Genomic DNA, 53,506 nt, shown 5'->3' on the forward strand with positions numbered 1-53,506 from the left:
CGCGAGGGCGGAGCGGCTAGCGCGCTTGGCGCGCCGGCAGTCGAAGTACGCCTGCGCCAGCTCCTCGAAAGAAAAATCAGCAGGGCCTTGCGCAGGTTTCAGATCTGCGGACGGCGCGAGCGCGGAACGCGTTGTTCTTGTGGTCGTTGTTCTGGTTGCCATTGGCAAAGTCCTGGTTCCAGGCGTTGTTGGCGGAGTACTGCGCCGAGTCGTTCTATCTACGTCGCCCCACCGAAGGCGCGGGCCGATCAGTGGGGTAACTGCGCGAGACCTGCCGGGCTTGGCCCGGCGGTTTCCCTGGTGCGCGTGGCGGTGGCCGGTGGCCAGCGGAACGACCAGATTCAAAAATCGCACGGGTATGGCCGCCTTGACGGTCATACAGCAGGCGACGCTGCGGCACTGTGACGCTTCCATCCCGTCGCCTGTCGCCCGACCTTGTCGGTGATCTCGACAGCGGCGGCGTATTGCTTGGTGCTGATGAACCGCTTATCCCGGCAGAGCCGGAGCAGCAGCTCCACCACCTGCAGGCGTTCGAGCAGGTCCTCGATGTGGGGTACCTTGTTGCGGGCGGTATTGGCCCTGAAGATCAGGACCAATATCTCCACGCACTCATCGCGGACCTTCTCACCGAACAGGCGCTTGTAATCCCGGGGTATATTCCGGGTTACCTCGGTGGCCACCGACAGCAGCTCATAGCTCAGGCGGTAGATGGGAAGTTCACTGTGCAAGGCCATGCTGAAAAAACTCGCGAAGCGCGCTGCGCGCGCTGTTAATGGTTAAAGGGTTGAAGTGCTAATGAATCTGCGGACGGCGCGAGCGCGGAACGCGAGGTCCTTGTGGTCGTCGTCCTGGTAGCCATAGGCAAAGTCCTGGCCCCAGGCGTAGTAGGCGGAGTACTGCGTGCTGGACCAGTAGTAGCCGCTCTTTTGGAACAGCTCCGGGACCGTGGCGTAGCACAGCGCGTACTCGCGGCGGGCGGCCAGGTACCAGTCTCTGAATCCATTGCGCCGGGTGCCGGCTGCCCAAACGGCGGCGGCAGGGTCATTCTCGGAAGCGCACAGGGCGTTGGTGTTGGCCAACCCATCCCATTCGCTGTCAGCGCCTGGTACCTGCTCACCAGCCTCGCCCCACTTGATCTCCTCGATCTCTGCGTCGGGGCCAGTGGCGACGATCAGGTGATAGTCAGGGTGGCCGTCGGAGCCGCGCATGAGGCCGGCATAGATCCCGCCTTGCTCTGGCCATTCACTACCGATGGGCGGTATTCCTGCCGGTGCGTCATTGGCATGGCCGGGCAGGGTGGCCAGCCAGTTGCTGATGATGGTGGCCGGGGGCAGCAACACTTCTGCGCCGGCGTGCGGAACGCGGATCAGGGCGTCATTCTGATTGGCGGTGTTCATATCGATCTCCCAAAAAATTGGCGCGAAGGGCGCTTCGCGCCCTGTTAAAGGGTTGAATGGATCAATTGATAAGGAATCTGCGGACGGCGCGAGCGCGGAACGCGCGGAACTTGTGGCCGTATGCCTGGCCGCCAACGGCAAAGTCCTGGAGCCAGGCGTGGTAGGCGGAGGACTGCGTACTGGCCCAGTAAACCGCAGCTCGCAACGCATCGGGCGAGCCCTCGCGGAGCGCCGCCACGTTGGTTTGGGCGGGCTCTTCCTTGGTGTATGGGTAGCCAGCGGGCACGCTGCTCGCGTTGTCGCCATCACGGAACGAAACAAAATTCGGGCGTGCCGTTGGTTTCAGGTTCCGGTACATCAGCTCCAGTTCGTCGCGAGCGCCCAGGTACCAATCGGCATAGCCGTTGATTTCCAGCGCCAGGATTCGCTGGGCCAGATCACTGCCGGACTCGGCCATGGCCTGAGTGTTGGCCATGCCGTCGAAACAGCTGGTGGCTCCTTCAATCAGTTGGCCTGATTCGCCCCATGGGCTGTCGTCGAGATCACCAGCGGCGGGTGACATCACCAGGCCATGCAGGCCGGTGGGCAGTTGGATGATGCCAGAGAAAAAACCGCCTTCGATGGCCATGCCGATCACCAGGTCGGTTGCTGTGAAGCTCTGTGCGGTGTTCATGGGTTGACTCCCCTTCTGCAAGACAGTTGCCCGGCCTGGGGCCGGGCGGTGGTGGTTACTTGAGGTTCAGGGTGCCGATGGTGACCGGCACAGAACCGTCGATGGCGCCTTTCAGGATCCCGGCGAACTCGTCGGCCATATCCTCCTGCTGCTGTTCGAGCTGGATGATGCGCAGGCGGAAGGCCGGGTTGTCGTTACCTGTGAGCAGGCCAACGCGGACCATAAAGGTGCGCTCCTCCAGCTCGTGGTAAGGGATGCAGGTGAACTCGAGGAAGGCGGGCAGGGGGCGTTGTTCGCTATCCGCGTCGATCTGTTCCAGTCCTGAGCGCGTGGAGCTGTAATTGCTCTCTACGCTGTCCCGTTGGCTGGTGGCCTTGATCGTGACATGGCGGATATTGGCGATGGCCTGAGTGATCGGCAGAGTGGTTTCCAGATCCCGGCGTGCGGCGAGATGAGGCAGCCAGTCTTCCATCCACTCCGCCAGGGCTTTCTGGCTGAGCGTGGACTCGTTGAGTGCCAGCAGAGCGCTGTAGGCGGCCGTCTTTTTCAGGCTGAGCACGGCGGAGTGGTCGCCGTGGTGGGCGACGTGCGGGTTGCCCAGGTCCATGACGGCCTGCGCCTGCATCCGCTCACTGTCTACATAACAGCCGGCGGCCACGTCCTCCCGGACGTTGTCGTGGCAGTAGTTTGCGAACGCGGTGATCGATTCCGTTTTGAAGGTGCCTCGGAACCGGCGACGGAGATCGAAGTAGGGTTCCAGGTCCACGATCTTGGCGGACTCGGGCACCGCCATGACACACCGGTCCAGGTCGATCAGCTGCTTATTGATGGTCTGGATCGCGGCGTCGTCAGCGATGTGGACGATAGTTTCCTTTTCCATGGTGGCCTCTAGGTTGCCAGTGGGGTTGCGGCTTCGGGTTGCCGGGGGTGGGCTCAGAAGTGGTTCTGGCCTTCCTTGAGCATGTCCATCTGAGTTTCTGGGGCGATGGACATACGCCCGCCGCGGCTGACGTGCATCAGCGTGGCGGTGGTGTCTTCCTCGGTGGAGTGCCCGCGCCGGGTGGGGCGTTTGTACGCCAGCTTGTGGTCGATGCTGACTTGGTTGGATTCGCCGACCCGTTGCACGGTGAACGTCAGGGCGACGGAGCCCTTCTTGCCTTTGTCGCCGTTATCGACGGTCCCGGCGGCCACTTCGCACAAGGCGTGAGCGACCTTCGACATGAACGCGCCAGCGTCGAGTTCGTTCAGGAACTCATTCGGGTCGAACTTGGTTTGTGGTGACATGGTGGTCTCCCCTTTCGGTTGGGTGGTGGTGAAATGGATTGCGGTGAGCGTGATGAGCAGTGCCAGCCCGGCGGCGGCCATCAGCCAGAGCAGCGGGCGGTCGTTGCCCGGCGGCTGCTCAGACGGCAGAGGTAGCTGCAGAACGCGGTCATAGCGGCGTGACGGACGCAGCACCGCTTTGCCTCCTCGATGTCGTCGGTGTAGAGCAGGGCGTTGTGCACTTGCTCCTGCCATGGTGCTTCCCTGCTGAACGGTGGTTTCGGTGGCCACGCGGCGAACCGGGGCGATCCCTGTACATACGCGACGGACACCCGGTAGCTGCCGTTGATCAGGTGCCATGGGTCTTGAGTTATCCATGCCATATCGCTCCCTACGCGGCTTTGTTATGGATCCGGCTGAACAGCTCGGTCATGCCGGATTCGGTGATTTCGATTCGGGTGCACCAGCGCCAGCCGACGGCAGGGTGCTGGTACTGGAACTGCTCTTCATGCAGCCAGCCCTGGCGCACCCAGAGCGGGTTGGCGCGCTTGTCTTCGGTGATCGCGCCGAGGTGGCGTAGCTGCGTGCGAAGCAGGGCTTTGGTCAGGCCCAACCGGCGGGCAGCAACGGACATTCGATACGTGCGCTGGCGCTTCATGGTCAGATCCTCAGAGGTTCGCGGTCGGCGTAGCGGCCAGGAGGGGCTGTCAGCCACCACTGGTCGCCGTCGGGATCGTCGGGGGCCGGTTTGAACTGGCGATACTGGATGACCGCCTTGATCGGCCAGCGTCCGGGTTCCGTGTCATAAAACCCCCACTCGAACTTCCAGGGGCCATGGCCGAACAGTGTCCAGGTCTCCTGCCGAATCTGGACGATGCGGTGCACGTCGGTGCGGGGGATCCGATTCCACCAGCTGACAACCCGGTCGCCACCCATGAGCCAGAGCCGCCGGATCTGAACGGCGCGTTCTTCGCGGTAGTAACCGGCCAGGACAATGGCCACGGCGGACTGCCATGGGTGATCGTGCAGGTGCCGCTCTGAGTCATTCCGGACGAACCGGTGCAGATACCAGTGGCGGCCGAAGCGGTGGCCCAGGTAATACCGTTCCAAATAGGGCCCGGACGGCAGCGGGATCAGGCGGCAGGGCAGGCGGCCAGAGAACCGGAACAGGGTGCGCACGATGAGACGGCTGATCAGATTCATTGCGTGTACTCCATGCTGCCGGTGTCACACCAATGAATCTTCTCCATCTGCAAGTTGTTCTCGCTCTCCAACCAGCGCTGGTGGTGGTGCTCTGCCAGGTCGAGCAGTTCACCGAGGGTGTAGTCCTCGATGGCGGTACCCTGCAAGGCGAGGGCGTCCGCGAATGATTTCTGCCAGCGCCCGTTGCATTCGCCGAGCGGTAGGACCTGCTCTATTCGGCAGAGTGTGTTGATCACGTGCTGGGCGCGGCCTGTGATGGTGGCCGGATCTGGATTAGGGAAAATCATTGTTGATCCTCCGCTTGAGCGCGGCGGCAACGGCGCAAATACCCGTCGGCCAGTTCATTGAGGCGCTGTCGTGCCCGGAGACCATCCTGGGTGTCCGGCAGGCGCTGGGTGTAACGCGTCAGCAGGCGTCCAGATTCTCGGTAGGCCTCACGGATGTCCCGCTGAGGGCGGGCTCGCTGGAAGGCACGCTGAGCGTTGTGGAGCAGGGCCGTGGTCGGGTTCATCACGCCGCTCCCGGGCCCATCCAGGGGCTCAGTTGGTCTTCCACTGGGCTGGCGGGCTTGCGGGTCGGCCAGGCGGCCTTGCGCGTGAGGTACGCGGCGCCGCGCTGCGGCAGCACGGCGATCATGCCGGTGTGGCGCTGAATCGCGCGGATCTGATCCGCCGATGCCTGGGTGGGGTGGATGTAGATTGTGGCCATGGTTGCCTCACTGCTATGTCCTTTCGGTACAGAATATGTACCAAAAGTACATTCAGTCAAGAACCAAAAGTACATATTTTGGGCAATGTTGTGACTATATGGTCACGAAAAGTGGAGAGGGCGGTTGGTTTAGAGCTTCCAGTTACATTCTTTGGCTATTTTCGAGATAGGCTCTTCGAGCCCCCTTGTATCGAAGACAGCCATGACGGGGTCAGCATTATATGGCGTGGTTTGCAGTAGCAGTTTATCGGCGGCTGCAATTTCTCTGAGTAGGGGGATTGCTTTCCTGGAAAATGTTGAAGTTTTATCTGTTGAAATGTCCCACGTTTCCTTTCTGGCCTTTGCTTCACCTACTCGAACTGTCACGCGTTTCCATTCCTGATAAATACTGCTGGAGTCATCGCCAAGATAGTCATGCCATTTCACATACAGTTCGGTCTTGTTGGATTTGCATCTGGCAACAAGGTCATAAGTGCCGCGATAGTTCCTGCCTTTAATCGGGTTTACTATCATTATTGGTAGATTGGTATCATCGATCGGATTTGTGGTGACCCTGAAGGCCCAGTGTTTCTTCTCTGCGATATGTGGTTGGTTTCCGGCTTGCGCTGTGGTGCGTTTATGATCCTGTATTCCATTCGCAATGATGCCGTAAATGAAAAAGGCGCCGAAAATTATGACGATGATTTTTGCCACCCCAACTTTGCCGCGCGCCACTTCTTTGGGGGCACCGCAGTGCGGGCAGGACTTTGCGGAAGGGCTTATTTCATTCCCGCATTCTTTGCATTTTATAAGTGCCATATAGAGCATCCCCCAGTGAGAAAAAACTAGGCAAGTTTCATCTTTGCTGTCGTCACAGTCCCAACAATTCGGCAGTTACCATTTATATGGATTGTTTTGTAATCCGGGTTGAGTGGTTTCAAGTATTTATTGGGCCCATCAAGCACCAATTTTTTGAACGTTGCTTCGTTCTCGTCAGTTAGTTTCGCGACGACAAGGCTGCCATTATGAGCTGGAACGCTCGGTTCGACCAGGATCAGGAATCCATCCGGTATGCTGAGGCCGGAAGGAGCGGTCATGGAATCACCTTTGACGACAAGCCAGAAAGCATATGGACAGGTGTTTGGTGGCACTGGTTCCCATTTTTCAGCGTATCCGGGCGCGTATAGGTCCACGGCCTCTGTCCAGCTTCCTGCTTGTACGCTGCTTATAACTGGCGCCATTCGTGACTCGGAGGGTTCTGGTGCAGGGATCACGTTTCCTACACCATATTCGGTGGCCGCCTCGCGGATCTCCATTGTCGATCCGGGATACATTGAGCCTTTACCGAACTGTAGCCATTCTGCGCGTACTTGAAGAGCTGCTGCCAGGACCTCCATTTTTTCCTGTCTTGGAATGGCTTCACCGTTCAGCCATTTGCTGGCAGCTTTCGGTGTCGCCTCTGCAATCCTTGCCAGTTGCGCGCCGAGGCCCCGCTCAGACCAGCCAGCAGCGGCGGTTGCCTTGCGGAGCCGTCTTGAGAAGTCTTGTCGTAGATCGTCTATATGAACCATCGGTTCATTATCTTTACTCTTGATTGTACTTTCAGTACCGATGTAGCATGTACCGAAAGTACATATTGGGACGTTAGACATGCCTTCACTCAAATCTGTGATCGACGACGCTGGTGGTGTTGCTAGCGTCTCCAGGTTGCTGGGTATCAGTCCAAGGGCCATTTACAAGTGGCTGGAGGCTGGATCTTTGCCCCGAACCGAGTATTCAGGCGAGACCGACTATGCCCAGAAGTTAGCGCGGTTGGACGCCGTCGAGCATTCGGCATCAGAGATTCTGGAGCTATGCCGTCCAAGTTCTAGAGACGCCGCTGCCTGACATGAACCCATCTTCCCCGAGCCCCGCTGAAAGGGCACGCAAGTACGTCGCAGCCACCTTGCGGGCGATTACGTCCATGGGCCAGCGACCCCTTGCGGATGCCCTGGAGATCTCCGAGGCGACGGTGTCCCGCCACATCAGCGAGGGCCACTTCGAGCGCGCCATGCGGATCGTGGCGGAAGCGGGGTTCAAGGTGGTGCCGGATGAAATGCGGTGCTTCAACCCGAAGGACGTGGAAGTGCTGTTGCACGGCCACCGCCGCTGGACTGAACACCTGCAGAGCGTCGATCAGCTTTGGCAGGACGAGTAGGGGAGAGTACTCATGAGTGAGCGAAATGGGTCAGGCAAGACAGCATCGGTGCGGATAAGCCTCGATCTTGCCCTGATTGATGAAATGGTTGATCTGCTACTTCGGCTTGAAGCGGTCCCCGAATGTCCGACTGAGGAGCTCTTTCGCCTGCTGGTTGGCATGCTCGACGAGGGCAGCCTTGGTTCGAGACTCACCGCAACCCGTGCAGGTGATGATGGAGTTGTCCTCCATTTCGTCGGGGTATTCGAACTCTATGCCGCCGCACTCCGGGCACTTGATCGTCATTTTCGTCATTGCGGAATCCTCGGTGCTGTTTGATCGCACATCCAGCATACCGGGAATCGCGCCACCTGCGCAGTGGTGGGGGTGACGGGCTGCCGTCGCCTATTGGTCAGAGTGGGAGATAAAAGATGAACTTTCTTGAGCCTCCAAAGTGGGTCTTTCCTGGTACTTTGATTATCACCCCGCTTTTGATGGCAGGGTCTGTTTTCAGCCCGGCGGAAGTTGTAGGGGATATCTGCGCTATTGTGCTCTTTGTTTATAGCGCTGCGGTTCTTGCCAGGGTTTTCTGGGCGTTTTCTGGGCTTCGAGACCGGCGGAAATGGCAGGGGCGGGGCCACATGCCCCCCAAAGCGGCGCCCCCTGAGCCGCCGGCGCAGTACATGTCTGGCAATGGCAGTCGGCCGCCGCATCGCAATCCAACACGGCCGCCAGACCAATCCAACACGGAACTCACCATCCGCGTTGATTCGTCTCGGGGGGTGCTGAAAAAACTGGAAGCGGTGCTTTCAGAGATCTATCAGGAAACTGGTGTTCAGGTGCACCACCTGGATGTCAGTTGGGCTGACATATCGACTGTCGGTCGCCCAGGCCAAGCAATGATCAGTGACGTGGCTGGCCAGATGAGTGTCGGCGGTGAGCTTCAACCCATGACATCGGGGGATTCATGATGCTATGGCTGACGATTCTCTGCGTGGTCCTATGGTTTCTGCTGGGTGAGTCCACCCGGGCGCTGTTGCTGGCTGGTGAGCGGCTATACAGGCCGGGTAAAGAGGCCGTATGCCATAAGATCCCACGGATAGTTTATTGGATCGTGGCCCCTTTTCTTATGTTGTGGATGTTGGGAGGGGCGGTGAATGGCCGGAGTTGAGCAGGTTTTATGGTGTTCCCCCGCCGCCTTGGTGTCTGTTTTTTGGTCGAAACAGGGCTGTTACAGGCGGGGGAGTGCCACCCATTTGCTGAGATCAGGCAACGATTTTGGCGAGCTTCCCGAGCACGCTGACTTTTGCTCTGTAATCAGAGAATTGCTTTTTTCCGTATCCCATCTCCAGGAGGACCTCGTTGTGGACCAGATTTCGCAGACATTCGATGTCCGCGAGCTCTCCTTTCTCCTGAAGCCTACTGATCTCGCTTTCGATTTCATCCGGGGTCAGCTTCTTGCGTTCTCGAAACAGATGCAGGTAATTGCCTCTAATGCTGCTTGCAATGGCGGCCTTCTCCGCCGGTTTCAGAACAATGTCCATAATGATAGCGACAGCAATGATCAAGCCGGCGGAGCTGGCGAGATCGGGGGACTTTTTAAAGAAGGCGGCGATGCCCGCGAAGGCACCAGCCAATTGGATGGCGTAAAGCGCGCCGTGCAGCCTCCGAAATATCCGGGCATAGCGTTCGTTGTAACGGCGGCCCCAGCGAACTCGAAACTCGATTTCATGTGCCTTTTCTTGATCCATTGTTGGGTTTCCTGTCAGGCGGTTCAGGCGGCGGAGCTTTGGGCGGTACTTGGGTGCGGCCGCCATCATGTGGGATCGGTATGTCGTGCGGGTGGTGCATGCTGTTCACTCCTCGGCGTGATGTTTTTTTGGTCGAAACGTGATCAGTTTAGCAGCATTTTGGGCATAGCCAACTGGGGCGGGGCATCATATGTATGAGTCCGTGTCTCTCTCCGACGCTGAAGACCTGCTCCGCTTTATCAGCCCGGATCTGGACCGTGATGAGTGGTTCTCGGTGGCGGGTGCGCTCAAGACCGAGTTCGGTGACGCCGGGCAAACGCCATTCGATAGTTGGAGCCAGGGCGGCCGAAGCTACGACAAGGGCGCCTGTGCCAGCACCTGGCGCAGTGCCAAGCCGGGCCATTACACCATCGGTACCCTGGTCAAGATGGCGAAGGAAGGCGGTTGGCAGCCACCTGGTCGTGAAGCGCTGTCACCGGCGGATCTGAAGCGTCTTCGAGCGGAACAGGAAGAGCGTCGGCGGCAGAGACAGGCAGAGATTGAGGCGGATGAGGCCAAGCGAAATCGTCTACAAGTGGCTGTCTCTGAAGCCTGCACCACCATTTGGAACGAACATACCCGGGGTTTGGGTAGCTCACCGTATCTCGGCAAGAAGGGCGTCGGCGCCCATGGTATCCGGTTTTTCTCCCGCTCGTTGTTGCTGGTGATCGATGACCAGACGGAAACCGTGCGCATCCTCACTGGCGCTGACGTGAAGCGCTTCTTCGCAGACCTGCCCAAGCCTCGGCCGGATCATCTCTCCTTTCTCAAATTTGGCCCGGGTGCCGTGGCGGTGCCCATGCGGGACGTGGAAGGCCGGATCTGGGCCATTCAAACGATCAACCATCAAGGCACCAAGCTGTTCCCGAAGTACGCCCGGAAAAAGGGTTCTTTCCATGTGCTGGGCGATCTGGATGGCGCCCAGCTGGTGGGATTCGCTGAAGGCTATGCGACCGCCGCGACCTGCTTCGAAGTGGGGACCGGGTGGCCGGTGGTTGTGTGTTTCGATAAGGGCAACATGGTCAGTGTTGCTGAATCCCTGCTCCCCGGTCGGGAGGGGGTGACACCGATTTGGTTGGCGGATAACGATCCGCCGGATGAAAAGACCGGTAAGCCGGCGGGCTTGACCGCCGCGCAGAAATGCCAGTCCCGCTTCGGTGGGGCGATCCTGATGCCAAGGTTTCCTGGGGAGGCGGCCTGATGTATGGCGATTGGAATGACCTGGCGGCGAAGCATGGCCGCGAGGAAGCACAACGACAGCTTGAGCAAGGGCTGAAGGCGGCCAATGATGAAGCCTCTCCCACGCCCACTCCAGAAAAGCGCGGTCACGCGCGCGGGGGCGTGGGGGGCGGTGGTACCCGCTGGACCAAAACAGCACTGGTAGAGCACTGCCTGCTGGTCTACGGCTCGGACATGGTGTGGGACGCCCGCAACCAGATTTACATGCGCTTGTCGCACTTGCGTCACGCCGTCGGGCGGGAACTGTTCAAAGCCTGGGAAGAGAGCCCGAGCCGCAAGATCGTTTACGGTCTCAAGTTCGAGCCCGGGCAGGATCTGGGGCCAGAGTGGGTGAACCTATGGAAAGGTTTTGCCATCGAACCGAACCCGAAAGGGGAGACCGGATGCCAGCGCATTTTGGAGCACTTCTGGCGGCTGTGTGGTCATCGGCAGGAAATGTATGACTGGCTCATGCGGTGGATCGCTTACCCGCTGCAAAGGCCCGGAGCGAAGATGGACAGTAGCGTGGTCATGTTCGGGCCTGAAGGGCCGGGCAAGAGCGCCGTCTGGGAAAACGTGGTGATGCCGATCTACGGTGACGCGGCCACCACCATCGGCCAGTCGCAGTTGGAAAGCCAGTTCACTGGGTGGCAGGCCGGCAAGTGTTTCGCGTTGGCGGAAGAAGTGGTCAGCCGCGCGGAAAAGAGCCACTACAAGGGCCAGCTCAAGCACCTGGTCACGGGTAAGACCGTGCGGATCAACGAGAAGCACGCCCCGGAGCGGGTGGAGTCCAACCATCTGAATATCGTGTTTCTCTCCAACGAAACCGTGCCGCTGCTGCTGGACCAGGGCGATCGCCGTTACATGGTGCTCTACGCGGACAACGTGCCGGACGGGGCCTATTTCCAGGCGCTGTTTTCGGAGATCAACGATGAAGGGCCCGGGTGTTTTTTCCATTACCTGCTGCATCTGGAGCTGGGTGATTTCGGGACCTGGACCAAGCCACCGTTGAATGAGGAAAAGGACACGCTGGTGGAGATGGGCATGAGCACCGCGCTGTTCTTCCACAAGCAGTGGATGGAAGGCGAGCTTGGACTTCCCTATGGCGCGGCGGCGTCTTCGGACCTGTGGGCGGTGTTCGTGCGCTGGTGCGAGCGTAACAACGAATACAAGCGCCGGCAGCGCGATCTGGCGGCGGATCTGAAGCGGGTCATGAAGGCGGAGCGTCGAGATGTGGCATTGCCCAAGCCGGCGAGTCAACGCAAGACCGTGCGCCTGTGGGTGCCCCCGGAAGTCTATAAGCGACGAGATATGCCGGACTACGTGGACCTGCTAGGTGAGCAGGCAAGGGCGTTTCGGGAGGAAGCGTTGGGTGAATGGATCAGTGACAGGGCGGAATCGTGATGGTCATCCGACACCTAGACACCTGCGCCGACGTTTGTCCGACATCTGCAAGCCACGGAATGAATGGGCTAGACGCCTAGACGGATAAAACCGGGCCTCGTGCGCAAGCGCGGGCGCACAGGTGCGTATGCGTACCCATATTTATGTGTCTAGGCGTCTAGGTGTCTAGAAAGTGTTTAAAGGGTAGGTAAATCAAAGAGTTGCGGCTAGACACCTAAACCGACACCTAAATTTCAGGTGTCTAGCGGTTTTGTTCCACGGGTAACAACGGTGATGTGGTAAGGGGAGAATCATGCATCCGATTCGAATGATGGGCCGGTTGAACGTTCGCGGGCAGAGCTATGCGATGCCGGGGAGTGGCCACGGTGACACGGTGCCCTTTGAGTCCCTGGTGGCCGGTGCGCTCGGTATGGGGCGGTTGCATCGCGGTGCTGAGCTGGTGGGCTTGGTGATCTATGCCCGGCACCATGATGTGGCTCGGGAACTGGTGACGCGCTTGGCAGCAGCGGGCTCGGCGCTGTTCGAGCGCAAGGGCTGGAAGACAGTGTATTGCTACGGCATCGCTGAGATGCTGGTGTTTGAGTTGCTGTGGCCCCGACGATGTGTTGATTGCAAGGGCGATGGTGAGTATTCCGTGCGCTATACGGCATTGGGTGAGCAGTCTGTTTCGCGCAAGAAAGCGCATCGTTGCCAGCGCTGTAACGGGACAGGGCGCGGCGATCTAAGCCAGCGCGAGCAGGCGCGGGTGTCTGGGATTGAGCAGAGTCGGTTTATCAGAACTTGGGCACCGCGAGCTCATGAAATGCGTCTGATGATGCTGGGTTGGGAGGAGGATTGTCTGCGGCATCTGGTTCGCCACTTCGATTTTTCTGCTGAGGCTGGGTAGATAGGTGTTGACGACCGCATCATTTTGAGGGTACTTTTTCCCAAGCTGGACAAAACCCGCCCGATGGAAATTGAGTGGGTTTTTTTGTGCCCGTTCGGCACGTCCGGTCATCTCCCCAGGCCCGCTTCGAGCGGGCTTTTTATTTTCACGGCTCGCTTCGGCGGGCCGTTTTTGTTTCTGAACGGGTGGGGCGCTATGCAGGACGATCCAGGGCTTTGGGCGCAAGTAATGCAAGCCGGTGGAGACCTGGCTCGCCACGCGTGGGCCATGGCCATGGGATCGCTGGGCGCCATGCTGGGTTTCATCTACCGACACTACCAACGCAACAGTGAGGGCGAAGACGTGCGTCCGATTAACTGGTTGGCAATGGCCCTGGAAGGCATTACCTGCGGGTTCATCGCGGTGACCGTGAGTTACGGTCTGGAAGCGATGGGGGCGCCGGTGAGCATGGGCAACTTCATCGGTGGTTCGCTGGGCTTCGTCGGCACCAAGGCGGCGAGCGAGTGGGCCATCATGTTCGCGAAGCGCCGGACGGGCGGCTGATGTTCACGTTCAGCGCCCGATCTGAACGCAACCTGCAAGGTGTTCATGCTGATTTGGTGGCTGTTGCGAGGAGGGCGTTGGAATTGACCACGGTGGACTTCGGTGTCACCGAGGGGCTGCGTTCCCAGGAACGGCAGCGGGCATTGGTAGCAGCGGGTAAGAGCCAGACGCTGAACAGCCGGCACTTCACCGGCCATGCGGTCGATGTCATGGCCTACACCAATGGTCACGGCACGTGGGAATGGCGGTATTACGAACAGATCAATACAGCTTTCCAGGCAGCCGCTCAGGAACTCGGTGTGGACGTTGAGTGGGGCGGTCATTGGCGTACCTTGCGTGATGGTGCCCACTTCCAGCTTTCTTGGCAGGCCTATCCGTGAGCTCCTGGCTGATTCGTGCGTTGGTAATCGTTGGTATTTTGGGTGCGGTGTTTGGACTGGGCTGGGAGCTCGGTCGATCCCAGAAAGGCGAGCAGTGCGAACAGGACAAGAGGGTTGGCGCCGAGGAGCAGGTCCGTGCGCAAGGCGAGGCGATCAAGAACTCCGATGAACGCGATGCTCGGTCCCGGGAAGTGGAGAGCGAGCATGCCCATCAGGAACAGCAACGCGAGGTAGAGACCCGTGTCATCACCCGTGACGTCATCCGGTATGTGGCTAAGCCTGAGTCTGAGTGCGTTGCTGATGCTGAATGGGTGCGCCTCTACAACGCCAGCAATGGTATGCCCCGCGCCAGCAAAGCCGCCGGAAAGCCTGCTGGTGGCGCCGAGTGAGCCTGAGCGCGTAGAGCCCGGCACGCTAGCTGAGATGCTGCCGGTGATCACTCAGAACAACGCGGTATGTACCGCGACACGGGATCAGCTCAATACGCTGATCCGTTGGCACCGTGCTGTTGGTGCGACTGATGGCCTGTGAGGGCTGTCAGCGGCGCCGGGCATGGCTGAAGAAATGGTCGAGGATTGCGTATGAGCGAGCGCGTGGAATCGTTGGTGGAGCAGCTGCTCCAACGTCTGGATCAGCAGATGGCCCGCAACGATCAACTGGTCAACCATCTGATGCAGATGAACCAGGCTCTGCTGAACGCCCTGGTGCAGGATGATGACGGGCTCGATGATCCGGTGCCTGCCGTGGATCTGGCGGGGCGGCCGCTGTAACCATGCCGGCCCGGCCTGGCCGCTGGTGCGGCAAGTGTCGCACGGTGCATGCCGGTGACTGCCCCGAACGAAACGTTTGGGAAAAGCCACTGCACGTCAAGTCTGGTCGTGGTGGCCGGCCATGGCGGCGGTTGCGCAAGCAAATCTTTGAACGCGATGGCTATCTCTGCCAGGAGTGTCTGCGCCAAGGCGTTCTGACCATCGTCACCGAGCATGGATCCCGTGCTGGTATCTGTGACCACATCGTGGCGCTGTCTGCCGGTGGCAAGGATCACCCATCCAACCTGCAAACCCTCTGCCGGGATTGCAGCGATGCGAAAACCCATAGGGAGGCCCTGGAGGCGAGGGGTGGATCGAAAGTTTGAGCGATTCCCCGAGGACACCCCGCCCCCAGTGCTTTTTTTTTGCGTGAGGAATTGAAAGGAGTTTCACCACGGGGTGGTGATGACGAGACGTTATGGTTGGACGTTACAAGGAATCGGCGATTGCGAAGCACCCAGCGTTTGAGCGCGGGCAAGCTGCATCCGTTGAAAACGTCCAACTGCACAAGGACCGCGCCGCCGAACTGCGGCCACGTTATCTGACCCGCGCCGAGAAACGGGTGTGGGATCGGGTGGCGCCGGAGCTCAGCCGTCTGAACCGACTCCGCCCTCACTACGTGGACTTCATCGCGGAGTACTGCGTGGTGAAGGTGCGCATGGATGAGACGCGCAAGGCGCTGGATGAGAAGGACTGGACCTATGTCACCAGCGGCCGACATGGGATTCAGCACAAGAGCCGCCCCGAGGTCGCTCAGCTGAACGACGATTGGCGCAAGTGGAATTCCCTGGTGGCTCAGTTGGGTCTCTCTCCGGCCACGGAGCTGCGGTTCAACGACCGTCAGGGCTCCCTGTTTGATGATGACGATTTTGACAACCTGTGACGCTCACACGAACAGACGACCACATCGCGGACGTGCACGCGTACTGCGATGCCGTGCTGTCCGGAGAGCGCCCGGCCTGTAAATGGGAGCGACTGGCGGTTGAGCGGTTCCTCCGGGATCTGGATCGCCAGGACACGCCAGGGTTCCCCTACCGGTTCGATGAGGCAAAGGCCTGCCGTCCGATCAACTTTGGCGAGTGCTTCCCGCATGTGAAGGGGCAATGGGCTCGCGCCAGCGGCAAAGCGAACCGGATCCGCTTCGAGCCCTGGCAGAAGTTCGGTCTGGCCAACATCTTCGGCTGGGTGCATGTCGATACCGGCCTGCGGAAGTACCGCCGGGTCTACGATTGTGAGCCCCGCAAGAACGGCAAGTCGATCAAGGCGGCGGTGATAGGTCTGTATCTCCTCACCGAAGACGGTGAGTTCGGAGCCGAGGTCTACTGTGGCGCCACCAGTGAGAAGCAGGCCTGGGAGGTGTTTCGCCCGGCGAAGAAGATGGCGGAAAAGCAGCCGTCCTTCCGTCGCAAGTACGGTGTGACCTCTCACGCGAAGCGCATGGAGTGCGACAACGTCGGCACCAAGCCGCTGCCGGATGGCAGTAAACGCTGGCCGGATGGGAGCCGGTTTGAGCCGGTGATCGGTAAGCCCGGTGACGGTGCGTCGCCGAGCTGCGCCATTCTGGACGAGGTGCACGAACACCCGGACGACACGCTCTACGACACCATGCTGACCGGCATGGGTGCGCGGGAACAGCCGTTGCTGCTGGCCATCACCACCGCCGGTACCAACACCGCCGGACCCTGCTACGCGCTGCAGAAGGAATTGGAGGCGGTGCTGCAGGGCAGCATCGAGAACGAGGAACTGTTCGGTGTCATCTACACGGTTGATGACCCGGAGAACGAATGGCGCACCGAAGAAGGGCTGATCAAGGCCAACCCGAACCTGGGTGTCTCGGTCAGCCGCGAGTTCCTTCTGGCCCGGGTCCGGGACGCGGAGCAAAGCCCGCGCAAGCGCAGCATCGTCCTGACCAAGCATTTCAACGTCTGGGTCACCGGCAAAAACGCCTGGCTCAACATGCTGGACTGGAACCGCCAGGCGGATCCGGCTCTGACCCTGTCCGAGTTCGAAGGCGAAGACGCGAAACTCGGCATCGACCTGTCGGAAACCGACGACTTGACAGCCTCGGTGCTGTGCTTCCGCCGGTATGTGGACGGTCAGGCGCATTACTACTTCCTGGGTCGGTATTACGCCACCGAGGAGAAGGTCAAGGAACACGACCACTACGACGAGTGGGTGCAGGGCGGCCACCTGGTGGAGTGCGACGGCGGAACCATCGATTACCAGGAGGTGGAGGATCACATCCTGGAATCCGCCGAACAGGTCCAGATCGAGCAGTGCTTCTACGATCCGTGCGGTGCCGCGCACCTGGCGCAGCGGCTACAGCAGCACCGTGGCATCGAGGCGGTGAAGGTCGGCCAGACCTACACCAACTTCTCCGCTCCCATGCGGGAGTTTGAACGTCTGCTGAAGGCCGGCCGCATCCACCACGACGGCAACCCCTGCCTGACCTGGATGTTCGGCAACGTCGTGGCGAAGGAAACTGAGGACGGGAAGATGCTGCGGCCCGTCAAGGAAAACCGAGACAACAAGATCGACGGCGCCGTGGCGGCGCTGATGGCCTTCATCGCGGCGCATGAGCCGGACGAGGATGAAGATCTGGACGACTTCCTGCAGGACCCGATTATCGCATGAGCACCACACCGAAGAAGCTCGGTCGCTTCCGCGCTGCCGTGCTCAAACTGATGGGCGTGAACCTGACGGATGAGGCGTTCTGGGAAGCCTGGGCCATGGGCAAGAACACCGCCGGCCAGTTGGTGAACGAAAAGACCGTGCTGGGGCTGTCCGCCGCCTGGGCGTGTTCTCGCCTGATCTCTGAATCTATTGGTTCCTTGCCGCTGCAGCTGTACGAACGCACCGCCAATGGCCGGCGGGTCGCTGCGGGGCACCCGCTCTACCGGATACTGCATTCGAGCCCGAACGCGGATTCCACGGCGACCACGTACTGGGAGTCGAAGTCCGCCGCGTTGCTGCTGCGCGGCAATGGGTTTTCTGAAATGCAGATGATCGGCAACCGGCTGGTCGGGCTGAAGTTCCTGGCGCCGAACCGGTTGGGAGCGTCCAAGAACGTCAATGGCGAGCTGCGGTTTCGGTACACGGAAGAGAATGGACTCCAGCGGGAGATCCCGGAGAGCAAGCTGTTCCACATTCCAGGGTTCTCCCTGGATGGGAAATGGGGCCTCTCGGTGATCGCCTACGGCGCCTCGGTGTTCGGTTCGGCCCTGGCCGCCTCCAACGCCGCGAACAGCACCTTCGAGAAAGGGCTGGCGCCGACGGTCGCCTTTACCTTGGATCGCGTTGTGAAGAAGGAGCAGCGTGAGGAATTCCGGGAAAACTTCGAGAAGATCACCGGCTCAGTCAATGCTGGCAAATCGGCACTACTGGAAGCAGGCATGGATGCCAAGACCATCGGCATTCCGCCGAAGGACGCTCAGTTGCTGGAATCCCGGGCCTTCTCTGTCGAGGAAGTCTGCCGCTGGTTCCTGGTGGACCCGAGCATGGTGGGCCACGGCGGTAAGGACAGCAACTGGGGCACCGGTCTGGAGCAGAAGATGCTCCGCTACCTGACGTTCACGTTGCGCCCCTATCTGACCCGGATCGAACAGGCCATCAACAAGCGGCTGCTGTCACCGGCGGATCAGAACCGCTACTACGCGGAGTTTGCCATTGAGGGGCTGCTGCGCGCGGATAGCGCCGGCCGCTCGGCCTTCTACTCCGTGATGGTCAACAACGGAATCATGACCCGCGATGAAGTGCGGGCGAAAGAGAACCTGGCCGCCAAGGGCGGCAACGCGGACGTGCTCACCGTGCAAAGCGCGATGACCCCGCTCGATACCATCGGCCAGCAAAGCGACGGCGACGCGGCACGTGCCGCCTTGGCCGCCTGGCTGAACCAAGCCGACAAAGAGGATGCCGCATGACGATCCAACTGACTCGCCCAGTGCTGCGCTCCGGCGCCAATCTCCAGTTCGACCTGCCGGCCAAAGCGCTGGATATGTGGAACCCCGGCATTCGCGCGGCGGCGTCCACCGATGACAACGAGATCGGCATTTTCGAAGTCATTGGCGAGGACTTCTGGACTGGTGGTGGCGTCACCGCCGCCCGCATCAATGCGGCGCTGCGCAATATCGGCGCCGGCAACGACGTGGTCGTCAACATCAACTCACCCGGTGGTGATCTGTTCGAAGGGGTGGCGATCTACAGCCTGCTGAAAGAGCACGCAGGCCACGTCACGGTCAAGGTGATGGGATTGGCCGCATCCGCCGCCTCGATCATCGCCATGGCCGCCGATGAGATCCAGATTGCCCGGGCCGGGTTCTTCATGATCCACAACGCCTGGACCATCGCGATCGGCAACCGCCATGACTTGCGTGACATCGCCGAATTCCTGGAGCCGCTGGACGCGGCCATGGCGGACGTCTATGTCGCTCGCACCGGCGTGGAGCTGGCTGATGTGCAACGTCAGATGGACGCCGAAACTTGGATCGGAGGCAGTGCGGCGGTGGAGCGTGGCTTCGCCGACAGCCTGTTGGCCTCCGATGAGATCCAGGACGGGGCGCCCGCCGCGCAGTATCTGGCGGCGGCCCGTGAGCTGGATGTGGCCCTCGCCAAGAGCGGCATGCCGCGCAGCCAGCGCCGCAAGCTGCTCGCTGATTTCAAGTCCAGCACGCAATCCGCTGCTGGCGCTGGTACGCCGCGCGCTACCAATGACGACACGCTGGACGCTGTCGAGTTTGACCTGGAACCACTCCCGACTCTCTCCTTCAATCCCTGAGGAATTGATCATGAAGTTCAAGCTGTCGCCAACATTCCTGTTGGCCATCATCGCTATGGCCTCGGCATTGCCGCTGGCCATGGGCATTTCCGTTCCCAGTGTGGCGGGCGCCGCGCTGGTTGTCGTCTGCGCGGCACTGCTGGTGGAGCGCAGCCCTTCGTCCTATCGTGGTGCGCACGGTCAACTGGGTAAGATCGGTGCTGAGGATCTGGAGGCGCAATACAGGGACGTTTCCGCCAACCTGAAAAAGGTCGGCGATGATCTGAAGGCCCATGCCGAGCAGGCGCAAAAGGACATCCAGACTCATCAGAAGATGAGCGAGGAGACCAAGGCCGAGGTCGATAAGCTGCTGCTGTCGCAAACCGAGCTCACCGGTCGCCTGTCCACTCTGGAGCAGCTGCTCGCATCCGGCAAAGGCGGTGATGGTGGCAAAGCGGCCGTGCAATCCTTGGGCGCCAAGGTCATCGAACACGAGGACTTCGCCTCCAACGCCAACAAACTGGCCATGGGCAAAGGCAGTTTCTCAGTACCGGTGCAGGCCGCCATCACCTCGGCGCCGGATTCCGCCGGTGATTTGATCGAGCCACAACGCGTGGCCGGCATCCTCACCCCGCCGGAGCGCCGGCTGACCATCCGCGATCTGCTGAGCTGGGGCCGCACTCAGTCCAACAGCGTGGAATACGTCCGTGAGACCGGCTTTACCAACAACGCGGATGTGGTGAGCGAGAACCCGTCCGCCGGCAAGCCGGAATCCGGCCTGAACTTTGAGCTGGACTCCGCGAAGGTGGCCACCATCGCGCACTGGGTGCACGCCTCCAAGCAGGTACTCAGCGACGCTTCCATGCTGGCCGCGCATATCGATGGGCGGTTGCGCTACGGGCTGAAACTCAAGGAAGAGTTGCAGCTCCTGAAGGGCTCTGGTGTTGGCCTGAACATCAATGGCCTGTACACCCAGGCCAGCGACTACGCCAACCCGGGTGTTGTGGTTCAGGATGAGACCATCATCGACCGCCTGCGCATCGCCATGCTGCAGGTGCAACTGGCGGAGTACACCGCCGACGGTCTGGTGCTTAACCCCATCGACTGGGCCACCATCGAGCTCACCAAGGACACCCAGAACCGCTACCTGCTGGCCAACCCCACTGGCCTGGCCGGCCCGGTGCTGTGGGGGCTGCCCGTGGTGGCGACTCAATCCATGGATCAGAACGACTTCCTGACCGGTGCGTTCCGGATGGGTGCCCAGGCTTGGGATCGTGAAGACGCCACCGTGACGGTGTCCACCGAAGACCGTGACAACTTCATCAAGAACATGGTCACCATCCTCGCGGAAGAGCGCCTTGCGCTGACCGTGTACCGTCCTGAGGCCTTCGTGAAAGGTCCGCTAACGGACGCTTCCTGACCGCCGGGGCCTTCGGGCCCCTTTTTTTAAGGACAACCGATGGTTCAAGTGCAGGCCTTACGCAGCTTTGACCATGGTGGGCCGCGTCGGACAGGTGATGAATTTCCGGTTTCACCGCAAACCGCCCGGGATCTGGTGCGGGTGAATCTGGTGCGGATCCTTCCGGCGGACCCTCCGCCGGCCGTTGGCAGGAAGTCGTCTGCATCGCCAGCGGCCCCAGTCTCACCGAAGCGGACTGCCGAGCGGTCAAAGCGTGGCGGCAAGCGGCGCCAGGGCGCGGCGTCATCGTCGTCAACACCAGTTTCCGATTAGCCCCCTGGGCGGATCTGCTCTACGCCATGGACCGCGCCTGGTGGAAAGTCCACCGGGCGGAAGTGGCCCGAGGGTTTCGCGGTGACCGCCATGCGGCGGTGGACCGCTGCTATGACATCCCGAAGGCGCCCTCGCGGCACTTCGGCAATTCCGGTGCCGGTGCCATCGCCCTGGCGGCATGGCACGGGGCGCAAAGGGTGATCCTGCTGGGCTACGACTGCCAAAAGACCGGTGGGCGTACCCATTGGCATGGAGATCACCCCAAGGGGTTGGGTAACGCCGGGAAGCTCCCCGACTGGCCTCGCCATTTTCAACAGGTGCGGGAGGCTTTCCCGGGGCTGACTATCATCAACGCCAGCCGGGCCACGGCTCTGACGTGCTTTCCTCGGCAGGCTTTGGAGGTCGTTCTGGACGCACCAGTGACTATCGTTCGCGGTATGCGCGGCCTGGGCGACAACATTTACCAGCGTGCCTTCGTGAAGGCGCTGCCTGGCCAGGTGTATCTGGATACCCCGTGGCCGGAGCTGTATCGCGATTTGCCGAACGTTCGGTTTCTGAAGCCGGAAACCCATCTGCGGACGCAATCGAAGAATCTGGTGCGGCATCGCCACTGGGCGCGAGCGCCGCGTGCAGGTAGAACGATCAACGTGCGGTACGGAACCCAGGGCATCCTGCCCGGCATGCGGCAGTGCTTTGGTGTCAGGGGTTCCGGTTTGGATCTGCCGGACCTCGGTCCATCTCCAGTCCCGGGCGATTACGTCGTCGTTCGCCCGGTCACGGTCCGTAAAGAGTGGGCGGCGGAGTCCCGCAATCCCAGGCCGGAATATGTGGCCGAAGCGGCGGCGGAGCTGCGGCAGCGCGGGGTGACGGTGGTGTCCGTCGCGGATCTGGCACCGGGCCAAGAGTGGGCCCTGGAGCCGTTGCCTGAGCATGACGATGCTTTCCACGCCGGTGAGTTGCCGGTAGAGCAATTGTTCGCTCTCGTTCAGGGAGCGCGCGCGGTTGTCGGGGGCGTGGGGTGGTTGGTGCCGGCGGCGTTGGCCGCCCTGAAGCCGGCCTGGATCGTGCTGGGTGGCAACGGCGGTTACAACGCGCCGGAACTGATTACGCCACCAGGAGAGCATTCGGTGACGTTCGCGGTGCCGGATCGGCTGTGCCGTTGCCGCCACCACAAACACCGTTGCAACAAAACCATTACCGGCCATCTGGATCGCTTCCGCGCGTGGGCGGACGACCAAGGCTTATAGCTGAGAGCATCCATGAATCCAACGCCGAACTTTGGAGAGGCTACCCTGATTTGGTGGCCGGAATACGGTATGGGCCATCACCCGGCGGCGCCGATGAACTATGACGGCAGCTACTGGAGCGAATACCGGGAACGTGACGCCAGTGCCATGGGGGCGCAGTTGACTGCTGCTCGTGTAGATCTGGTGCGGCGACATTGGGCCGGTGAGGTCGTGGACGTTGGTATTGGCGGTGGCCGATTCGTTGAGGAAGTGGAAGGGCAAGGTTTTGACGTCAACCCTGAAGCCATCGCTTGGCTTAAAGCAGGTGATCGGTACCGCAATCCTTATCACGGTGTGGACGCGGTGACCTGCTGGGACAGTCTGGAACACATCGTGGACCCTGCCGCCCTGGTGGCGTCCGCGCGGCACTGGGTGTTCGTGTCCATGCCCATATACGCGAACGCGCAGGACTGTCTCCAATCGCGGCATTACAAGCCCTCGGAGCACCTCTGGTACTGGGAGCATGATGGTCTGATTCGTTGGTTCCAGCGCCTGGGATTCGAGTGCCGCGAGCACAACACCATGGAGTCGATACTCGGTCGCGATGGGATCCACTCCTACGCGTTTCGGAGAACGGCATGAGCGTGATCGATCTGGCGGACGCCAAAGCGTTCCTGGATGTCATCCATGACGCGGACGACGTCAAGCTGCAGCAACTGCTCGATGCGGCGGAAGACGAAGCGTTGCAGTTCATGGATCGGGACAGCTTTGGAGAGGTCTACCCCTGTGAAGAGGCGTCCAGTGAGCCGGCTAGCGAGCCTTTGGTGCTGCCGGATAGCGTCCGCATGGGTATTTACATCCTGCTCCAGGCGAACTACCAGGCCAGCCCCACGGACGCGGAGCAACTGCGCAAGGTGGCGGAAACCAAACTCATGCCGTACCGGTGCCGGTTGGGAATCTGATGCTGGCCTATCGCCTGATCCATGTCATCACGCTGCAGCGGCCCGTGCGTACGCGGGATCCGGTCACTGGTGGATCCGTGTTGGGGTGGGAGACCGTTACGTTCAACGACCGTGACCGGGTGCCGGCTGAAGTGTTGACCGGTCCTGGCCGTGAGCTGGTGGCGGCGCAGGCGCAACAGATCGAGACCACGGCGCGAATCAATCTGCGTTGGTTCCCTGTGGGCCACCGTGAGCTGTGCACCTGGCGCGCCTTATGGGATGGCCGGGTGTTCAATATCGAGAGCGCGGAAACCGATGCGACAGCGCGGCGCGAATGGCGCCTCACCTGCAGCGACGGTCTGACCGCCGGAGAGTGACATGGCGGACAACGTTGAATTCAGCATTACCGGGATAGAAGAGCTCTCCCGGAAGCTGACCAATATCCCTCTGCAGGTGAGCAAGAAACCAGGGCGGCGGGCCTTGGGTAAAGCGGTGAATGTGATTGCAAAGGCGGCGCGTCAGAATGCGCGGCGCGTGGATGATCCGGATACCGGACGTAAAATCAGCCAAAACATCGGGCGCCGATTCCGAAGCCGGCATTTCCGTCGTACCGGCGAGTTGAAGATCAGCGTCGGCGTGCTGTCGCGGCGCGGGAAGATCCCGAAAGGGAACCCGGACGAAGGGGCCAAGGGCAATACCCCGCATTGGCATCTGGTCGAGTTGGGTACCGCCGAAGCGCGGGCGCAACCGTTCCTGCGGCCTGCGTTGGCGGACAACATGAACGAGGCCATTGATGTGTTCGCGCGGAACCTGGACATCGAGCTGACCAAATTGGCGGAGCAGAACCAATGATGTTCGTGCCGATCTTCCAGCTCTGCTCAACGGACTCCGGAGTTACGGCGTTGCTTGGCTCCGGTGTCGATTGTCGGCTTTATCCGTTCGGGGAAGTGCCGGAGCCGCCGGTGCTGCCCTATGCCGTCTGGCAGCGGGTGACCGGCCTGCCGGAGAATTACCTGGGTGATCGGCCTGATGCCGAGTCCCACTCCATTCAGATCGACGTGTACGCCAATACGGCGACCGCCTCACGCGAGGTGGCGGACGCTATTGAATACGCCATCGAAACCCAGGCCCAGGTGGCCAGCTATCGCCCGGAACAGCGGGACCTGGACACCAAGCTGTACCGAGCCAGTTTCGATGTGGACTGGATTTTGAACCGTTAAAGCCGCTGCGCCTTACCGTCGTGAGACGTGGGGGTGTGGTGCACTTGTCTGGATGGCCCGCTTCGGCGGGCCTTTTTATTGGCCGTCGTGAGACGTTCCAAACCGCCTCGTCGTGAGACGCGGCATTCCCGTGATGGAGAGAACCTATGTCTGTGAAAACACAGGGCACTGAGCTCTATGTGATCGATCCGGACACCGATGAGGTGCTGAACGTCGGTTGTATCACCTCGATCGACGGCATCGATACGCCGGTCGATCAAATCGAAACCACCTGCCTGAATGAGTTGGCTCGGACCTATGTAGCCGGTCTGGCCTCTCCGGGCACGGCCACCTTTGCGATCAACACCGATCTCAGCGATTCGGTGCACGTTCGCCTCCATGAACTCAAGCGGGCTGGCGTTACGCTGTCCTGGGCCATTGGCTGGTCTGATGGTACCGGTACCGATCCCGCCTCCTTCGTCGATAGCAACGGCGAATCTGAGTTCGATCTCCCGGCCACCCGCTCCTGGTTGATCTTCCAGGGCTACATGTCCGGTTTCTCCTTCGCCTTCGCTCAGAACGCGGTGGTCACCTCCAGTGTGGGCATCCAGATCTCTGGCGACGTCATTCCTGTACCGGCAGGGAGCTAAACCGTCATGAACTTGAACGAACTCAAACAAGCCGGCGGCTTCGCCTCTGATCAGCTGGTAAAGCGGCAGATCACCTGGAAGAAATCTCCGGAAGACACCGTCACCTTCGAAGTCCATATCGCCAAGCCTTCCTACGGCGAAATGGAACGGATCATGGGCGAAGAGGGGCGCAGCAAGGGCGCGGCGATGATCGCACTGTGTGTGCGATTGGGAGAGCACGGCGATGAGCCGATTTCCTATGACCAGGCTTACGACATGCTGCCATCGCTGGTGGACGCCTTGACCAAGGTGGTGATCGAAGTCAACGGGATCAAGAAGGACGCCGCAAAAAACTAACGGCCGCCGACGAAGTGTGGCACGAGTTGGTGCTGCACGGCGTTGGCGGCCGAACCATCGCGGAAGCCAAGGAACGGCTCACCTATGAGGAAGCGCGCAGTTGGTTCGCCTACATCCAAAAGCGGGGTTCGCTGCATTTCGGGCGTCGCCTTGAGCAGATCATCGCTATGATCATGCCTGCCTGGGTCAAGGTTGCCGATCCCTACGCGCTGATGCCGCACGAATCCCGGCCTCAAGCGGATTCGGCGGATTTCCATACTCTCTCTCAGATGCTCCAAGGGGTGGCCCGTGGCAACGAGAAGTCTCGGAACACTGACGCTTGACCTCATCGCCCGCATGGGCGGCTTCAAGAAAGGCATGGATCAGGCGGACAGGGAAACTAAGAAGTTTTCCGACAATACTCGCAAGCGCAATAAAGAGATGGAATCCGGGTTCGCGCGTCTGACGGAGTCCGTCGGGCGTACTCGGCTGGCCATTGCTGCCATTGCTGGGGTCAGCGCCACCGTTTTCGCGGCAGTAGCGAAGAATACTTTGGATGCGGCCAATGAGGTCGCCCGGTTTAGCCAGGTCTCCAACGCCGGTTTCGAGGAGTTCCAGCGTTATGCCGAAGGTGGCCGGTTGCTGGGCATCCAACAGGACAAGCTCGCCGACATTTTCAAGGACACCACCGACAAAATCGGGGATTACCTGGAAACCGGTGGTGGCGCCATGGCGGACTTCTTCGACAATATAGCCTCTCGGGCTGGAGTGTCGGCGGAGCAGTTTCGCAACCTGTCCGGGCCGCAAGCGCTGGAGTTGTACGTCAAGACACTGGAAGAAGCCAATGTCGGCCAGAACCAGATGACGTTCTACATGGAGGCCATCGCCAGTGACGCCACCATGTTGCTGCCCTTGCTCAGGAACAACGCGGAAGGATTCCGGTTGCTCGGTGAGCGGGCGGAGCAGGTAGGTGCCGTCATGGATGAAGGTATCCTGTCGGCTGCTCAGGAATTGCAGGTTGCTTTGTTCTTGATGAATCAGAACGTTCGGGGCGTTCAGACCGAGATTGCCCGTAACTTGGCACCTACCATTATAAAACTCAATGGTCTTTTCACTGACCTCGCAGACAGTACAAATCTCGCGACTATTACGGGGAAAGGCTTTTCCGTTGTCCTGAAGGTGGTATCCACGGCAGGAATCACCATGGTCAATGTCTTTCAGAATATCGTGTCCGGCATTGGGGGACTCATAGGTGCGTTGTCACAGTTGGTACAAGGTAACGCGCAAGAAGCATGGGAAACTCTTAAGGCAATACCGGGTGAAATTGCCAATAACTGGCAAACAAACTGGTCGCGCATAAAGGACATCTGGGATGAGTCAGATGAGTCAGCTAAGCGTAGCCGGGAACAACTGTCCTCATACGCACAGTTCCTGAAGGATGCTCTTAAATCAATTGGTACTGGAGGTGGCTTCGGTGGTTCCTTCGGAAACCTGGAAGGAATTAAAAAGCAGGAAGAGGCCATGAAGGCCTACCAGGGCCTTCTAAAGGAGCTATTGACCGATGAGGAACGCACTAACGAGGTCATCCGAAACCGCCTGAACATACTCGAACAAGCAACGATCTCATCAGAGAAATACGGCGAGATTCTGCATAAGATCCTGAAACAGAGTGTTGGTGAGGCACCTGAGTTCAGCGGGTTGGACAGCTCGGTGCTGGGCATTTCCAACGAACTGGTCAAGCTGCAAGAATATTCCGATGAACTGGATAAATGGCGCGAGACCGAGCGCGAGCGCGTCCTGCAATTCCAGTCCGAATCCGAAGAAGACCATCAAGCCTATCGGGATCGCCTGGCTGAGATTGATGAGGAGTACAACCAGAAAGCCTCAGAGCTGGCAAAAAATCGGCAGCTTGTGGAACGCCAGATCATGCAGGAACAGCTGGGCAACGCGGCCAATCTGTTCGGCTCGATGGCAGACATAGCCAAGGTCTTTGCTGACGAGCAATCTGGCGTTTATAAAACCATGTTCGCGATCAGCAAGGCGTTCTCGATTGCTGAGTCCATCATGGCTATCAATACGGCTATCGCCAAAGCATCGGTTGCTGGCCCATTCCCGGCGAACCTGGCGGCCATGGCCACGGTAGCTTCCGCCACGGCGGGGCTAGTTGGCACCATCCAGAGTGTCCAGTTCTCGGGCATGGCCCACGACGGTCTCGATTTCATCCCCCAGGAAGGCACCTGGCTGCTGGATCGCGGCGAGCGTGTTGTTGACGCCCGCACCAACTCTGACCTGAAACAGTACCTCGACAAGCAGCGCGAAGAGCGGTCGGCGGGTATGGCCCCTGTCGTCAACCTCTTTGAAGACAAGCGTCGGGCGGGGCAGGTGGAGCGCGGCCAGGACGGCTCAATCACCGCGTTTGTATCTGACATTCGCGGCGGTGGGCCGATGAGTAAGGCCCTGGCGGCCACCTACGGACTGAAACGGCGGGGGGCGTAATGGCGGATCCGGTATTTCCACCACAGCTTCCCTGTGCACTGCGTGAGGGCTATGGCCTCAATCACGTTCAGCCGTTCGCCAGGACAGAGATGGTTACGGGCCGTGCGCGGCAGCGCCGCACGTTCACCAGTGTGCCATCAACGGTCCCCGTGTCCTGGATATTGACGGGGCCGGAAGCGCAGCTGTTTGAAGCGTGGTTCCGATACACGATCCAAGACGGCACGGCCTGGTTCACCGCTCAGATCAAGTCGCCGCTGGACGGCTGCGAACAGGTCAGCGGGTACCGCTGCCGGTTCACGGAGATGTATTCCGGCCCTGAGCTCGTTGGGCGATGTCACTGGCGCTTCCGGGCCAATCTGGAAATCTGGGAGCGCCCGATGCTGGCGCCAGGCTGGGAGCAATTCCCCGATTACATCCTGCGCGCTGACATCATCGACCTTGCGGTCAATCGTGAGTGGCCGGAGGCCTGAATGCCGTCACCGATTCTATCCACAGTCTACGCCTCGGCGCCGGCGGGGCAGGTCATTATCTATACATTGGACATCCGTGTTGCTGGGATGGACCCGATTTTGATTTGTAATGGGTTCGAGGATGTCACCGCGACCCTGGAGACTTCCGAGGAGGTCACGTTTGAAGCTGGCAATCTCAGTGTTGCGTTGCCCAAGCGTGACGATAGCGGGCAGCAGACGCTCCGGTTCGGACTGTGGAATGTCAACGGTCGAGCTCAAGAGGTTGTCTCCGCCGCGCTGGAATCTGGCGAAGAGGTGCCGATCCTATATCGTGAATTTCTGGCCTCGGACCTTTCTGTGCCAGCGGCTGGCCCGGTCCAGTTTGTAATGCTGGGTGGCCAGTTCGAGGGTCTCGAACTGCAGACCGAAGGCGGCTACTACGACATTTTGAACCAGGCGTATCCCCGCGAGCGGTACACCCAGCTCAACGCGCCCGGGATCCGGTATCTGTGATCGCCGACTACTTGCAAACCCGGTACCGCCGCCATGGGCGCGGGCCGGTGGAATATGACTGCTATGGCCTCGCCAGGGCAGTCCGTCACGAGATGTTTGGCCGACCGCTGATGCCAAGCTATGTCGAGGTGGTGCCGGACGACAAACGCATGCTGACCCGTGCCGCCTCTGACGCCCTGGATCACCACCTGAAGCCCTGCGATCCGAAGCCGGGCGCCATTGCCCTGGCGTGGCGTGGGCGCGTCTGTGTGCACGTCGGTGTGCTGGTGGTGGTCGATGGCCGCCGCTGGATCCTGGAAACCGATGAGGGCACCGGTCCCCAGCTTGTGCCGGCCCGTTCGTTCGCTGCCCGTTACCCGCGAGTGGAGTTCTATGATTAGGATTTTCGGTTCATTCAGCGCTGAGACGCCGGATGAGCAGTATGACGTTGCCGGTGTGACGCTCGGGGCCTGGATGCGGGAGAACGTGCCCGAGTACGATCCGGCGAAGCCGCAGCCGATCAGCGCGGAGATCAATGGTCGTATCGTCATGCCTGTGAGATGGGCCAGGACAAAAATCCGGCAGGGCGATGTTGTGGACCTGCGGGTGATGCCGGCGGGCCTGGAACAAATATTCCTGGGCTGGCAGGGGCGCGAGGCGTTCCGCGCCATTACCAACCTGTTGGTGCCCGACATCCCTGGTGCGCCGGCGCCTGGGCAGTCGCTGGAACTGGCGTCTCTCAAGGCGAACACCGCCCGGCTGGGATCGGTCGTGCCGGATGTGGCAGGGAGCTGCCGCCGATACCCGGATTATCTACTGCCGCCTCGACGGTATTTCACGGGGCCGCGCACCCAGCAGCTCGAAACTCTGATGTGCATCGGCATCGGTGATTACAGCGTCCCCACCAGTGAGATTCGGATTGGCGACACCCGCCTGGATGCGCTCGGCCAGGAGGCCGAATATCAGGTCTACGACGCCGGCGCCTATCTCGGTATCGACAGCGCGGCGGAATGGTGGCAACCGGTCACGGAGGTTGGCGGCACGTCCAGCGGCAGCGCGGGGCTGGATCTGGACTCCACCACGGCCTACACCGCCACCCCGACCGTCACTACGCTCGATTTCAACGGCGACCAGATCAGCACTACCGGTGCGCAGGTGTGGCCGGCGGATTGGGATGACACGCTGATCCTGCGCATCGAGCGGTTCAAGACCTATTCGTTCATCAACGGCAGCCCGCGCGGGGCACTCCAGGGCGACTTCTCCGACCTGCTGCCGATCAGCCCCGGCGACCGGATTGAGATCACAGGGCAGGGTGCCTCCGGCATCTACGTTGTGCACGCCTACAACGCCAACACGCCGGGCAGCGCGTCCACCTGTACCGGCAGCGCGCCGCCGTCCACGTTCGATTTCACCAGCGCGGCAGTCACGTTCCAGGTTGGCATCGGGCTGAATATCAGCTCGGTGACGCTCGACAACGACTACGTGGACATGCCAGGGCTGATCTCCGCGATCAATACCCAACTGATTCCCGGCACCGTCGAGGCAGAGGACGCCAGTGGCGTGGTGCGGTTCGTCGAGATCGGTCCGCCGTATGCCGGTAACCCGATTCAGTTGGGTGGCAGCTATTCCAGCGTGCTGGGCAGCTCTCCCACGTTCCAAACCGGTGTAGCTACCTCCGCCAGCGGCTCGCTGGAACTGAACATGCCCGGTGGTGCGCCGGTTACCAGTTTGCCAGGCCCCTGGCCGGGACAACTGGCCCTCGGTCTGGTCGGCATGCGTTACGACGTGGATTCCGTTGATAGCACCCTGCTGATCGTCCAGAGGCTCACCGAAGCGGGTGACGTGGACGCGGGTTGGAATGGGTTCTCTGTCGGCCAGTCCACCGAATTCAATATCACGGTGGACGAATCGACGGCGGAGAGCGGGTGGACAGGGCCGTTCGCTGCGTGCCCAGACGGTGAAACGACGACTGTTCTGGAAGTGGATCTGTTCTTTCCGCGCGGCCTGGTGCGGTTGCGCAGCGACGGCGACCAGGACGCCACGGACCAGCGAGTTGAATTTCAGTGGCGAGAGCAGGGCTCAACCGGGCCCTGGAACACCGTCGAATTTGTGTATGTGAACAACACCACCGATCAGATCGGATACACCGAGCGGATCAACCTCAGCGCGGCCATTCGCCCGGAAATCCGTGCGCGGCGGACCGGCGGTGGCGGCAGCTCCAAATTTATGAAGACCGTCCAGTGGTACGGCCTGAAAGCGCGCCTGACGGCGCCAAGCACTTATCCCTGGAAAACCCTAACGGTGAAACTCAAGGGGGCCACGAAGCTCAGCAGTCAGTCGGAAAACCAGATCAACGTCCTGGCAAACCGTATTCTGCCGACGGTGACTCCAACCGGCTGGGGCGTTCCGGCAGAAACCCGCTCCATCGGCGCCTTCTTCGGTTACATCGCTCGCTCAGTGGGCTACACGCTGCAGCAGATCGACATCGACCGGCTGTACGAACTGGATCAGTTCTGGGCAGCACGCGGTGAGTATTTCGACTACGTATTCGACGAGACCACCGTCAGGGATGCCATGGGCGTCTGCCTGAAGGCGGGCCTCGCATCGCTGACGCAGGAAGACGGCACGCTGGTGCCGGTGCGGGATGGCCCCCGGACGACGTTTGAGAGCGGCCAGGGCTTCAGCCCCCAGAACATGACTGGCCCGCTACGCCGCCAGTTCACGTCGCGCAGCCCGTCCGATGCCGACGGCGTCGATGTGGAGTTCGTCAACCGTGACAACAACTGGACGACGGAAACCATCGAATGCCGGTTGCCGGGGGACTTGGGCGTCAAGGCTGAGAAACTCAAGCTCGACGGCGTGACCGGCTACACCCAGGCGTGGCGTATCGGCATGCGCCGGCGGATGGAGATCGAATACCGCCGCTGGAACTACGAGTTCGGCACCGAACTGGAGGGGCTTAACGCCAGCTATCTGAGCTATGTGCCGCTACTCGATGACCTGCCTAAATACGGGCAATCGTCGCTGCTGGTGGACTTCACGGAGGACAGTTCCGGCGAGTTCACACTGCAGGTGACCGAACCCATGGACTGGTCCAGCGGCAGCCACGTAGTGGCCTGGCGCCGCGCCGACGGCACCGTCGCCGGCCCCTGGCCAGCCGAACCCGGACCAACCGATTACCACATCCTGGTCACCCCAGATGAGCCGCCGGAGATCAACTCCGGCATGGAGCCACCCCACGTTTATTTCGGCGACGTGGACCGCTGGTGCTTCCCCGCACTGATCACCGCCATCGAGCCCCAGGGCCTGGAAACCAGCATCACCGCCGTGAACTACGACGAGCGCGTCTACAACTACGACGACGCTCTGCCTGACTGATCTGTCGAGAGAGCCTTATGACGACATACAACACAGGGAACCCCCTGGGGTCGCCCGATCCCCGTGATTTGTACGACAACGCCGAAAACCTCGACGAGGCGGTCAACTCCGATGCGGAGACGTGGCAGGATCGGCTCGGAGTTACTCGGCCGACACTGAAGCGGCTGGAGCGGGATTTCCCCAATGCCGGTCTCGATGCAGATCGAGCTGAAGATGCCCGTGCTGGGGCTGAGACAGCTGAGCAGAGAGCGATCACTGAGGCGAGCCGGTCTGAATCTGCGGCAGATGCGGCCGAGCAGTTTGCGCTCGCTGCGCAGGCTGGCGCCGAGATTTATGGCACGGTAAATGAGGGCATGTCGGGTACCACGGATGGAGACTTTTTATTCGTGGCCGGCGCCGATGACCAGTTCATAGCCTTGTATCGCCACGATCCCGGAGATGTTGCCACGTTTATTTCTGCAGGACCCAGTGTCGGATATGTTCGACGTGTTGACTCTGATCTGCAAGAGATCCGGATACCACAATCAAAATACACTGGCGCCGGCATTTTGGTGCCCTTGTTCTCCGACGCGTCGGGCCGCGTGCTGATCGGAGTTGATAAGGCGGCGGGGACTGTCTTCGTCGCCGGCCAGATTGACGCGCAATCCGCAAAAATGTTGTCGCGGGAGGTGATGGGCGAGGGAGGGATGTCAGGTTATATTGGAGCGGGGCCGGTGTATCCCGTCCTGACCGACGCGTCGGGCCGCGTGCTGATCGGAGTTGAGCGTGATTCCGGGAATCTGATCGGGGCGTTTCCCAGTATAACGTCTCGCGGAAGCGCTCCCGATCTGCCCCTGGACGAACCTGTCGAGTCTCGCAGCGTAAACCAGATGCTGTTTTACGGTCAGTCTCTTTCTGTCGGTGCGGCCGCAGGATCAGTGATAAGCGCAGCTCAGCCCTATAACAACATTACATTTCAAGGTGGTCCACGAGCCTGGGATGGCGCCGACTGGGACTTTGGTCCGTTTAAGCCGCTTGTAGAGGATGATGTCTCTCCGGCCCCAGATGGCTCGACGAATCGCAAAGAAACACCGTGCTCGGGCGCCGCAAACTGCGCATCATCGATGCTGGCGCTGGACGGAATAGGGCCAACCGATCACGTCATACTATCGTCTACCGCCGGCCACGGCGGCTACCGGATCGATCAGCTCGAAAAAGGCGCTGCGTGGTACCCGAATCTGATGGGGCACATTTCCGGGGCTCACAATCTGGAAGCTGACCACGCTCTGCATGCCCTGTGCTGGATGCAGGGCGAGCAGGATGTTGTCGCGGGCACTGATGGAGCCCTCTACGAGTCCAAGCTGTCGCAGCTGCGCACTGATATTGAGTCAGATGCTCGGGGCATTACTGCTCAGATGTCGCCTGTTTATATGATCACATATCAACTGAGCTACGGTGCGACTACACACCCAGGCATTGCGTTAGCGCAGCTGTCGTTGGCTAACTCTGACCCGCATGTTTTTCTGTCAACGCCGACATACCACATCCCGCATGCGCCAGATGATGTGCATCTCACGGCAGTCGGCTATAAGTGGATTGGCGCGTATTTTGGTCGCGCGTACTCGCGGATCGTCGCCGGTTATCAGCCGCAGTGGATTAATCCAGTTTCTGCCACGATTCGTGGGTCACGGGTTCGCGTGCGTTTTAGTGTTCCAGTTCTTCCGCTGGTGTTAGATGTCGACCAGTTGGCACTCACGACGGATTTTGGGTTCCGCGTTTTAGATGATGGCGCCGGCGCAGCGATTGATTCTGTCAGTGTTGATGGGACCGACGTTCTAATTGATTTGGCAGCGCCTCCCGTGGGCGCGGTTGTCGTTCGCTACGGGCTGGACTATCTCGGTGCGGGCCTGTCCATCACAAACGGGGGATCGGGCAACCTGCGCGACAGTTCGGCAGATACTATCTCGATTGCGGGGCAAGACTATCCCCTGTGGAACGTATGCCCTCATTTTCAACTGTCTGCTGTGATACTCGGAGAGTGACATGAGCAACCTTTTTTTCCAGCTCCCCTTTGCTGTACCCAATTCCGCGCTACCCGTAATTCCATCGGGGGACATTGAACCGCTGACTCCGTATGAAATCGGCGCGGATGACCATTGGATTTTTGGTGACAGTGCAGCGTCACTAACCGGGCAAGTCTCCGGCCGGCAATTAACAGCGTTTGGCGATGCTCCATCGTTCTCATCTAACTATCTGACAATCCCGGGAGGGTCTGGGCAGGGGTTGGAATCGGGCATAGAGGAGATCGCAACACAGGCAGATACGATCTGCGCTGTTTTGAGAGTGACGCCTAACTCAGTAACGCAGCCGCTGTTCGGGGGGCTGGCTGACGGAACTGCAAACCACGGCGGAGGGCCATTTTTAGACTCTGTGGAGTCGAAAATTTGGCTGACGTATCGAGGCACAACGATCTCATCGACCGATACGGGAGATGCCCCAGTTCCCGGACAGTGGTTTTTCCTCGCTGTATCTCGAGATTTTACGTCGGGCATCAAGTCCGCGAGATCCCTAATGGGGGGCAGCTACGTTTTTGAGACTGCGGGCACTGGCACTTACTCGCCGACTGTCGCGCCGCGCAGCATCGCGCTCGGCAACCCGTATCTCAGTGCTAACAATGCGCCGCTAGACTGTGCCGAGTTCATCGTCCTGCCGAGATCGATGGATGACGGTGAGTTGCAGGCGCTGTATGCGCGGCGTCAGGCCGTCATGGCGGCTCGGGGCATAGCGATTTAGAGCCGGCGCGTAGTCCAGACAGATAGTCGCTGGCGGCGTGGGGGAGCAGCCGGCACCGGCATGCACAGAGTACCAAACCGGCTGGCTGTGTCTGTAGGAGATCGCCGCCGCGTTGTAAGCCGGGAATTACGAGATCGGGGGCAGCCCATGCTCCCGCGCAGCAGCGGCGAGCAGGGCGGTCAGGGGCGGGTCTATGGGCTTGCCGGTCTGTCGACTGATGCCGGACTCCCACTGCTGATACGTCCTAAATGACGCGCCCAGCGCGTCGGCTGCTGCACGCTGGCTCAGGCCCATGCGTGCCCGCCACTGCGCGAGAGCGGTATCAGGCGCGGCCTGGGGCATGGCTGTGGCCTCCACCGTGCTCATCCTCGATCTGGACCTCTGCAATCAGATCCTCTGCCACCGCATCTGGCGCACCGCCGCGCTGCCGGTGGGCGTTGTACCAGCCGACGATCAGCCCGGCTACGCTGTCCTCTGGCGAGTCCCGAAACATCTCCACCGGCAGACCGCTGGCGTCACAGATCCGTTCAATCACGCCCCAGTCAAAGCTCACCCCGCCATCGGCGTCCCGCGCCAGGCGCAGGTCGGCGAACTCCATGTCATCGGGGATGGCCACCTTCGTTATCTGCTGCTGCATATCTCTCTCCACGGCTTCGACAATCCAGTCCGTCAGCTTCATGCCGGCGGCCCGGCTGGCGCGTACCCAGCGCCCCTTAAGGGTTTTGGGCACGCGCAGATGGATCAGGGCGTCCGTCATGACTTCTCTGCCGGCACCCAAGCCCAAGTGTCGTCCTCTTTAAGCCCCAGCGCCTCTGCCTCAAGAGGCGTTACGGCGCAGCGGTGGCCGTCGATCATGACGACAATGAAACGTGCAGAGCCAGGGGTCGTCTTTTCCGCAGCTGCCAGCCGCTCAGAAACGGGCACAATGGCGCTGTCGGCGAGATCCTCTCTTGCTTTGTCGAGTCCACAATCAGTCAGTACGCCCCCGACGGCGGGCACAGCTGCAATCACATTCCGATCAACAAACTTCAGCGGGGAGCCAGCAATTTCGGCGAGCTTCTGGGCGTGAATCTCGGCCGCGTTGGCGCGGCGTTCTTCGCGAGTTGCCATGTCATCATCTCCTGTTGTTTGGGTCTGCCTGTTCGGCAGCAAGGCCCCGCCGAAGCGGGGCGCAGGGATTACGCCATGCTCCGGAAAAAGCCGACCAGTTGTCCGGTGGTGAGGGCAGCACCGCTCGGGGAGATGACGTCGCCGTCATCATCGATGCTCAGGCGGCCGGCAGGCTGGTTTGCCCATTCGTGCAGTGCGTCGAGGGTGTCTTGATCGTCCTGGTGATCAACCAGGACCTCGCGCATTTTCGCGCCCAGGGCCGCCTCGATGCTGTCCATCCACTCCTGCTCAGAGATACCCCATTCTTCGCAGTCGGTGGTGTCTGCCTCAGATTCGGTATAGGCATCAAGCAGTTCCTGCATGCTGTTCTGGCTGTAGCAAGCGGCGGCGAAGGTGTTGTCTTTGATCATGATGTTCTCCTTTCGGAATCCCGGTTCCGCCGGGGCGGGTGGTGGGTTTGTTCCTGACCACGAATCTATAATCTCATGACGTCGTTACGACGTCAACAATAAATCTCCCTTTATCTGCGACCGCCCAGTCACGCCGTGGTGTACGGCTGCTACATCGGTATTCTATTGCTGTTCATGCGGACAGTATAAATTGACAAAATGGGCAGGATCAAAAGGAGCGTAAGCCATTGATTCTATTGGAGCGCAAAAAGTGTGTTTTTGATTCTGGAATGGACGTAAGTTATTGATTTTATTTGTTTGTTCATTTGGCTTTTAACCAATTGGTCGTAGGTTCGAATCCTACACGACCCACCAATTTCCAAGAGGGCTGCCGCCAGGCAGCCCTTTTTTTTATGACCGCCGTCAGCATGGGGTGGTTTTGCGACAGTGGAATGACGATTGCCGCCGTTTTCTCCTTGTTGACCTCTCCTTTTTTCTTTATTGAAAATAATTCTTATTAACTATATCTTGCGCCGATCGGAATCCGGCGCCAGGAGAGGCGTGGCCGACGACGGAGACAGCCATGACATACCCGATCAATGCCACCGCCCGGCGCTTTTCGCTGGCGGCCCTGAATGAGCTGGGTGCCCGGTATGGCGTGGACTATCGGCTCGTGGAGCGCTCCGCTGGCGGCGCCGGCGTGCTTGAAGGCGAGGTGGACCAGCAGGCACTGGACTTCGGCGGCACCCTGGTGTTGTCCCGAGTGCGTTCCCTGCAAGCGTATCAGGCCCGCTCCAAGACCGAGTTCTGTCTCTCCGTTGCGGTATTGATGCAGGGAGAGGCGATGATCGGGACCGAACAGGGTCGCCGCCACCGGCTGGCGGGAGATCTGGCGATCACCATGCTGGACCGGGGAGACACCTCGATCCTGGCGGAACATCCGCGGGCACCGACCTTGCAGGGGTTGAATTTGTCGCTGAGGGATCCGGATGGTCTTGGCGATGAGCGGTTGCAAGAGCGGCTGTGGGGGCTGCGCCGTGTCGGGCGCACTCGCCTGACGACCTGGCGTATGCCGTCTTACCTGCAGCAGAGCCTGCTGACCCTGATGAACGGAACCTGGCGGGGTGATCTGGCGGCATTGCACCGGGAAGGTGTGGCACTGCAATTGCTGGCGCATGCGCTGTCCGGTCTGGATACCGCCGACCACACCCCCACCTTGTCGGCAAGGGATCGGCGTCTGTTGCAGCGGGTGTTCGAACGTCTCCAGGAGCAGCCAGAGCGGGAGCACTCGCTGGCCTCACTGGCGGCGCTGGCGTGCATGAGCCCGAGTGCGTTGCGCGCCAAATTCCCTCAGGCCTACGGTCAGACCGTGTTTGCCTGCCTGAGGGAGCGCAGGCTGACGCTCGCCCGTCAGTATCTGGAGCAGGGGGTGTCGGTACAGCAGGCGGCCCATTTCGTCGGCTACCGACATGCCAGCAACTTCACCACGGCGTTTCGTGCCCACTTCGGTATGCCGCCACGGCAGTGGCTACGCCGCTGAGTTCCCGTCCCCCAGCGTGTCGCATAGTTTTTTCAGCATTGCGCATACCCGCGATCAGCCTCAATGAAGAACAATTCTCATTTCATGTTGGTTGCTTTGTAGGAAGGAGAACGGTTCATGGGGCGTCGATTCGACGGTATGAGGGGACGCTGGTGCTTCGGTCTGGCCATGGTCACGGCCGGCGGCGTGGTATCCGCACCGGTTTACGCACAATCTCAGGAAGAAGAACCACGGGCATTGGCGCCGGTCAAGGTCTCCGCCGGCGATCTTTCTCTGGAGAACAGCAGTGAACAGCGCGGCGGTTACACCCTGGGCGCCACCGTCAGCGCCACCGGACTGTTGCTGTCGCCGCGGGAGACGCCGCAATCCGTGAGCATCGTTACCCGGGAACAGATCGAGGACCAGGGGCTGGTCAGCACCCGCGAAGTGCTTGAGCAGGCGCCGGGTGTCTCAATGATCCGGAGCGACAGCAACCGCTACGCGTTTTCTTCCCGGGGGTTCTCCATTCGGCAATTCCAGTTCGACGGTCTGCTGACCCCGATTTCCAATTTCTGGAACTTTGGGGCCACTGACCTGGATGCGGCTATTTACGACCGCGTTGAGGTGATCCGCGGCGCCACCGGTCTGATGTCCGGCGCTGGTGAGCCGTCCGCGCTGGTGAATTTTGTGCGCAAGCGTCCGGGGAGGGAGTTCGCCGCTAGTGGCGCGGTGTCGACGGGGTCCTGGGACGCGCGCCGGGCGGAACTGGACCTGACCATGCCGCTTACCGAGGACGGTCGTGTGTCCTCCCGGGTGGTGGCGGTGCGTGACGACAGCGAAAGCTACATGCGGGTATTCGACGATGACCGCCGTACCCTGTATGGCGTGATCAGTGCGGAGCTGTCACCCAGCACGCTGCTGGTGGCGGGCGTGGAGTACCAGGATAACCATAGTAACGGCATGGGGGCGGGGTTTCCCATGTTTTATAGCGATGGCTCCCGCACCGATTTTCCCCGGTCCGTGGTCAATACCACCGACTGGTCCCAATTTGGCACCACCTCCACCACCGGTTTCATGGACCTGACCCACGCCCTTGGTAACGGCTGGCAACTGCGCGGCGCGTTCAGCTACAACGATGGCGATTACGACATGGAATATCTGTTTCGTGGCGGTTACCCCGACCCGGATACCGGCGAAGGCATGACCGGCTCGTTCCTCAATTACCGTGGTGATCGCCAGTATTATCAGATGCACCTGACCGCCACCGGGCCGGTGGAGTGGTTCGGGCGCATTCATGAGGTGTCGCTGGGCTGGATGCGGGTCAAGGACGATTATGTGATGCGAGCGGCTTATCCGGTGGCCAGTCCGGATGTGGGCAGCTTCTTTGACTGGCGTGACAGTCGGGTGCCACGACCAGTCTGGGGGGATTATTCCAACGTCGATGACAGTGTGATTCGTCAGAATGGGGGCTATGTGGTCACCAGGTTGTCATTGGCCGATCCTCTGCACGCCATTCTGGGGGCTCGTATCAGCCAGTGGGAAATCGATCAGGTTTATTTCGGCACACCCACGGATTATCGGGTCAGCGATGAAATCACGCCCTATGCCGGTTTGATCTACGACCTTAATGATGTCTACTCGGCATACGCCAGCTACACCCAGATCTTCCAGCCGCAAAACAATCGCGATCCGCAAGGTGACCTGCTCGACCCGATTCACGGCAACAGCCAGGAACTGGGGCTCAAGGCCGGCTGGGCCGGTGGGCGGTTGACCGGTGCGGTGTCGGTGTTCCGTACCGAGCAGGACAACCTGGCCGAGGAGATCCCGGGAGTCTCGCTGCCGGGGCAGCCGGACCAGCCGGCTTATCGAGCCACTTCCGGAGCCACCGTGGAGGGGGTCGATCTGGAACTGACCGGCGAACTGACGCCACACTGGCATGTTTCCACCAGTTATACCCATTTCACCGCCAAGGACGCCGACGGGCAGACACTCAACCGCACCCAGCCGCGCAGTCTGTTCAAGCTGTTCACCCGTTATCAGCCGCCGGTGGAGCGCCGTTTGACGTTGGGGGCTGGCGTGGACTGGCAAAGCGGCTTTTCCCGCTATACCTCGAGTCGTGTGCCGGTGGTGGGACGAACCAAGGTGGAGCAGGGCAGTTACGCTCTGGTCAATGTCATGGCTCGTTATCAGATCACGCCGGAGTTGAGCGCCACGGTGCGGTTGAACAACGCCTTCGACAAGACCTATTACACCAATGTGGGTTTCTACGATCAGGCCTGGTGGGGAGAACCGCGCAATGTGACGCTGTCGCTGCGCATGGCTTTGTAGTCCGGTCTCGGGGAACCATGGAACGCGGTTTCCGGCTCTGTTTTTATATGCATAAAATGCATTATTGTGAGCCTGGGAGGCAGCAAATCCGGGGCGCCTGGCGTTTTACACCATACTCTTGACGGCACCCGCCGTGACCCCTTCTTTGGCTGTGGTATGATTCGCCCCCCGGTGGCACCAACATCCTTGATCGTCACCGGGACAGCGACGAGGGTCCGATCCGGACCGATTGTCGGCTTTCCGATCCTCACACGGGGCGGCGATGCGATATGAGTGCTCAGGCGAAAGAACTGGTCCGCTCCCATCTGGCCCATGCCGATGGCGAGCAGGAGATGACCCGGGAACAGCGGGAATTCTACCGCGAGCGGATTAAAGAGAAGTTACAGGCCCGCGACGCGGTGATGGTGGCGCACTATTACACCGATCCGGAGATCCAGGCGCTGGCCGAGGAAAGCGGCGGCTGCGTGGCGGATTCCCTGGAGATGGCCCGCTTCGGCAAGGAGCATCCAGCCAGCACCCTGATCGTGGCCGGCGTGCGGTTCATGGGTGAGACAGCGAAGATTCTCAGCCCGGAAAAGCGGGTGTTCATGCCCACCCTGGAAGCTACCTGCTCTCTGGATATCGGTTGTCCGGAGGATGAGTTCGCCGCCTTCCGCGAACAGCATCCGGACCGTACCGTGGTGGTTTACGCCAATACCTCGGCGGCGGTGAAAGCCCGGGCGGACTGGGTGGTGACGTCGTCCATCGCGGTGGAATTGATCGAGTATCTGGACCAGCGCGGCGAGAAGATTCTATGGGCGCCGGATCAGCACCTGGGCGCCTATGTGCGTGACAAGACCGGTGCCGATGTGCTCTGTTGGGACGGCGCCTGTATCGTCCATGAGGAGTTCAAGGCGCGCGGTGTGGAAGACCTGAAAGCCGCCCATCCCGGCGCCGCCGTGCTGGTGCACCCGGAATCGCCGGCCTCGGTGGTGGCCATCGCCGATGTGGTGGGTTCCACCTCGCAGCTGATCAAGGCGGCCACCGAGATGCCCAACGACACCTTCATCGTCGCCACCGACAAGGGCATCTTCTACAAGATGCAGCAACTGGCGCCGGAGAAGACCTTCATCGAAGCGCCCACCGCCGGCAGTGGCGCCACTTGCCGCAGTTGCGCCCATTGCCCGTGGATGGCGATGAATGGCCTGGAAAATACTCTGGCGGTGCTGCAGGACGAAAACGGTTGCGGGCAGGAAATCTTTGTCGATCCGGACCTGGCCCGGCGTGCCATGGTGCCCCTGGACCGGATGCTGGATTTCGGCAAGAACCTGAAACGCTGATCGAATGGGTGGCGGTTCCGGGGTGGTATCCCGGACCGCCGTCAAAATTCCTCTTCGGAAAGCCGCTCCATTTCCTTGAGACGCGCATTCAAGGCACTGCGCAGGGCGAACTGTCCGCTGGCTTCCTTGAGGGCGAACTGCATTTGTTGTTTGGCCTCGCGGTCCCGGCCACGCAGGAAGGCGTATTCGGCCCGGCCCCGATGGGCGCGCGCCAGTTCCCCGCTGTTGCCCCAGGCGTCCGCCGCCATGGACCACAGTGTGGGATCGTCCGGACGCTGTCGTAACAACGGTTCCAGCACCGGTACCGCTTTTTCCGGTTGCCTGGAATACAGGTAGGCCCGTGCCAGCAGTACCGAGCTGGGGTAGCCCTCCGGGTTGATCTTCTGCACCCATTGGGCCATCTCGATGGCACGGCGATAGTCGCCTTCCGCCAGCGCCACTTCCGCCAGGCCCAGCGGGTACCACAGTTCGGTCCGGTCCTGCTGGCGCAGTTGTTCCAATTGGCGCCGGGCCAAATCATACTTTTTATCGTACAGGGCCGACATGGCGAGGCCGTAGCGGGCCGCTTCCTGCTGTTTGGCGTCACCATTCTTCAGTCGCTTCTGGAAATAAGCTTCGGCGCGTTGGTAATCGTCGAAGAAGGACGCCTGAATACGGGCGCGGACCAGCTCAAAGGCCAGGGAGGTTTCCTGCTTCGGGTGGGGTAGATTGCGGGCGCGGGCGCGGCTGTCCGCCACCCGGCTTTCGGTGACCGGGTGAGTGAGCAGGAACTCCGGTGGATCGCCGGCGAATTGCTGTTGTTCCACCAGCCGTTCGAAAAAACGGGGCATGGCGTTCGGGTCCAGACCCGCCGAGACCAGGGTTTGCATGCCGACCCGGTCCGCCTCGCGCTCGTGGTGGCGGGAGTAGGCCAGTTGGGACTGAATCACGCCTGCCTGAGTGGCGGCCATACCGGCCATGCCGGCTTGCGCGTCACCCGCCACGGCCAAGGCGATGCTGGCCAGCATCGCCGCCAGCATGGCGATGTTGGTGCGCTGGGAATCCACATAGCGGCGGGTAAAATGACGTTGACTGACGTGGGCGATTTCGTGCGCCACCACGCTGGCCACCTCATCCATGGAGCCGGCGTTGAGGAACAGGCCGGCGTTGAGGCCGATGACGCCGCCGGGTACCGCGAAAGCGTTGATGGCCTGGCTGTTGATCACCACGATGGAGAGATTGGGTTCATGCAGATCGCTGAATGAGGCCAATCGATAAACCAGGTTCTCCACATAGTCTTGTACCAGCGGATCGGTCATGATCGGTGTCTTGCCGCGCAGACCTCGCAGCCAACTGCGGCCCAGCCGGTACTCCTGGTCCGTGGACAGCAGCGCCGCCGCCGGGTCACCGAGATCGGGCAGATCCTGGGCGCGGCCGGGTGGCGCGGCGAGCACCACCACCAGACAGAGTATCAGAGCGTGCATGGCACGGATCACAAAGTCACTCCCGATATAAGGATGGCACCCCTTGATGGATGGCACCCGACACAATTCCGAGGATCCGATGATGGTTCATCAGACCCTGGACGCCAGAGGGCTTCAATGCCCCTTGCCGTTACTGAAAACCCGCCAGGCCCTGCGACATCTGACACCGGGGCGGATGTTGCGGGTGCTGGCCTCCGATGCCGGTTCGGCAAGGGACATCCCCGCCTATCTTCGACAGTCACCGCATGATCTGGTTCGCGATGGCGAAACGGCGGGCGAGTACGAGTTTTTGATACGCTGTGGGACCGCCGACGACGGCGCGTAGAAATTGTGTAAGTTACACGCAACCCTCTAATAATCCGATACCCGATTTGATTAAGGAAGGCACTCGATGTTCAAAGTGTTCAAGGGCTGGATGGAACGCTGGTTCGCCGATGAGGAGGCGGTCTATCTGCTGGTGGCCCTGGTCGGGGGGCTGGCGATTATCCTGCTGTTTGGCAATATCCTGGCGCCGGTGCTGGCGGCGCTGGTGCTGGCCTATCTGATGCAGGGATTGGTCAGTGCCCTGGAGCGGCGCGGTTTGCCCTCCTTGTTGTCGGTGACGTTGGTGTTCCTGCTGTTTCTTGGTGGTCTGGTGGCGACCCTGGTGGTGCTGTTGCCGATGGTCTGGCAGCAAACGGTCATGCTGGTGCGGGATCAACTGCCCCATGTGCTCAAGAACAGCGAGCAATGGCTGAGGGCATTGCCCGAGCAATACCCGGAAATGGTGTCCATCGAACAAGTGAACATTCTGGTCAACTCGGCCCAGCGGGAACTGGCCCAGTTCGGGCAGGCGGTGCTGTCCTTGTCATTGTCATCGATTCCCAATCTGCTGGAGATCCTGGTGTTTCTGGTGTTGGTGCCGCTGCTGGTGTTCTTTTTCCTCAAGGATCGGCGGGCGCTGGTGTCCTGGTTGCTCGGTCTGCTGCCTTCCCGCCGCAACGTGCTGGGCCGGGTATGGCGGGAGATGGACGGCCAGATCGCCAATTACGTGCGCGGCAAGGCCATCGAAATTCTGGTGGTGGGGGGGACCAGTTTCGTTGCCTTCCTGCTGCTGGATCTTAATTACGCGCTGCTGCTGGCGGTAATGGTGGGTTTGTCGGTCATCGTCCCCTATGTGGGCGCGACCCTGGTGACCTTGCCGGTGGCGGCGGTGGGCTATGCCCAGTTCGGCTGGAGCGGGGACTTTGCCCTGGTGATGGTGATATACGGGGTCATTCAGTTCCTGGACGGCAATATATTGGTGCCATTACTGTTTTCCGAAGCCGTGAATCTGCATCCGGTGGCAATCATCGTCGCGATTCTGTTCTTCGGCGGGATCTGGGGGCTGTGGGGCGTGTTCTTCGCCATTCCTCTGGCCACTTTGCTGAAAGCGGTGCTCAACGCCTGGCCGCGCGAGGAGAAGGAAAAGCCACAGGAATTACCGGCCGCGGAATGAAGGGGCGCAATCGCGGGTCCGTGGAGCACTGGTGTCCTATGGTTTGGGGGTGACCCGCTTACATGCAACACGCTGGCACGCTTACACGCTTTGAAGATACGCGGTTATCCCGGGCCTGACCCGGGATCTCCTTTCTACGAAGTCATGCGCCCTACAAAAAAGGAGATGCCGGATCAAGTCCGGCATGACGGGATTGCTCTGGATTCATGTGCCCAAGGCCGGCAAGCGGGCCTCGGGTTTGGCGTGCCGGGGGGTGCGTGTAAGCGCGCCAGCGAATTGCGGGACACCAGCGGTCCGAGGAGTGCTCCACGGACCGCGATGTCTTCATGAGCTAAAGCGCTTGGGCCGCTGCCAGCACCTCGTCCACATGGTTCTTCACCTTGACCTTGCGCCATTCCTTGCGCAGTACGCCCTCGGCATCGATCAGGAAGGTGCTGCGCTCGATGCCTTCGAATTCCTTGCCGTACATCTTCTTCAGTTTGATCACATCGAACAACCGGCAGACGGTTTCGTCCTCGTCGCTGATCAGCTCGAACGGAAACGCCTGCTTGGCCTTGAAGTTCTCATGGCGGCGCAGGGAATCCTTGGAGATGCCGAACACTTCACAGCCGGCCTTCTGGAAAGCGGCGTACTGATCGCGGAAGTTCTGGCCCTCGGTGGTGCAACCGGGGGTACTGTCTTTCGGGTAGAAATACAGCACCAGTGTTTTGCCTTTCCAGTCGCCAAGGGTGAAGGTGGTGTCGCTGGTGGCCGGAGCGGAAAAGTCGGGGACCGGCTTGTCCAGTTCTACGGTCATGGGGTGTCCTCTTCGATCGTAAACAGGTTCTTATCGTTTCGGGGTCATGGTGGCGTCCAGGTTGCGGCCTTCGCAGAAATCCAGGAAGGCCTCGCGCAGGCGCGCCACCGAATGTTCGGTGGGGATGCTCAGTGCCAGATGCAGGCGAAACATGGCGGTGCCGGTATGGGGCGCGGCATAGGTGCCGGTGGTCAGGTCGGCGATGTTGATGCCGCGTCCGGAGAAAAATTCGGCGATTTCGTGGACGATGCCCGGGTGGTCCATGGCCACCACCTCGACCTCGTAGGGCAACGCCTGCTGTTCCGCGCCGCTGGTGCGGGTCCGCTTCAGCGTCAGTGCCAGGTCCAGTTTGTTTTCCAGGGTGGTGCGGTCCTGTTCCAGGCGCGCCAGGGCGTCCTCTTCCGCCGCCACCAGCATCAGCACGGCGAACTCGCCGCCCAGCAGGGTCATGCGCGAGTCCAGAATATTGCCGCCGTACTCCAGCACGGTTTTGGACAGGGCATGGACGATGCCCGGCCGGTCGGAGCCAAGGGCGGAAATGACGATCAGTGACTCAGTGGCCATGATGGGATCCTCGCAAGCGTAAAAACTTGCTAACGTCGGTGGGGCGTCGGCAAGCGGGAAGGCAGTAGCTTAACGCTACTGGTCGGGGACCGAAACCTCGCTTCGATGCTCCGGGAATGTTCCGTGAATGCCCCGTGCCGATGCCTTTTCCGGCGAATTGATATTGTTCAGGCCAAGCGCGGAGGGGTACCATACGCGGTTTGGGGAACCACGGTTCCCGATCGTCTGTGCGCTAGGAACAGGCTCTGAATGACGAACCGGCCCTCAACGGGCCAGGGCAGGAGATGACGGCATGATTCGCGGCAGTATTGTGGCGCTGGTCACCCCGATGCGGGAAGACGGCTCAGTGGACTGGGAGCGGTTGCGCAACCTGGTCGACTGGCACGTCGAGCAGGGCACCCACGCCATCGTGGCGGTGGGCACCACTGGTGAATCCGCTACCCTCGGTTTCGAGGAGCACGACAGTGTGATTCGTGAGGTGGTGGCCGTGGCCAATAAACGGATTCCGGTGATTGCCGGTACCGGGGCCAACAATACCGAGGAAGCCATTCGCCTGACCCGTGACGCCAAACGTGACGGCGCCGATGCCTGCCTTCTGGTGACCCCGTACTACAACAAGCCCCCCCAGGAAGGCCTGTATCAGCACTTCCTGGCCGTGGCGCGGGCGGTGGATATTCCCCAGATCCTGTACAACGTCCCCGGGCGCACCTCCTGTGATCTGTTGCCGGAGACGGTGGAGCGCCTGTCCCGGGTGCCCAATATTGTCGGCATCAAGGAAGCCACCGGTAATCTGGAGCGGGCACGGGAGATCCGTGAACGCTGCGGTCCGGATTTCATGGTTTATTCCGGGGACGACGCCACGGCTTGCGAACTGATGCTGGCCGGCGGCGATGGCAATATTTCCGTCACCGCCAATGTGGCGCCGGCGAAGATGGCGCGGCTCTGTGACGCGGCGCTGAGCGGTGATGCCGATGGCGCTCGTGCACTGAACGCGGAACTCGAGCCCCTGAATCGTGATCTGTTTATCGAAGCGAACCCGATTCCGGTGAAATGGGCGCTTTACGAGATGGGGATGATCGACCGGGGAATCCGGTTGCCCCTGGTTCCATTGTCGGAGGCCGCTCAGCCGCGTTTGCGTGAAACGCTGCGTCGTAGCGGGCTCCTGGAGGCATGATGCAGCGTTGGCTTACTGTTGTAGCGCTGGCCACCACGGGTATGGTGGCCGGTTGTGGTTTGATTCCTAACCAAAGTCTGAAGTATCGCGAAGCCGAGGTGGTGGAGCCGATGACGGTTCCGGATGGCTGGGTGTTCATCGGCCAATCCCCGCTTTATGAAGTGCCGGACGCGGATCAGCGGCTGACCGCCGAAGATGGCGAGAGGAGTTTCCAGGCGCCGAAACCGCCGGATCTGGTCGGTGCGGTGCCGGATGCGGAAGACCAGGCGCCGGTGCCGGCGTCCCGGGCCGGTGCCAAGGCGGTGCTGGCGAAGGACGGCACCGGCTATCCGATCATCATGATGCCGGACCGTTACGCGGAAGCCTGGGAAAGCGTGGGGCAGGCGCTGACGCAGACCGACCTGCGCGTCACCGACCGTAACCGTGACCAGGGCGTGTTCTTTCTCACCGTGCCGGAACGTTACCAGTTGCAGCCGGCGGAGGCGCAGCTCAAGCTCAGCCATACCACCAATGGTATCCAGGTGGCTCTGATGAACGCCGAAGGCACCGCGCTGGCGGATAAAGCCGCAAGTCTGGCGGTGTTGGAGGGTCTGTACGGCGAGTTGCAGCGCATCGGCCCGGGCGCCCGGCGCTAGGGCGCCGACGGAAGGCCGTGGTGCGCCTGGCTTCCCTGGGCAGTGGCAGCAAAGGCAACGGCACCCTGGTGTGGGCCGGCGATTGCCTGGTGCTGGTGGATTGCGGTTTCAGTGCCAAGGAAGCCGAGCGCCGCCTGGCCGAGCGAGGTCTGGGCGGTGACGATCTCGGCGCCATTCTGGTCACTCACGAGCATGGCGACCACATTCGTGGCGTGGGCGCTTTGGCCCGTCGCCACCGGATCCCGGTATACAGCACTTTTGGCACCGCCCGGGCGGTGGCCGGCAAGGCAGCGGATCTCCATCGCTGTGACTGGCACGAAGTACGGCCCGGGCGATCCTTCCAGATCGGCGCCCTGGCGGTGATGCCGGTGACCGTGCCACATGATGCCCGTGAACCGTGCCAGTACCGGTTCTCCTGGCGACAGCGGGAGGTGGGCGTGCTCACCGATCTGGGCTCGGTAACCCCTCACGTGCTGCAGGCCTATGCGGAATGCGACGCGCTGGTGCTGGAATGCAACCATGAGCCGGAACTGCTCGCCAATGGCCCTTATCCGCCCTCGCTGAAACGCCGGGTCGGGGGGCAACTGGGACACTTGAGCAATCAGCAGGCGGCGGCACTGCTGGCCCAGTGCAACGTGGATCGCTTGCAGCATCTCGTGTTGTCGCACTTGAGCGAGCAAAATAACACTCCCGATCATGCTCTATGGGAAATTCACCAGGTGATGGAGCAGGGCCGGGAGAGAATTCAGGTGGCCAGCCAGACCGACGGGTTTGACTGGCTGGATGTTTCCTAGCGCAGGATCACGAGGTCAAAGCAGGTACCCCATGGAAAAACGTGACGAACTCTACGCCGGCAAGGCCAAGTCCGTATACACCACCGACGACGCCGACAAGCTGGTGATCGTGTTTCGCAACGACACCTCTGCTTTTGACGGCAAGAAGAAAGAGGCGCTGGATCGTAAAGGCGCGGTGAACAACCAGTTCAACGCCGCCATCATGGAAAAACTCCAGGCCGCCGGTATTCCCACACACTTCGAGAAGCTGCTGTCCAACAACGAATGCGTGGTGAAGAAACTGGACATGATCCCGCTGGAATGCGTGGTGCGTAACATCGCCGCCGGTTCCATCGTCCGCCGCCTGGGCGTGGAGGAGGGCAAGGAACTGAATCCCCCCACCTTCGAGCTGTTTCTCAAGGACGACGCCCTCGGTGATCCGATGATCAACGAATATCACGTTCGCAGCTTCGGCTGGGCCGAACCCGAGCACCTGGAAAAAATGAAGGAACTGACCTTCAAGGTGAACGATGTGCTCAAGCAGCTGTTCCTGGACGCCAACATGCTGCTGGTGGACTACAAGCTGGAGTTTGGTCTGTTCCACGGTGAGGTGGTGCTGGGCGACGAGTTTTCCCCGGACGGTTGCCGCCTGTGGGACAAGGACACTCGCGAGAAAATGGACAAGGACCGCTTCCGTCAGGGGTTGGGCAATGTGGTGGAGGCCTATGAAGAAGTCGGTCACCGCCTTGGTATCACCTTCCAGTACGACTAAGCCTTTGGCCCGCTTGCGGCGCAACGTGCCGGCACGCTAACACGCATTCGCTGGCAAGCCAGCTTCCCACAGCGGCTTCGTGGCCCCTCTGCGGGAAGCGAGCTCGCTCGCCAATACGGCACCCATTCATGTCTCCAACGCCCCGGCTGTTCTCTCTTTCTTGCCCCCTGCCGGGGCCCGCTTGCGGCGCTATATCAGTGCGCTCGGCGTTACGGTTTTGCACAAGGTAACGAAAGTTTCACAATGCGCTGAAGCTGCCGAGCGCAAGTCGTTGTTTTTTCTTGGTTCGATATTTAAGTTGTTGATTTTAAAAGAATTTAATTTTATGGATACTTTTTCGTCATTCTGTCGAAATGTCAGGGTAAATGGGGCCTGGCGACAGTTGATGACAGTCTGTGCACAGTGTTATCCACAGATTCTGTGAGTAACTCGCCGGTGGATAAACCCTGATCAATGTCAGCCGCCATGCAGTCCCAGCGCATTCATGAATAAACGCATCAGACCGGCGGCGGAACCGAGTGCCAGCACACTGGCGCTCCAGATCAGTGCCATCCATCCCAACCGTTTGCCCCAGGAGGGTGGCGGGGTGGCTTTGGCTGTTTGAGAGTGTTCCAGCTGTCGGGTTGTCATCAGTGGTACCCGTCCTCAGGCCGGACTTTGCCACGGAACACGTAGTAAGCCAGGGCTGTGTACATCAGGATGAAGGGGATAATGAACAGCGCACCCACCAGAGTGAAACCGAGGCTTTGTGGTGGCGCGGCCGCTTCCCACAGCGTCACGTCCGGTGGCAGGATGTGGGGCCAGCCACTGACCGCCAGGCCGCTGTAGCCGAGAAAGATCAATACCAGGGTGTAGAGGAACGGCGAAACCTGCGCGCCCTGTTTCAGCCCTTTGAGCATGAGCGTGGCGCATAACACCACCAGCAACGGGATTGGCGAGAACCAGAACACGTTTGGGAAGCTGAACCAGCGTTCGGCGATGTGCGGGTGCGCGATCGGTGTCCACACGCTGATGATGGCGATCAGGGCCAGCATCACCCAGGTCAGCGGATGAGTCAGACGGCGCATGCGGCTCTGTAGCCGGCCCTCTGTTTTCATGATCAGCCAGGTGCTGCCCAGCAGGGCATAGGCGAATACCAGACCCACCCCGGTGAACAACGGGAAGGGCGCGAACCAGTCGAAGGCGCCGCCGGTATGGACCCCGTTTTCCACCGGCAGCCCGTTGATGAAGGCACCCAGTACCACTCCCTGAAAGAAAGTGGCGGTCAGCGAGCCGCCGATGAACGCCTTGTCCCAGACCGGCCGCTCGCTCTCCCGGGCCTTGAAGCGGAACTCAAAGGCGATGCCCCGGAAAATCAGCCCCAGCAGCATGAAAATCAACGGCAGGTAGAGCGCGGTGAGGACCACCGAATAGACCATCGGAAAGGCGGCGAACAGACCCGCTCCGCCCAGTACCAGCCAGGTCTCGTTACCGTCCCAGACTGGTGCCACCGTGTTCATGGCGACGTCGCGGTCGTGTTTGTCCGGCAGGAACGGATAGAGGATGCCGATACCAAGATCGAAGCCGTCCATGATCACATACATCATCACCCCGAAGCCGATGATCAGCGCCCATAGCAAAGGAAGATCGATACCCATGGTTCAGCTCCTGGTGTGTGGTTGGGGATGCCCGGCATCGTCCTCGTCGTCCTCCACGGCGGACAGCGGGCGCATCGGCTGGCGATATTGACCGGGGCCGCCATGGGCTTCCCGTTCTCCTTCGCTGATCACCGGCCCCTTGCGCACCAATCGCAGCACGTAGGCGATACCGGCGCCGAACACGAACAGATAGACCACCACGAACAGCGACAAGGACAGCGCCAGTTGCCCTGGTGGATGGGGCGATACCGCGTCGGCGGTGCGGAGCAACCCGTACACTACCCAGGGCTGGCGGCCCACTTCGGTGGTATACCACCCGGCCAGAATGGCGATCAGACCGGCGGGGCCCATTACCAGCGCGAAGCGCAGCAGCCAGGGGTGGTCATGGAGGCGCCCGCGCCAGCGCTGCCACAGGGCGTAGCCCCCAAGCGCGATCATCAGCAACCCGAGGCCGACCATTACCCGGAACGACCAGAACACCAGCGGCACGTTGGGGCGGTCCTCCGCGGGAAAATCCTTCAAGCCGGCGATGGTGCCGTCCCAGCTGTGTGTCAGGATGAGGCTGGCCAGTCGCGGAATCTCCACGGCGAAGCGGGTGGTTTCCGCTTCCATGTCCGGCCAGCCGAATAGAATCATCGGTACCCCTTCCGCGGCGTTGTGTTCGTCTCCGCCCCAATGACCCTCCATGGCGGCCACCTTGGCCGGTTGATGTTCCAGCGTGTTCAATCCATGGGCATCGCCGATCAGCGCCTGGATCGGTGCCACCACGATCAGCATCCACATGGCCATGGAGAACATTTTTTTCACCGCCGGATTGTCGCGCCGACGCAGCAGGTGCCAGGCGGCGGACGCGCCGACGAACAGGGCCGTGGCGAGGAAGGCGGCCACGCTCATGTGCAGCAGACGGTAGGGGAAGGAGGGATTGAAGATGACCTCGAACCAGTTCACCGGCACCACCACGCCGTCGATGATCTCGTGCCCCTGGGGCGTTTGCATCCAGCTGTTGGAAGCCAGGATCCAGAACGTGGAAATCAGAGTGCCGATGGCCACCACCACGGTGGAAAAGAAATGCAGACCGGGGCCCACCCGGTTCCAGCCGAACAGCATGATGCCGAGGAAACCCGCCTCCAGGAAGAACGCGGTCAGCACTTCATAGGTCAGAAGCGGGCCGGTAATGCTGCCGGCGAACTCGGAAAAGAAGCTCCAATTGGTACCGAACTGGTAAGCCATGACCAGACCGGAGACCACGCCCATGCCGAAATTGACGGCGAATATCTTGCTCCAGAAATGGTAAAGATCACGGTAGACGGTGTTCTTTCGATACAGCCAAAGCCCTTCGAGTACCGCCAGGTAGCTGGCCAGGCCGATGGTGATGGCGGGAAAAATAATATGAAACGAGATGGTGAAGGCAAACTGCAGACGGGCAAGGTCCAGCGCCAGGGCGTCAGACATGAGCGTACTCCTTCCGGCGGCAATGGGGTTGCTACCCCGGCCCAACGGGCAAAGGATCGGGTGCGTCGCCGCCCCCGTTCAAAAGTCCTCTAAAGGCTAGCAAGAAGGGTGGGTGCCGGAACCTGGGCAGAGTGTCCTTGGGCATTGTGTCCTTGGACCGAATGTCCTGGGGGAGGTAGGGAATCGCGGCTCGTGAGCTACTGCTGTTCCGCAACGCGCCTTAGCTCGCTTGAGCAGCCTTGCAGAGCCGTATTCGCTGCCAGGCAGCTTCCCACGGAAGAAGCTACAGAGCCGCTGTGGGAAGCTGCCTTGGCAGCGAACCGGAGTGCCAGCGTGTTGCGTGTAAGCAGACTGTTCCACAATTGTGGGACAGCAGTAGCTCAGCAGCCGCGATTCTTTGCAAGTCGGCCTATCGCCGCAGCATCGGCAGAGGCCGCCAGGGCTCGGTGGCCATCTGGCGCAGGAACAGCGTCAGCAACCGGCGATGAAAGCCGGCGTTGGGGAAACGGCACAGCACCGCGCGCAGAGCCGGGCGCGGTACGGTAAAGCGCAGCAGTCCCCGGGACAGATCGATCCAGTCGGCGCGGCGGAATGCCTCCACCAGCGGCGTTTTGCCGGGTTCGCAGGCACTGAGTTTATGGTGATCCAGGATCATGTCCTGAACCTCCGCGCTCCAGGCTCCGCGACCGGTCTCGTGAAGATAGTGGCAGGCCAGGCGGGCGGAAGGCTGCAGATAATTGAAGGTGCCGGCCAACCAGATGCCGGCGTCGTGGAAGAAGGCGGCGACCTGCAGTTTCTCCAGGGTGTCGTCCGTCAAGGGTTGCTGCAGTGCCACCAGGTTGACCAGGCGATAGACATGGTTGCGGTAGGCGGTCTGGTCACGGCCAAAGCGCCCCGCATACTGGTCGAACAAGGCATCCACCAGCGGTAATTCAGTAATCAGAGCCTGATGCATCGACACGGTGTCCACGGACCCGTCCTCCTATAGTGTCCCTGTCTGCTCGGGAACCTGCCCTTGAGCTAACCAGACCTGGATGAGCTTGTCACCGGGTGGAATGCTGATAATTGCAAACCGTTACGTAAACCAGGCGCTGTGTTGCTTGAACTCCTGTTGTATAGTCCGACAATGCTTCCAAATTGTTAAACAATGCGACGATCGTGACTTTTAAAGCCAACCAAAGCCTTGCCGAGCAGATCGCAGGACACCTGGCCGGCCAGATTATCCGTGGGGAAATGCTGGCTGGGGACCGGATCCAGGAGCTGCGT

66 protein-coding genes and 1 tRNA gene (1 of these 67 cut by a window edge) are annotated in these 53,506 nt (G+C 60.6%); 42 read left to right on the forward strand and 25 right to left on the reverse strand.

What is annotated here, in order from left to right:
- Positions 1-374 precede the first annotated feature (374 nt).
- The 12 genes from A6D6_RS13455 to A6D6_RS13510 form a co-directional block, all read right to left on the reverse strand.
- Complete coding sequence (locus tag A6D6_RS13455; RefSeq protein WP_159661007.1) at positions 375-734, reverse strand: four helix bundle protein; 360 nt, start codon at positions 732-734, stop codon at positions 375-377.
- 42 nt (positions 735-776) lie between these two features.
- Entirely contained in the window at positions 777-1,397 is a 621-nt protein-coding gene (locus tag A6D6_RS13460) for an Lcl C-terminal domain-containing protein (protein WP_159661008.1), read from the reverse strand.
- 61 nt (positions 1,398-1,458) lie between these two features.
- The gene (locus A6D6_RS13465; protein WP_159661009.1) at positions 1,459-2,070 is read right to left on the reverse strand and encodes a DUF1566 domain-containing protein; all 612 of its coding nucleotides are present in this window, start codon (positions 2,068-2,070) and stop codon (positions 1,459-1,461) included.
- 55 nt (positions 2,071-2,125) lie between these two features.
- Positions 2,126-2,950 (reverse strand): DUF2303 family protein, encoded by an 825-nt coding sequence (locus A6D6_RS13470; protein WP_159661010.1) that lies wholly within the window; start codon positions 2,948-2,950, stop codon positions 2,126-2,128.
- 53 nt (positions 2,951-3,003) lie between these two features.
- A complete protein-coding gene (locus A6D6_RS13475) occupies positions 3,004-3,528 on the reverse strand; it encodes a YfdP family phage-associated protein (protein ID WP_201303786.1) in 525 nt (174 codons plus the stop codon).
- A gap of 196 nt (positions 3,529-3,724) precedes the next feature.
- Positions 3,725-3,991, reverse strand: coding sequence for a hypothetical protein (locus A6D6_RS13480; protein WP_159661011.1), 267 nt, complete (start codon positions 3,989-3,991; stop codon positions 3,725-3,727).
- A gap of 2 nt (positions 3,992-3,993) precedes the next feature.
- On the reverse strand, positions 3,994-4,536 hold the full coding sequence (locus A6D6_RS13485) for a hypothetical protein (RefSeq protein WP_159661012.1): 543 nt from the start codon (positions 4,534-4,536) through the stop codon (positions 3,994-3,996).
- Complete coding sequence (locus A6D6_RS13490) at positions 4,533-4,823, reverse strand: hypothetical protein (protein WP_159661013.1); 291 nt, start codon at positions 4,821-4,823, stop codon at positions 4,533-4,535. The genes A6D6_RS13485 and A6D6_RS13490 overlap by 4 nt, the downstream gene beginning before the upstream one ends.
- The gene (locus tag A6D6_RS13495) at positions 4,820-5,047 is read right to left on the reverse strand and encodes a hypothetical protein (protein WP_159661014.1); all 228 of its coding nucleotides are present in this window, start codon (positions 5,045-5,047) and stop codon (positions 4,820-4,822) included. Before A6D6_RS13495 ends, A6D6_RS13490 begins: the two co-directional genes overlap by 4 nt.
- Positions 5,047-5,244, reverse strand: coding sequence for a hypothetical protein (locus A6D6_RS13500; protein WP_159661015.1), 198 nt, complete (start codon positions 5,242-5,244; stop codon positions 5,047-5,049). The genes A6D6_RS13495 and A6D6_RS13500 overlap by 1 nt, the downstream gene beginning before the upstream one ends.
- Before the next feature lie 129 nt (positions 5,245-5,373).
- Positions 5,374-6,042, reverse strand: a complete 669-nt coding sequence (locus tag A6D6_RS13505) for a type VI secretion system-associated protein TagO (RefSeq protein WP_159661016.1) — start codon at positions 6,040-6,042, stop codon at positions 5,374-5,376.
- Between the two features lie 26 nt (positions 6,043-6,068).
- Positions 6,069-6,875: a LexA family protein gene (locus A6D6_RS13510; RefSeq protein WP_159661017.1), complete on the reverse strand. Its 807-nt coding sequence runs from the start codon at positions 6,873-6,875 to the stop codon at positions 6,069-6,071.
- A 311-nt stretch (positions 6,876-7,186) separates the two neighbouring features.
- On the opposite strand from A6D6_RS13510, the gene A6D6_RS13515 reads away from it, so the two are divergent.
- Entirely contained in the window at positions 7,187-7,420 is a 234-nt protein-coding gene (locus A6D6_RS13515; RefSeq protein WP_159661018.1) for a transcriptional regulator, read from the forward strand.
- Between the two features lie 96 nt (positions 7,421-7,516).
- Here the strand turns inward: A6D6_RS13515 and A6D6_RS22215 are convergent, their stop codons facing one another.
- Complete coding sequence (locus A6D6_RS22215; protein WP_439647238.1) at positions 7,517-7,753, reverse strand: ECs_2282 family putative zinc-binding protein; 237 nt, start codon at positions 7,751-7,753, stop codon at positions 7,517-7,519.
- Positions 7,754-7,830: 77 nt separating this feature from the next.
- On the opposite strand from A6D6_RS22215, the gene A6D6_RS13525 reads away from it, so the two are divergent.
- Entirely contained in the window at positions 7,831-8,370 is a 540-nt protein-coding gene (locus tag A6D6_RS13525; protein WP_159661020.1) for a hypothetical protein, read from the forward strand.
- Between the two features lie 294 nt (positions 8,371-8,664).
- On the opposite strand, the gene A6D6_RS13530 is transcribed toward A6D6_RS13525, so the two are convergent.
- The gene (locus tag A6D6_RS13530; protein ID WP_159661021.1) at positions 8,665-9,150 is read right to left on the reverse strand and encodes a hypothetical protein; all 486 of its coding nucleotides are present in this window, start codon (positions 9,148-9,150) and stop codon (positions 8,665-8,667) included.
- 190 nt (positions 9,151-9,340) lie between these two features.
- Between A6D6_RS13530 and A6D6_RS13535 the strand changes: the two genes are divergently transcribed.
- The 29 genes from A6D6_RS13535 (at position 9,341) to A6D6_RS13680 (ending at position 34,832) form a co-directional block, all read left to right on the forward strand.
- Positions 9,341-10,390 (forward strand): PriCT-2 domain-containing protein, encoded by a 1,050-nt coding sequence (locus A6D6_RS13535; RefSeq protein ID WP_159661022.1) that lies wholly within the window; start codon positions 9,341-9,343, stop codon positions 10,388-10,390.
- Positions 10,390-11,811 (forward strand): DUF5906 domain-containing protein, encoded by a 1,422-nt coding sequence (locus A6D6_RS13540; RefSeq protein WP_159661023.1) that lies wholly within the window; start codon positions 10,390-10,392, stop codon positions 11,809-11,811. Before A6D6_RS13535 ends, A6D6_RS13540 begins: the two co-directional genes overlap by 1 nt.
- Positions 11,812-12,103: 292 nt before the next feature.
- Positions 12,104-12,697 (forward strand): hypothetical protein, encoded by a 594-nt coding sequence (locus tag A6D6_RS13545; RefSeq protein ID WP_159661024.1) that lies wholly within the window; start codon positions 12,104-12,106, stop codon positions 12,695-12,697.
- A gap of 195 nt (positions 12,698-12,892) precedes the next feature.
- A complete protein-coding gene (locus A6D6_RS13550) occupies positions 12,893-13,240 on the forward strand; it encodes a phage holin family protein (protein ID WP_159661025.1) in 348 nt (115 codons plus the stop codon).
- Positions 13,240-13,620: a M15 family metallopeptidase gene (locus tag A6D6_RS13555; RefSeq protein ID WP_159661026.1), complete on the forward strand. Its 381-nt coding sequence runs from the start codon at positions 13,240-13,242 to the stop codon at positions 13,618-13,620. The genes A6D6_RS13550 and A6D6_RS13555 overlap by 1 nt, the downstream gene beginning before the upstream one ends.
- Positions 13,617-14,009, forward strand: a complete 393-nt coding sequence (locus A6D6_RS13560; protein WP_159661027.1) for a hypothetical protein — start codon at positions 13,617-13,619, stop codon at positions 14,007-14,009. Before A6D6_RS13555 ends, A6D6_RS13560 begins: the two co-directional genes overlap by 4 nt.
- A gap of 192 nt (positions 14,010-14,201) precedes the next feature.
- The gene (locus A6D6_RS13565) at positions 14,202-14,390 is read left to right on the forward strand and encodes a hypothetical protein (RefSeq protein WP_159661028.1); all 189 of its coding nucleotides are present in this window, start codon (positions 14,202-14,204) and stop codon (positions 14,388-14,390) included.
- A 2-nt stretch (positions 14,391-14,392) separates the two neighbouring features.
- Entirely contained in the window at positions 14,393-14,755 is a 363-nt protein-coding gene (locus A6D6_RS22170; protein ID WP_159661029.1) for an HNH endonuclease, read from the forward strand.
- Between the two features lie 92 nt (positions 14,756-14,847).
- Positions 14,848-15,312, forward strand: coding sequence for a P27 family phage terminase small subunit (locus tag A6D6_RS13575; protein ID WP_159661030.1), 465 nt, complete (start codon positions 14,848-14,850; stop codon positions 15,310-15,312).
- On the forward strand, positions 15,309-17,063 hold the full coding sequence (locus tag A6D6_RS13580; RefSeq protein WP_159661031.1) for a terminase large subunit: 1,755 nt from the start codon (positions 15,309-15,311) through the stop codon (positions 17,061-17,063). Before A6D6_RS13575 ends, A6D6_RS13580 begins: the two co-directional genes overlap by 4 nt.
- Entirely contained in the window at positions 17,060-18,349 is a 1,290-nt protein-coding gene (locus tag A6D6_RS13585; RefSeq protein ID WP_159661032.1) for a phage portal protein, read from the forward strand. Before A6D6_RS13580 ends, A6D6_RS13585 begins: the two co-directional genes overlap by 4 nt.
- The gene (locus A6D6_RS13590) at positions 18,346-19,203 is read left to right on the forward strand and encodes a head maturation protease, ClpP-related (RefSeq protein ID WP_159661033.1); all 858 of its coding nucleotides are present in this window, start codon (positions 18,346-18,348) and stop codon (positions 19,201-19,203) included. The genes A6D6_RS13585 and A6D6_RS13590 overlap by 4 nt, the downstream gene beginning before the upstream one ends.
- 10 nt (positions 19,204-19,213) lie before the next feature.
- Positions 19,214-20,602 carry a phage major capsid protein gene (locus A6D6_RS13595; protein ID WP_201303788.1) on the forward strand — a complete coding sequence of 463 codons (1,389 nt, stop codon included), beginning with the start codon at positions 19,214-19,216 and terminating at the stop codon, positions 20,600-20,602.
- Between the two features lie 338 nt (positions 20,603-20,940).
- Positions 20,941-22,161 carry a hypothetical protein gene (locus A6D6_RS13605; protein ID WP_201303789.1) on the forward strand — a complete coding sequence of 407 codons (1,221 nt, stop codon included), beginning with the start codon at positions 20,941-20,943 and terminating at the stop codon, positions 22,159-22,161.
- Between the two features lie 12 nt (positions 22,162-22,173).
- Entirely contained in the window at positions 22,174-22,782 is a 609-nt protein-coding gene (locus A6D6_RS13610) for a class I SAM-dependent methyltransferase (protein ID WP_201303790.1), read from the forward strand.
- Positions 22,779-23,102, forward strand: a complete 324-nt coding sequence (locus A6D6_RS13615) for a head-tail connector protein (protein WP_159661034.1) — start codon at positions 22,779-22,781, stop codon at positions 23,100-23,102. The genes A6D6_RS13610 and A6D6_RS13615 overlap by 4 nt, the downstream gene beginning before the upstream one ends.
- Entirely contained in the window at positions 23,102-23,458 is a 357-nt protein-coding gene (locus A6D6_RS13620; RefSeq protein WP_159661035.1) for a head-tail adaptor protein, read from the forward strand. Before A6D6_RS13615 ends, A6D6_RS13620 begins: the two co-directional genes overlap by 1 nt.
- Before the next feature lies 1 nt (position 23,459).
- Positions 23,460-23,933 carry an HK97-gp10 family putative phage morphogenesis protein gene (locus A6D6_RS13625; RefSeq protein WP_159661036.1) on the forward strand — a complete coding sequence of 158 codons (474 nt, stop codon included), beginning with the start codon at positions 23,460-23,462 and terminating at the stop codon, positions 23,931-23,933.
- Entirely contained in the window at positions 23,930-24,301 is a 372-nt protein-coding gene (locus A6D6_RS13630) for a DUF3168 domain-containing protein (protein ID WP_201303791.1), read from the forward strand. The genes A6D6_RS13625 and A6D6_RS13630 overlap by 4 nt, the downstream gene beginning before the upstream one ends.
- Before the next feature lie 146 nt (positions 24,302-24,447).
- Positions 24,448-24,930, forward strand: a complete 483-nt coding sequence (locus tag A6D6_RS13635) for a phage tail tube protein (protein ID WP_159661037.1) — start codon at positions 24,448-24,450, stop codon at positions 24,928-24,930.
- A 6-nt stretch (positions 24,931-24,936) separates the two neighbouring features.
- Positions 24,937-25,266, forward strand: a complete 330-nt coding sequence (locus A6D6_RS13640) for a phage tail assembly chaperone family protein, TAC (protein ID WP_159661038.1) — start codon at positions 24,937-24,939, stop codon at positions 25,264-25,266.
- A gap of 29 nt (positions 25,267-25,295) precedes the next feature.
- The gene (locus tag A6D6_RS13645) at positions 25,296-25,589 is read left to right on the forward strand and encodes a hypothetical protein (RefSeq protein ID WP_159661039.1); all 294 of its coding nucleotides are present in this window, start codon (positions 25,296-25,298) and stop codon (positions 25,587-25,589) included.
- Positions 25,555-27,741: a phage tail tape measure protein gene (locus tag A6D6_RS13650; protein WP_159661040.1), complete on the forward strand. Its 2,187-nt coding sequence runs from the start codon at positions 25,555-25,557 to the stop codon at positions 27,739-27,741. Before A6D6_RS13645 ends, A6D6_RS13650 begins: the two co-directional genes overlap by 35 nt.
- Positions 27,741-28,211, forward strand: a complete 471-nt coding sequence (locus tag A6D6_RS13655) for a hypothetical protein (protein WP_159661041.1) — start codon at positions 27,741-27,743, stop codon at positions 28,209-28,211. Before A6D6_RS13650 ends, A6D6_RS13655 begins: the two co-directional genes overlap by 1 nt.
- Complete coding sequence (locus A6D6_RS13660) at positions 28,212-28,703, forward strand: DUF1833 family protein (RefSeq protein WP_159661042.1); 492 nt, start codon at positions 28,212-28,214, stop codon at positions 28,701-28,703. It abuts the gene before it with no gap.
- Positions 28,700-29,083 carry a hypothetical protein gene (locus A6D6_RS13665; RefSeq protein ID WP_159661043.1) on the forward strand — a complete coding sequence of 128 codons (384 nt, stop codon included), beginning with the start codon at positions 28,700-28,702 and terminating at the stop codon, positions 29,081-29,083. Before A6D6_RS13660 ends, A6D6_RS13665 begins: the two co-directional genes overlap by 4 nt.
- Positions 29,076-32,060, forward strand: a complete 2,985-nt coding sequence (locus A6D6_RS13670) for a host specificity factor TipJ family phage tail protein (protein WP_159661044.1) — start codon at positions 29,076-29,078, stop codon at positions 32,058-32,060. The genes A6D6_RS13665 and A6D6_RS13670 overlap by 8 nt, the downstream gene beginning before the upstream one ends.
- 17 nt (positions 32,061-32,077) lie before the next feature.
- The gene (locus A6D6_RS13675; RefSeq protein WP_159661045.1) at positions 32,078-34,081 is read left to right on the forward strand and encodes a sialate O-acetylesterase; all 2,004 of its coding nucleotides are present in this window, start codon (positions 32,078-32,080) and stop codon (positions 34,079-34,081) included.
- A gap of 1 nt (position 34,082) precedes the next feature.
- Entirely contained in the window at positions 34,083-34,832 is a 750-nt protein-coding gene (locus A6D6_RS13680; RefSeq protein ID WP_159661046.1) for a hypothetical protein, read from the forward strand.
- Positions 34,833-34,958: 126 nt separating this feature from the next.
- On the opposite strand, the gene A6D6_RS13685 is transcribed toward A6D6_RS13680, so the two are convergent.
- The 4 genes from A6D6_RS13685 to A6D6_RS13700 form a co-directional block, all read right to left on the reverse strand.
- Positions 34,959-35,198, reverse strand: coding sequence for a helix-turn-helix domain-containing protein (locus A6D6_RS13685; RefSeq protein ID WP_159661047.1), 240 nt, complete (start codon positions 35,196-35,198; stop codon positions 34,959-34,961).
- Positions 35,155-35,589: a hypothetical protein gene (locus A6D6_RS13690; protein WP_159661048.1), complete on the reverse strand. Its 435-nt coding sequence runs from the start codon at positions 35,587-35,589 to the stop codon at positions 35,155-35,157. Before A6D6_RS13690 ends, A6D6_RS13685 begins: the two co-directional genes overlap by 44 nt.
- On the reverse strand, positions 35,586-35,942 hold the full coding sequence (locus A6D6_RS13695) for a hypothetical protein (RefSeq protein WP_159661049.1): 357 nt from the start codon (positions 35,940-35,942) through the stop codon (positions 35,586-35,588). Before A6D6_RS13695 ends, A6D6_RS13690 begins: the two co-directional genes overlap by 4 nt.
- Before the next feature lie 68 nt (positions 35,943-36,010).
- Positions 36,011-36,352 (reverse strand): hypothetical protein, encoded by a 342-nt coding sequence (locus tag A6D6_RS13700; protein WP_159661050.1) that lies wholly within the window; start codon positions 36,350-36,352, stop codon positions 36,011-36,013.
- A 252-nt stretch (positions 36,353-36,604) separates the two neighbouring features.
- Here A6D6_RS13700 and A6D6_RS13705 point away from each other — a divergent pair.
- The 4 genes from A6D6_RS13705 to nadA all read left to right on the forward strand — a co-directional run bounded on the left by A6D6_RS13705 (position 36,605) and on the right by nadA (position 41,497).
- Positions 36,605-36,706: transfer RNA gene (locus A6D6_RS13705), tRNA-Ser, on the forward strand.
- A 208-nt stretch (positions 36,707-36,914) separates the two neighbouring features.
- A complete protein-coding gene (locus A6D6_RS13710) occupies positions 36,915-37,871 on the forward strand; it encodes a helix-turn-helix transcriptional regulator (RefSeq protein ID WP_097057826.1) in 957 nt (318 codons plus the stop codon).
- Positions 37,872-37,988: 117 nt separating this feature from the next.
- Positions 37,989-40,178 (forward strand): TonB-dependent alcaligin siderophore receptor FauA, encoded by a 2,190-nt coding sequence (gene fauA, locus A6D6_RS13715; protein ID WP_236564105.1) that lies wholly within the window; start codon positions 37,989-37,991, stop codon positions 40,176-40,178.
- A gap of 269 nt (positions 40,179-40,447) precedes the next feature.
- On the forward strand, positions 40,448-41,497 hold the full coding sequence (nadA, locus tag A6D6_RS13720) for a quinolinate synthase NadA (protein WP_133493261.1): 1,050 nt from the start codon (positions 40,448-40,450) through the stop codon (positions 41,495-41,497).
- A gap of 41 nt (positions 41,498-41,538) precedes the next feature.
- On the opposite strand, the gene A6D6_RS13725 is transcribed toward nadA, so the two are convergent.
- Positions 41,539-42,972, reverse strand: coding sequence for a M48 family metalloprotease (locus A6D6_RS13725; protein ID WP_159661051.1), 1,434 nt, complete (start codon positions 42,970-42,972; stop codon positions 41,539-41,541).
- Between the two features lie 34 nt (positions 42,973-43,006).
- On the opposite strand from A6D6_RS13725, the gene A6D6_RS13730 reads away from it, so the two are divergent.
- Together A6D6_RS13730 and A6D6_RS13735 are read left to right on the forward strand one after the other, a co-directional pair.
- Positions 43,007-43,285 carry a sulfurtransferase TusA family protein gene (locus A6D6_RS13730; protein ID WP_201303793.1) on the forward strand — a complete coding sequence of 93 codons (279 nt, stop codon included), beginning with the start codon at positions 43,007-43,009 and terminating at the stop codon, positions 43,283-43,285.
- A gap of 66 nt (positions 43,286-43,351) precedes the next feature.
- Positions 43,352-44,437, forward strand: coding sequence for an AI-2E family transporter (locus A6D6_RS13735; RefSeq protein ID WP_133493259.1), 1,086 nt, complete (start codon positions 43,352-43,354; stop codon positions 44,435-44,437).
- Positions 44,438-44,768: 331 nt separating this feature from the next.
- Here A6D6_RS13735 and A6D6_RS13740 read toward each other — a convergent pair whose 3' ends face one another.
- Together A6D6_RS13740 and A6D6_RS13745 are read right to left on the reverse strand one after the other, a co-directional pair.
- Positions 44,769-45,233 (reverse strand): peroxiredoxin, encoded by a 465-nt coding sequence (locus tag A6D6_RS13740; RefSeq protein WP_133493258.1) that lies wholly within the window; start codon positions 45,231-45,233, stop codon positions 44,769-44,771.
- 30 nt (positions 45,234-45,263) lie between these two features.
- A complete protein-coding gene (locus A6D6_RS13745) occupies positions 45,264-45,797 on the reverse strand; it encodes a glycine cleavage system transcriptional repressor (RefSeq protein ID WP_133493257.1) in 534 nt (177 codons plus the stop codon).
- Between the two features lie 292 nt (positions 45,798-46,089).
- Here A6D6_RS13745 and dapA point away from each other — a divergent pair, with 292 nt between their 5' ends.
- The 4 genes from dapA to purC are packed head-to-tail and all read left to right on the forward strand — an operon-like array spanning position 46,090 to position 49,151.
- Complete coding sequence (gene dapA, locus A6D6_RS13750) at positions 46,090-46,971, forward strand: 4-hydroxy-tetrahydrodipicolinate synthase (protein ID WP_133493256.1); 882 nt, start codon at positions 46,090-46,092, stop codon at positions 46,969-46,971.
- Positions 46,971-47,606 (forward strand): NlpB/DapX family lipoprotein, encoded by a 636-nt coding sequence (gene bamC / locus A6D6_RS13755; RefSeq protein ID WP_133493255.1) that lies wholly within the window; start codon positions 46,971-46,973, stop codon positions 47,604-47,606. The genes dapA and bamC overlap by 1 nt, the downstream gene beginning before the upstream one ends.
- A gap of 20 nt (positions 47,607-47,626) precedes the next feature.
- Positions 47,627-48,400, forward strand: coding sequence for an MBL fold metallo-hydrolase (locus A6D6_RS13760; RefSeq protein WP_133493254.1), 774 nt, complete (start codon positions 47,627-47,629; stop codon positions 48,398-48,400).
- 31 nt (positions 48,401-48,431) lie between these two features.
- Complete coding sequence (purC, locus tag A6D6_RS13765) at positions 48,432-49,151, forward strand: phosphoribosylaminoimidazolesuccinocarboxamide synthase (RefSeq protein ID WP_133493253.1); 720 nt, start codon at positions 48,432-48,434, stop codon at positions 49,149-49,151.
- A gap of 456 nt (positions 49,152-49,607) precedes the next feature.
- Here purC and A6D6_RS13770 read toward each other — a convergent pair whose 3' ends face one another.
- The 4 genes from A6D6_RS13770 to A6D6_RS13785 all read right to left on the reverse strand — a co-directional run bounded on the left by A6D6_RS13770 (position 49,608) and on the right by A6D6_RS13785 (position 53,210).
- A complete protein-coding gene (locus A6D6_RS13770; RefSeq protein WP_133493252.1) occupies positions 49,608-49,781 on the reverse strand; it encodes a DUF2474 domain-containing protein in 174 nt (57 codons plus the stop codon).
- Positions 49,781-50,788 (reverse strand): cytochrome d ubiquinol oxidase subunit II, encoded by a 1,008-nt coding sequence (gene cydB / locus A6D6_RS13775; protein WP_159661052.1) that lies wholly within the window; start codon positions 50,786-50,788, stop codon positions 49,781-49,783. The genes A6D6_RS13770 and cydB overlap by 1 nt, the downstream gene beginning before the upstream one ends.
- 3 nt (positions 50,789-50,791) lie before the next feature.
- Positions 50,792-52,240 (reverse strand): cytochrome ubiquinol oxidase subunit I, encoded by a 1,449-nt coding sequence (locus A6D6_RS13780; RefSeq protein WP_159661053.1) that lies wholly within the window; start codon positions 52,238-52,240, stop codon positions 50,792-50,794.
- A gap of 409 nt (positions 52,241-52,649) precedes the next feature.
- Positions 52,650-53,210, reverse strand: coding sequence for a hypothetical protein (locus tag A6D6_RS13785; protein WP_133493249.1), 561 nt, complete (start codon positions 53,208-53,210; stop codon positions 52,650-52,652).
- A gap of 188 nt (positions 53,211-53,398) precedes the next feature.
- Here A6D6_RS13785 and A6D6_RS13790 point away from each other — a divergent pair, with 188 nt between their 5' ends.
- Positions 53,399-53,506: the beginning of a GntR family transcriptional regulator gene (locus tag A6D6_RS13790; protein ID WP_133493248.1), read on the forward strand. It continues 585 nt past the right edge of the window; the window shows 108 of its 693 coding nt (coding positions 1-108); its start codon is at positions 53,399-53,401; its stop codon lies beyond the right edge, outside the window.

It is taken from the genome of Alcanivorax xiamenensis (assembly GCF_009846745.1).
Classification (GTDB): Bacteria; Pseudomonadota; Gammaproteobacteria; order Pseudomonadales; family Alcanivoracaceae; genus Alloalcanivorax; species Alloalcanivorax xiamenensis.

What these genes read in the sequence shown, in the direction of transcription:
- nadA (WP_133493261.1), top strand. Translation starts at nt 40,448, where the DNA reads ATGAGTGCTCAGGCGAAAGAACTGGTCCGCTCCCATCTGGCCCATGCC.
- A6D6_RS13590 (WP_159661033.1), top strand. Translation starts at nt 18,346, where the DNA reads ATGACGATCCAACTGACTCGCCCAGTGCTGCGCTCCGGCGCCAATCTC.
- A6D6_RS13640 (WP_159661038.1), top strand. Translation starts at nt 24,937, where the DNA reads ATGAACTTGAACGAACTCAAACAAGCCGGCGGCTTCGCCTCTGATCAG.
- A6D6_RS13525 (WP_159661020.1), top strand. Translation starts at nt 7,831, where the DNA reads ATGAACTTTCTTGAGCCTCCAAAGTGGGTCTTTCCTGGTACTTTGATT.
- A6D6_RS13620 (WP_159661035.1), top strand. Translation starts at nt 23,102, where the DNA reads ATGCTGGCCTATCGCCTGATCCATGTCATCACGCTGCAGCGGCCCGTG.
- A6D6_RS13735 (WP_133493259.1), top strand. Translation starts at nt 43,352, where the DNA reads ATGTTCAAAGTGTTCAAGGGCTGGATGGAACGCTGGTTCGCCGATGAG.
- A6D6_RS13545 (WP_159661024.1), top strand. Translation starts at nt 12,104, where the DNA reads ATGCATCCGATTCGAATGATGGGCCGGTTGAACGTTCGCGGGCAGAGC.
- cydB (WP_159661052.1), bottom strand. Translation starts at nt 50,788, where the DNA reads ATGGGTATCGATCTTCCTTTGCTATGGGCGCTGATCATCGGCTTCGGG.
- A6D6_RS13510 (WP_159661017.1), bottom strand. Translation starts at nt 6,875, where the DNA reads ATGTCTAACGTCCCAATATGTACTTTCGGTACATGCTACATCGGTACT.
- A6D6_RS13465 (WP_159661009.1), bottom strand. Translation starts at nt 2,070, where the DNA reads ATGAACACCGCACAGAGCTTCACAGCAACCGACCTGGTGATCGGCATG.
- A6D6_RS13500 (WP_159661015.1), bottom strand. Translation starts at nt 5,244, where the DNA reads ATGGCCACAATCTACATCCACCCCACCCAGGCATCGGCGGATCAGATC.
- A6D6_RS13565 (WP_159661028.1), top strand. Translation starts at nt 14,202, where the DNA reads ATGAGCGAGCGCGTGGAATCGTTGGTGGAGCAGCTGCTCCAACGTCTG.
- A6D6_RS13780 (WP_159661053.1), bottom strand. Translation starts at nt 52,240, where the DNA reads ATGTCTGACGCCCTGGCGCTGGACCTTGCCCGTCTGCAGTTTGCCTTC.
- A6D6_RS13730 (WP_201303793.1), top strand. Translation starts at nt 43,007, where the DNA reads ATGGATGGCACCCGACACAATTCCGAGGATCCGATGATGGTTCATCAG.
- A6D6_RS13610 (WP_201303790.1), top strand. Translation starts at nt 22,174, where the DNA reads ATGAATCCAACGCCGAACTTTGGAGAGGCTACCCTGATTTGGTGGCCG.
- A6D6_RS13675 (WP_159661045.1), top strand. Translation starts at nt 32,078, where the DNA reads ATGACGACATACAACACAGGGAACCCCCTGGGGTCGCCCGATCCCCGT.
- A6D6_RS13505 (WP_159661016.1), bottom strand. Translation starts at nt 6,042, where the DNA reads ATGGCACTTATAAAATGCAAAGAATGCGGGAATGAAATAAGCCCTTCC.
- A6D6_RS13770 (WP_133493252.1), bottom strand. Translation starts at nt 49,781, where the DNA reads ATGACAACCCGACAGCTGGAACACTCTCAAACAGCCAAAGCCACCCCG.
- A6D6_RS13695 (WP_159661049.1), bottom strand. Translation starts at nt 35,942, where the DNA reads ATGGCAACTCGCGAAGAACGCCGCGCCAACGCGGCCGAGATTCACGCC.
- A6D6_RS13495 (WP_159661014.1), bottom strand. Translation starts at nt 5,047, where the DNA reads ATGAACCCGACCACGGCCCTGCTCCACAACGCTCAGCGTGCCTTCCAG.
- A6D6_RS13530 (WP_159661021.1), bottom strand. Translation starts at nt 9,150, where the DNA reads ATGGATCAAGAAAAGGCACATGAAATCGAGTTTCGAGTTCGCTGGGGC.
- A6D6_RS13490 (WP_159661013.1), bottom strand. Translation starts at nt 4,823, where the DNA reads ATGATTTTCCCTAATCCAGATCCGGCCACCATCACAGGCCGCGCCCAG.
- A6D6_RS13460 (WP_159661008.1), bottom strand. Translation starts at nt 1,397, where the DNA reads ATGAACACCGCCAATCAGAATGACGCCCTGATCCGCGTTCCGCACGCC.
- dapA (WP_133493256.1), top strand. Translation starts at nt 46,090, where the DNA reads ATGATTCGCGGCAGTATTGTGGCGCTGGTCACCCCGATGCGGGAAGAC.
- A6D6_RS13655 (WP_159661041.1), top strand. Translation starts at nt 27,741, where the DNA reads ATGGCGGATCCGGTATTTCCACCACAGCTTCCCTGTGCACTGCGTGAG.
- A6D6_RS13635 (WP_159661037.1), top strand. Translation starts at nt 24,448, where the DNA reads ATGTCTGTGAAAACACAGGGCACTGAGCTCTATGTGATCGATCCGGAC.
- A6D6_RS13680 (WP_159661046.1), top strand. Translation starts at nt 34,083, where the DNA reads ATGAGCAACCTTTTTTTCCAGCTCCCCTTTGCTGTACCCAATTCCGCG.
- A6D6_RS13550 (WP_159661025.1), top strand. Translation starts at nt 12,893, where the DNA reads ATGCAGGACGATCCAGGGCTTTGGGCGCAAGTAATGCAAGCCGGTGGA.
- A6D6_RS13615 (WP_159661034.1), top strand. Translation starts at nt 22,779, where the DNA reads ATGAGCGTGATCGATCTGGCGGACGCCAAAGCGTTCCTGGATGTCATC.
- A6D6_RS13575 (WP_159661030.1), top strand. Translation starts at nt 14,848, where the DNA reads ATGGTTGGACGTTACAAGGAATCGGCGATTGCGAAGCACCCAGCGTTT.
- A6D6_RS13745 (WP_133493257.1), bottom strand. Translation starts at nt 45,797, where the DNA reads ATGGCCACTGAGTCACTGATCGTCATTTCCGCCCTTGGCTCCGACCGG.
- A6D6_RS13710 (WP_097057826.1), top strand. Translation starts at nt 36,915, where the DNA reads ATGACATACCCGATCAATGCCACCGCCCGGCGCTTTTCGCTGGCGGCC.
- A6D6_RS13595 (WP_201303788.1), top strand. Translation starts at nt 19,214, where the DNA reads ATGAAGTTCAAGCTGTCGCCAACATTCCTGTTGGCCATCATCGCTATG.
- A6D6_RS13540 (WP_159661023.1), top strand. Translation starts at nt 10,390, where the DNA reads ATGTATGGCGATTGGAATGACCTGGCGGCGAAGCATGGCCGCGAGGAA.
- A6D6_RS13630 (WP_201303791.1), top strand. Translation starts at nt 23,930, where the DNA reads ATGATGTTCGTGCCGATCTTCCAGCTCTGCTCAACGGACTCCGGAGTT.
- purC (WP_133493253.1), top strand. Translation starts at nt 48,432, where the DNA reads ATGGAAAAACGTGACGAACTCTACGCCGGCAAGGCCAAGTCCGTATAC.
- A6D6_RS13470 (WP_159661010.1), bottom strand. Translation starts at nt 2,950, where the DNA reads ATGGAAAAGGAAACTATCGTCCACATCGCTGACGACGCCGCGATCCAG.
- fauA (WP_236564105.1), top strand. Translation starts at nt 37,989, where the DNA reads ATGGGGCGTCGATTCGACGGTATGAGGGGACGCTGGTGCTTCGGTCTG.
- A6D6_RS13685 (WP_159661047.1), bottom strand. Translation starts at nt 35,198, where the DNA reads ATGAGCACGGTGGAGGCCACAGCCATGCCCCAGGCCGCGCCTGATACC.
- A6D6_RS13585 (WP_159661032.1), top strand. Translation starts at nt 17,060, where the DNA reads ATGAGCACCACACCGAAGAAGCTCGGTCGCTTCCGCGCTGCCGTGCTC.
- A6D6_RS13480 (WP_159661011.1), bottom strand. Translation starts at nt 3,991, where the DNA reads ATGAAGCGCCAGCGCACGTATCGAATGTCCGTTGCTGCCCGCCGGTTG.
- A6D6_RS13515 (WP_159661018.1), top strand. Translation starts at nt 7,187, where the DNA reads ATGGGCCAGCGACCCCTTGCGGATGCCCTGGAGATCTCCGAGGCGACG.
- A6D6_RS13690 (WP_159661048.1), bottom strand. Translation starts at nt 35,589, where the DNA reads ATGACGGACGCCCTGATCCATCTGCGCGTGCCCAAAACCCTTAAGGGG.
- bamC (WP_133493255.1), top strand. Translation starts at nt 46,971, where the DNA reads ATGCAGCGTTGGCTTACTGTTGTAGCGCTGGCCACCACGGGTATGGTG.
- A6D6_RS22170 (WP_159661029.1), top strand. Translation starts at nt 14,393, where the DNA reads ATGCCGGCCCGGCCTGGCCGCTGGTGCGGCAAGTGTCGCACGGTGCAT.
- A6D6_RS13605 (WP_201303789.1), top strand. Translation starts at nt 20,941, where the DNA reads ATGGACCGCGCCTGGTGGAAAGTCCACCGGGCGGAAGTGGCCCGAGGG.
- A6D6_RS13740 (WP_133493258.1), bottom strand. Translation starts at nt 45,233, where the DNA reads ATGACCGTAGAACTGGACAAGCCGGTCCCCGACTTTTCCGCTCCGGCC.
- A6D6_RS13535 (WP_159661022.1), top strand. Translation starts at nt 9,341, where the DNA reads ATGTATGAGTCCGTGTCTCTCTCCGACGCTGAAGACCTGCTCCGCTTT.
- A6D6_RS13670 (WP_159661044.1), top strand. Translation starts at nt 29,076, where the DNA reads ATGATTAGGATTTTCGGTTCATTCAGCGCTGAGACGCCGGATGAGCAG.
- A6D6_RS13700 (WP_159661050.1), bottom strand. Translation starts at nt 36,352, where the DNA reads ATGATCAAAGACAACACCTTCGCCGCCGCTTGCTACAGCCAGAACAGC.
- A6D6_RS13660 (WP_159661042.1), top strand. Translation starts at nt 28,212, where the DNA reads ATGCCGTCACCGATTCTATCCACAGTCTACGCCTCGGCGCCGGCGGGG.
- A6D6_RS13555 (WP_159661026.1), top strand. Translation starts at nt 13,240, where the DNA reads ATGTTCACGTTCAGCGCCCGATCTGAACGCAACCTGCAAGGTGTTCAT.
- A6D6_RS13455 (WP_159661007.1), bottom strand. Translation starts at nt 734, where the DNA reads ATGGCCTTGCACAGTGAACTTCCCATCTACCGCCTGAGCTATGAGCTG.
- A6D6_RS22215 (WP_439647238.1), bottom strand. Translation starts at nt 7,753, where the DNA reads ATGCTGGATGTGCGATCAAACAGCACCGAGGATTCCGCAATGACGAAA.
- A6D6_RS13625 (WP_159661036.1), top strand. Translation starts at nt 23,460, where the DNA reads ATGGCGGACAACGTTGAATTCAGCATTACCGGGATAGAAGAGCTCTCC.
- A6D6_RS13485 (WP_159661012.1), bottom strand. Translation starts at nt 4,536, where the DNA reads ATGAATCTGATCAGCCGTCTCATCGTGCGCACCCTGTTCCGGTTCTCT.